43 protein-coding genes (1 of these 43 running past the window's edge) are annotated in these 57,671 nt (G+C 66.1%); 23 read left to right on the plus strand and 20 right to left on the minus strand.

Features of this window, described 5'->3' with window-relative positions; all coding sequences use genetic code 11:
• The 7 genes from E8A74_RS42225 to E8A74_RS42250 all read right to left on the minus strand — a co-directional run.
• Nucleotides 1–778: hypothetical protein (locus E8A74_RS42225; protein ID WP_136934806.1), on the minus strand; the 778-nt coding region annotated here is incomplete at its 3' end.
• A 100-nt stretch (nucleotides 779–878) separates the two neighbouring features.
• The gene (locus E8A74_RS42230) at nucleotides 879–1,454 is read right to left on the minus strand and encodes a hypothetical protein (RefSeq protein WP_136934807.1); all 576 of its coding nucleotides are present in this window, start codon (nucleotides 1,452–1,454) and stop codon (nucleotides 879–881) included.
• Nucleotides 1,455–1,542: 88 nt separating this feature from the next.
• Nucleotides 1,543–1,830, minus strand: coding sequence for a hypothetical protein (locus E8A74_RS42235; protein ID WP_136934808.1), 288 nt, complete (start codon nucleotides 1,828–1,830; stop codon nucleotides 1,543–1,545).
• A gap of 89 nt (nucleotides 1,831–1,919) precedes the next feature.
• Nucleotides 1,920–2,123 carry a hypothetical protein gene (locus tag E8A74_RS42240; protein ID WP_136934809.1) on the minus strand — a complete coding sequence of 68 codons (204 nt, stop codon included), beginning with the start codon at nucleotides 2,121–2,123 and terminating at the stop codon, nucleotides 1,920–1,922.
• Between the two features lie 143 nt (nucleotides 2,124–2,266).
• On the minus strand, nucleotides 2,267–2,431 hold the full coding sequence (locus E8A74_RS53355) for a hypothetical protein (RefSeq protein WP_153825187.1): 165 nt from the start codon (nucleotides 2,429–2,431) through the stop codon (nucleotides 2,267–2,269).
• Nucleotides 2,432–2,652: 221 nt separating this feature from the next.
• Complete coding sequence (locus E8A74_RS42245; RefSeq protein WP_136934810.1) at nucleotides 2,653–3,309, minus strand: JAB domain-containing protein; 657 nt, start codon at nucleotides 3,307–3,309, stop codon at nucleotides 2,653–2,655.
• A gap of 204 nt (nucleotides 3,310–3,513) precedes the next feature.
• Nucleotides 3,514–4,461 carry a hypothetical protein gene (locus E8A74_RS42250; protein ID WP_136934811.1) on the minus strand — a complete coding sequence of 316 codons (948 nt, stop codon included), beginning with the start codon at nucleotides 4,459–4,461 and terminating at the stop codon, nucleotides 3,514–3,516.
• A gap of 231 nt (nucleotides 4,462–4,692) precedes the next feature.
• Here E8A74_RS42250 and E8A74_RS42255 point away from each other — a divergent pair, with 231 nt between their 5' ends.
• The 5 genes from E8A74_RS42255 to E8A74_RS55735 all read left to right on the plus strand — a co-directional run bounded on the left by E8A74_RS42255 (nucleotide 4,693) and on the right by E8A74_RS55735 (nucleotide 16,113).
• Nucleotides 4,693–5,598, plus strand: a complete 906-nt coding sequence (locus tag E8A74_RS42255; protein WP_136934812.1) for a DUF1016 family protein — start codon at nucleotides 4,693–4,695, stop codon at nucleotides 5,596–5,598.
• A 182-nt stretch (nucleotides 5,599–5,780) separates the two neighbouring features.
• Nucleotides 5,781–7,448 carry a DNA methyltransferase gene (locus E8A74_RS42260; RefSeq protein WP_136934813.1) on the plus strand — a complete coding sequence of 556 codons (1,668 nt, stop codon included), beginning with the start codon at nucleotides 5,781–5,783 and terminating at the stop codon, nucleotides 7,446–7,448.
• Between the two features lie 40 nt (nucleotides 7,449–7,488).
• On the plus strand, nucleotides 7,489–8,307 hold the full coding sequence (locus tag E8A74_RS42265; protein ID WP_136934814.1) for a DUF3800 domain-containing protein: 819 nt from the start codon (nucleotides 7,489–7,491) through the stop codon (nucleotides 8,305–8,307).
• Nucleotides 8,308–8,413: 106 nt separating this feature from the next.
• Nucleotides 8,414–12,025, plus strand: coding sequence for a DISARM system SNF2-like helicase DrmD (drmD, locus tag E8A74_RS42270; RefSeq protein ID WP_136934815.1), 3,612 nt, complete (start codon nucleotides 8,414–8,416; stop codon nucleotides 12,023–12,025).
• Nucleotides 12,022–16,113, plus strand: a complete 4,092-nt coding sequence (locus E8A74_RS55735; RefSeq protein ID WP_136934816.1) for an Eco57I restriction-modification methylase domain-containing protein — start codon at nucleotides 12,022–12,024, stop codon at nucleotides 16,111–16,113. Before drmD ends, E8A74_RS55735 begins: the two co-directional genes overlap by 4 nt.
• Here E8A74_RS55735 and E8A74_RS42280 read toward each other — a convergent pair.
• The 3 genes from E8A74_RS42280 to E8A74_RS42290 are packed head-to-tail and all read right to left on the minus strand — an operon-like array spanning nucleotide 16,110 to nucleotide 20,049.
• Nucleotides 16,110–18,362 (minus strand): peptidase domain-containing ABC transporter, encoded by a 2,253-nt coding sequence (locus E8A74_RS42280; RefSeq protein ID WP_136934817.1) that lies wholly within the window; start codon nucleotides 18,360–18,362, stop codon nucleotides 16,110–16,112. The genes E8A74_RS55735 and E8A74_RS42280 overlap by 4 nt on opposite strands.
• Entirely contained in the window at nucleotides 18,355–19,299 is a 945-nt protein-coding gene (locus E8A74_RS42285) for an efflux RND transporter periplasmic adaptor subunit (protein WP_136934818.1), read from the minus strand. Before E8A74_RS42285 ends, E8A74_RS42280 begins: the two co-directional genes overlap by 8 nt.
• Before the next feature lie 9 nt (nucleotides 19,300–19,308).
• On the minus strand, nucleotides 19,309–20,049 hold the full coding sequence (locus tag E8A74_RS42290) for an efflux RND transporter periplasmic adaptor subunit (RefSeq protein WP_170229784.1): 741 nt from the start codon (nucleotides 20,047–20,049) through the stop codon (nucleotides 19,309–19,311).
• A 285-nt stretch (nucleotides 20,050–20,334) separates the two neighbouring features.
• Here E8A74_RS42290 and E8A74_RS42295 point away from each other — a divergent pair, with 285 nt between their 5' ends.
• The 10 genes from E8A74_RS42295 to E8A74_RS42340 all read left to right on the plus strand — a co-directional run bounded on the left by E8A74_RS42295 (nucleotide 20,335) and on the right by E8A74_RS42340 (nucleotide 37,678).
• A complete protein-coding gene (locus E8A74_RS42295; RefSeq protein ID WP_136934820.1) occupies nucleotides 20,335–21,840 on the plus strand; it encodes a radical SAM/SPASM domain-containing protein in 1,506 nt (501 codons plus the stop codon).
• Nucleotides 21,841–21,896: 56 nt separating this feature from the next.
• Nucleotides 21,897–22,067, plus strand: coding sequence for a hypothetical protein (locus tag E8A74_RS42300; protein WP_170229785.1), 171 nt, complete (start codon nucleotides 21,897–21,899; stop codon nucleotides 22,065–22,067).
• A 367-nt stretch (nucleotides 22,068–22,434) separates the two neighbouring features.
• On the plus strand, nucleotides 22,435–23,625 hold the full coding sequence (locus tag E8A74_RS42305; RefSeq protein WP_136934822.1) for a hypothetical protein: 1,191 nt from the start codon (nucleotides 22,435–22,437) through the stop codon (nucleotides 23,623–23,625).
• Nucleotides 23,626–23,838: 213 nt separating this feature from the next.
• Nucleotides 23,839–27,219, plus strand: coding sequence for a DISARM system helicase DrmA (gene drmA, locus E8A74_RS42310; RefSeq protein ID WP_136934823.1), 3,381 nt, complete (start codon nucleotides 23,839–23,841; stop codon nucleotides 27,217–27,219).
• Nucleotides 27,216–29,093, plus strand: coding sequence for a DrmB family protein (drmB, locus tag E8A74_RS42315; RefSeq protein ID WP_136934824.1), 1,878 nt, complete (start codon nucleotides 27,216–27,218; stop codon nucleotides 29,091–29,093). Before drmA ends, drmB begins: the two co-directional genes overlap by 4 nt.
• Nucleotides 29,093–29,863 carry a DISARM system phospholipase D-like protein DrmC gene (gene drmC, locus E8A74_RS42320; protein WP_136934825.1) on the plus strand — a complete coding sequence of 257 codons (771 nt, stop codon included), beginning with the start codon at nucleotides 29,093–29,095 and terminating at the stop codon, nucleotides 29,861–29,863. The genes drmB and drmC overlap by 1 nt, the downstream gene beginning before the upstream one ends.
• 17 nt (nucleotides 29,864–29,880) lie before the next feature.
• On the plus strand, nucleotides 29,881–32,340 hold the full coding sequence (locus E8A74_RS42325; protein ID WP_136934826.1) for an McrB family protein: 2,460 nt from the start codon (nucleotides 29,881–29,883) through the stop codon (nucleotides 32,338–32,340).
• Nucleotides 32,341–32,566: 226 nt separating this feature from the next.
• Nucleotides 32,567–33,598 (plus strand): 5-methylcytosine restriction system specificity protein McrC, encoded by a 1,032-nt coding sequence (locus tag E8A74_RS42330; protein ID WP_170229786.1) that lies wholly within the window; start codon nucleotides 32,567–32,569, stop codon nucleotides 33,596–33,598.
• 511 nt (nucleotides 33,599–34,109) lie between these two features.
• A complete protein-coding gene (locus tag E8A74_RS42335; RefSeq protein ID WP_136934828.1) occupies nucleotides 34,110–37,196 on the plus strand; it encodes a metallophosphoesterase in 3,087 nt (1,028 codons plus the stop codon).
• Nucleotides 37,193–37,678: a hypothetical protein gene (locus tag E8A74_RS42340; protein ID WP_136934829.1), complete on the plus strand. Its 486-nt coding sequence runs from the start codon at nucleotides 37,193–37,195 to the stop codon at nucleotides 37,676–37,678. Before E8A74_RS42335 ends, E8A74_RS42340 begins: the two co-directional genes overlap by 4 nt.
• Before the next feature lie 267 nt (nucleotides 37,679–37,945).
• On the opposite strand, the gene E8A74_RS42345 is transcribed toward E8A74_RS42340, so the two are convergent.
• The 3 genes from E8A74_RS42345 to tssI all read right to left on the minus strand — a co-directional run bounded on the left by E8A74_RS42345 (nucleotide 37,946) and on the right by tssI (nucleotide 43,541).
• Nucleotides 37,946–39,196, minus strand: coding sequence for a hypothetical protein (locus E8A74_RS42345; protein WP_136934830.1), 1,251 nt, complete (start codon nucleotides 39,194–39,196; stop codon nucleotides 37,946–37,948).
• Between the two features lie 175 nt (nucleotides 39,197–39,371).
• Entirely contained in the window at nucleotides 39,372–40,607 is a 1,236-nt protein-coding gene (locus E8A74_RS42350) for an aegerolysin family protein (RefSeq protein WP_136934831.1), read from the minus strand.
• A gap of 24 nt (nucleotides 40,608–40,631) precedes the next feature.
• Entirely contained in the window at nucleotides 40,632–43,541 is a 2,910-nt protein-coding gene (gene tssI / locus E8A74_RS42355) for a type VI secretion system tip protein TssI/VgrG (RefSeq protein ID WP_136934832.1), read from the minus strand.
• Between tssI and E8A74_RS42360 the strand changes: the two genes are divergently transcribed.
• The 3 genes from E8A74_RS42360 to E8A74_RS42370 all read left to right on the plus strand — a co-directional run bounded on the left by E8A74_RS42360 (nucleotide 43,441) and on the right by E8A74_RS42370 (nucleotide 45,968).
• The gene (locus E8A74_RS42360; protein WP_136934833.1) at nucleotides 43,441–43,839 is read left to right on the plus strand and encodes a PAAR domain-containing protein; all 399 of its coding nucleotides are present in this window, start codon (nucleotides 43,441–43,443) and stop codon (nucleotides 43,837–43,839) included. The genes tssI and E8A74_RS42360 overlap by 101 nt on opposite strands.
• Nucleotides 43,840–43,847: 8 nt before the next feature.
• Nucleotides 43,848–45,248: a hypothetical protein gene (locus tag E8A74_RS42365; RefSeq protein WP_136934834.1), complete on the plus strand. Its 1,401-nt coding sequence runs from the start codon at nucleotides 43,848–43,850 to the stop codon at nucleotides 45,246–45,248.
• Nucleotides 45,249–45,674: 426 nt separating this feature from the next.
• Entirely contained in the window at nucleotides 45,675–45,968 is a 294-nt protein-coding gene (locus E8A74_RS42370) for an HNH endonuclease (RefSeq protein WP_269749933.1), read from the plus strand.
• A gap of 143 nt (nucleotides 45,969–46,111) precedes the next feature.
• On the opposite strand, the gene E8A74_RS42375 is transcribed toward E8A74_RS42370, so the two are convergent.
• Complete coding sequence (locus tag E8A74_RS42375; RefSeq protein ID WP_136934836.1) at nucleotides 46,112–47,029, minus strand: HNH endonuclease; 918 nt, start codon at nucleotides 47,027–47,029, stop codon at nucleotides 46,112–46,114.
• A 26-nt stretch (nucleotides 47,030–47,055) separates the two neighbouring features.
• On the opposite strand from E8A74_RS42375, the gene E8A74_RS42380 reads away from it, so the two are divergent.
• The 3 genes from E8A74_RS42380 (at nucleotide 47,056) to E8A74_RS42390 (ending at nucleotide 49,205) form a co-directional block, all read left to right on the plus strand.
• The gene (locus tag E8A74_RS42380) at nucleotides 47,056–47,604 is read left to right on the plus strand and encodes a hypothetical protein (protein WP_136934837.1); all 549 of its coding nucleotides are present in this window, start codon (nucleotides 47,056–47,058) and stop codon (nucleotides 47,602–47,604) included.
• Nucleotides 47,605–47,662: 58 nt separating this feature from the next.
• The gene (locus E8A74_RS42385; protein ID WP_136934838.1) at nucleotides 47,663–48,736 is read left to right on the plus strand and encodes an HNH endonuclease; all 1,074 of its coding nucleotides are present in this window, start codon (nucleotides 47,663–47,665) and stop codon (nucleotides 48,734–48,736) included.
• Nucleotides 48,737–48,974: 238 nt separating this feature from the next.
• Complete coding sequence (locus tag E8A74_RS42390) at nucleotides 48,975–49,205, plus strand: hypothetical protein (protein WP_136934839.1); 231 nt, start codon at nucleotides 48,975–48,977, stop codon at nucleotides 49,203–49,205.
• Here the strand turns inward: E8A74_RS42390 and solA are convergent.
• The 6 genes from solA to E8A74_RS42420 all read right to left on the minus strand — a co-directional run bounded on the left by solA (nucleotide 49,198) and on the right by E8A74_RS42420 (nucleotide 56,540).
• Nucleotides 49,198–50,364, minus strand: a complete 1,167-nt coding sequence (solA, locus tag E8A74_RS42395) for an N-methyl-L-tryptophan oxidase (protein ID WP_136934840.1) — start codon at nucleotides 50,362–50,364, stop codon at nucleotides 49,198–49,200. The two genes, E8A74_RS42390 and solA, sit on opposite strands and share 8 nt — an antisense overlap.
• A complete protein-coding gene (locus E8A74_RS42400; RefSeq protein ID WP_136934841.1) occupies nucleotides 50,361–51,290 on the minus strand; it encodes an EamA family transporter in 930 nt (309 codons plus the stop codon). Before E8A74_RS42400 ends, solA begins: the two co-directional genes overlap by 4 nt.
• Nucleotides 51,283–52,140: a methyltransferase gene (locus E8A74_RS42405; protein WP_232379990.1), complete on the minus strand. Its 858-nt coding sequence runs from the start codon at nucleotides 52,138–52,140 to the stop codon at nucleotides 51,283–51,285. The genes E8A74_RS42400 and E8A74_RS42405 overlap by 8 nt, the downstream gene beginning before the upstream one ends.
• Before the next feature lie 178 nt (nucleotides 52,141–52,318).
• Nucleotides 52,319–53,413, minus strand: a complete 1,095-nt coding sequence (locus E8A74_RS42410; protein ID WP_136934843.1) for an IS630 family transposase — start codon at nucleotides 53,411–53,413, stop codon at nucleotides 52,319–52,321.
• Between the two features lie 200 nt (nucleotides 53,414–53,613).
• Nucleotides 53,614–54,414 carry a pyrroline-5-carboxylate reductase gene (gene proC / locus E8A74_RS42415; protein WP_136934844.1) on the minus strand — a complete coding sequence of 267 codons (801 nt, stop codon included), beginning with the start codon at nucleotides 54,412–54,414 and terminating at the stop codon, nucleotides 53,614–53,616.
• Between the two features lie 1,487 nt (nucleotides 54,415–55,901).
• Complete coding sequence (locus E8A74_RS42420; RefSeq protein ID WP_136934845.1) at nucleotides 55,902–56,540, minus strand: hypothetical protein; 639 nt, start codon at nucleotides 56,538–56,540, stop codon at nucleotides 55,902–55,904.
• Between E8A74_RS42420 and E8A74_RS42425 the strand changes: the two genes are divergently transcribed.
• Nucleotides 56,539–57,405 (plus strand): YifB family Mg chelatase-like AAA ATPase, encoded by an 867-nt coding sequence (locus tag E8A74_RS42425; protein WP_136934846.1) that lies wholly within the window; start codon nucleotides 56,539–56,541, stop codon nucleotides 57,403–57,405. The genes E8A74_RS42420 and E8A74_RS42425 overlap by 2 nt on opposite strands.
• A gap of 82 nt (nucleotides 57,406–57,487) precedes the next feature.
• Nucleotides 57,488–57,671: the 5' portion of a recombinase RecA gene (gene recA / locus E8A74_RS42430; RefSeq protein ID WP_136934854.1), read on the plus strand. It continues 845 nt past the right edge of the window; 184 of the gene's 1,029 nt are visible here — the first part of the coding sequence; the start codon lies at nucleotides 57,488–57,490; its stop codon lies off the right edge, out of view.

The following is a 57,671-nucleotide window of genomic DNA, read 5'->3' on the forward strand; positions in this document are numbered from 1 at the left end:
GGACCCGCCGCGAGAGCGCGTCCTGCCGCATGCCGTCGGTCTTCGCCTTCTCGAGATCCGTGAGGAGCTCGGCGATGTCGGATTCGAGCGCGCTCTGCGCCGCGGACTTCGCGACAGCGAGGTTGTCTGGCGCGTCGTGCATCTCGATGGTGAGGGGCTCGACGCGCAGTTCTTCGAGCGCGGGTTTGAGGCGCTTCCACGTGCCGCAGGACGGCGGCGGAAGCAGGTAGAGGCCGCCGCGGTTGCGGATGGGCACACCCGAAAGGGCCTTCACCATGGCGACGAGGACATTGGAGATGTCCCGCGTCTCGCAGTGCGTGACGAGGTGATTGGCGTGCGCGGCGATGTTTTCCGCGTGCGCGAGAGCGGCATCGAGCCCGGCGCCTCCCTCGGGCGGCAGGGAGACGATCCGATTGCCACCCGAATCGACGCGGCACCGCGCGCCGCAGACGACGCTGTCGCCCTTCTCGCCGTCGTTCTTGTTCTGGAGATAGACCCCGAACGACGCGGGCGTGTCGACGTTCGGTCGGGAGAACGGCCGGACGAGGATGTTCGCCGGCCGCTTCACCTCACCGGCGGCGCGGGAGAGCGCCGTGGCGGGATCCATGTCCACGATGAGATGCTCGAACTTTTCGGGCTCGAGGAGCTTCCGAGCATCCTCGCGGGAGACATTGATACGCTCCGTGTTCCATCCGACGATGTCACCGATATGGCGACCTCCGACGGCGGCGACACGGCGCTGGGACCGGGAGAGGGTCGAAGCAGCGCTGCTGGTCATGGGATTGTCCGAGGAGAGGACGCAATGCATTGCAAGCATGCCGTCCGAAGAGAGGGCACCGCAGACGTAGTTCGTCGCGGTGATACGTTGTCGCCAGGCGCTACGCGAAGAGCGTCATGTTCACGACTTCATCGCCCAGCGAGATCGGACGCCGCGGTGGCCGCTGCGCCCGGTGCGCGCTCGGCCGCTGTACGGGCGGCGCGAGATACACGTGCAGCCCGAACCCGATGTCGCGCGCGGGCACGTGCTGCGAAAGGAAGTTCAGGCCGCCCCGCCCGTTCTTCCAGCGGAAGTGGAGCCCCTCGGCATCGACCCAGGCGGCAAGGTCATCGTGCCGGGAAAGCGCTTCACCCGCGCTCCACAGCGTATGGCGCAGCATGCGGACCTCGAAGGCACGTCCGCCGTGGAACGCGATGAACCTGTGCCCGACATCCGCGAGGATGGCACCGAAGAGAATGCTTGCGTCAAGATGCGCCCGCCCCTCGTGCCACACGGCTGTGCGAGCGAGATGCTCGGCGGCGGAGCCGGCGATCTGGGCCGCCCGCTCCGCGCGCCTTACTTCCTGCGCTTCTGTTCGCCTGTGAAGCAGGGCCTCGAGCTTCGGCCCCACTTCACGGTCGGGTTTGCCGACGAGTTGCTCGAGAGCCTCGCGCTCGACCCCGAGGAGAACGGCCACATGCTCGGACGTCTCCTCGAGGTATCGGCTGAGGCTCTTCGTATTTGGCTCCGCGATCCGAAGCGCGCACCGCAGCTCTTCGAGGCTGCTACGCCGCGGCATGGAGCGGCTCGTGCGGCTCCGGCAGCACGGGCTCGGGCCGATCGAAGTCCGGCGACGGCCCCGGCGCCTGGTCGGGCGCCCGCTTCGCCTGCGTCGCGAGGCTCTTGAAGAGCTCCACGTCGGGCGAGTTGTTTTTCGCCGCCCGAGCGATTCGCCGGGCGACGGTGTACGGGTTCATGGAACGCGGCACGCGCAACTCCGTGATGCCGAGCGAGAGGAACATGCGCCGCTCGGCGAGGGTGGAGTAGCGAAGCGTGCGGCCATTGACGCGCATGGGAATCTCCTTTCCGGAAACAGAAGGGCGCCCCGGAGCACGTCATTGCGTGCCAGCGGGACGCCCTGGTCGACGGACGATGGACGCTTTCAGCGATCCCACAACCTGCTGGGCCTCCAGGCCGGCGGCGGCTCTTCTTCGTCTTCGTCGAAGAGATGCCGCTGATGGGGAGGCGGGTACGGGTTGGGGTATTGGGGCGGACCGTATCGAGGCGCGTGCCGTGTCGGCGCATGGCGGAATGCCAGCATGGCCACGGGCCGGTTTCGCTCGACGAACACGACGCCGGTGAACATGGCCCCGTCCTCGCTGACGAGCTCGACGCCGGGTGGCGGACGTGCCGCCTCCCGGAGCCATTCGCGCGTCTCATCGGCGACGGGGGCGATGTCCTTGAGGCGGCGCCGCAGCTCGTCGAACAGCGCCTCGCCGAGGATGTCCGCTACGAGTTGGAGGGCCAGATGGCCTCGGTCACGACCGCGAGCACGACGCCGGCCACGAGGGCGGCGGCGCCCTTCTTCGTGCTGTCGTTATCGAGCACGCGTTTGATGAACGAGGTGCCGGGGTTCTCGGGGTTCGTCGGGGCGGCGTTGGGCGTGATGGGCATGGGTTCTCCTGTATATCTTTCGGATTGAATCGGGACGAGGTGGCTCCTCAGCCCAGGCAGATGGTGATGATCTGCGCGACCAGGGTGATGACGGCCGCTGCGATGCGAAGCGCCTTGCTGACCGCCTTGGGGTCGCGAAGGAAGCGGGAGAGACGAGACATCACGGTGACCTCCAGGGTGCTGAGGGGTTCCTCGTGATTCTTATCTCTGCAATCGAGTGATTATTGCGAGCCCGGCTGGCTCGCCCACTGGTTCGCAACGAACGAGCTGAAGCGGCCTGACGCGACCACGATGACGTGATCGACGAGCGGCATCCCGAGCAGGTCTGCGGATTCCTGCACGCGACGGGTAAGAGCGATGTCCTCGGGCGAGGGGTCCGGATTGCCGCTCGGGTGGTTGTGGATCAGCACGAACCCGGACGCGGCGAGCTCGAGGCCGGCGCGCAGGATGTCGGAGGGACGAACCGCGAGCGCGTGGAGGCCGCCTCGTGCGATGAGGCGAGTTCCGCGGAGGGCCCCCTGACCGCTGAGCGCGAGGAGGTGCATCTCCTCGTGCACGAGGTGGCCAAGCCGCGGGTGGGCCCAGGCGACGACTTCCTGACAGGAGAGAATGCGGGGTGCGTCTGTGCCTTCGATGAGCCGGCGATGGCCGAGCTCGAAGGCGGCGATGATGCGGGTCGCTTCGTCGGGGGTGAGGGCGAAGCGTTCGATCAGCGCTTCGGGGGAGAGGCGGGCGAGAGCGGCGAGGTTGCCGAGGGATTCGAGGAGATGGGCTGCGACGCCGGGGCGTCCGAGCACGTGGTCGAGGAGGGTTTCGGTGGCCTGCAGTTGGATCTCGGCGACCGGGCAAGAAGGATTATCGGGGGTCGGATCTGCCACGAATGGTAGCTCCTTTGCGGGTTGTCGTGGCTCTTATCCCAGGAGCGTTCACCCCTTTGCTGAAGGCTGGCATCAACGCGCCTCTGCGAGGAAACCTTTATTTAGAGGGAGAAGCGGGGGCCTCGCCAGGCGCGCGTGCGCTGGGGCGGCTGTAGCACGGCGCGCTGCCTACCGGGCGAGGCTCATGCCCCTGCGCGCACGGGGCTACTGCTTTCTCTTAACTTTCGTCCCTTTAACCTCGCCACGCGTGCGGCGACCTGCGGCGACCTTCTTCCCGCTCTCCTCCGTCCACCCCCTCAACCGGAAGACATCCTGAACCGTCATGCCGTGCTCGTGCAGGAATTTTGATGACGGCCCTCGCCGTCGTCTGGCCAGCGCTATCGCCTTGCGTTCGGCCGCAAGCACAGCAGCAACACCGTGTCCGCCAACCGATTTCTCACGGCTTTCGAACATCTCTTCCAAGGCCCCTGATAGCAGGCTAACGAGCGCAATGTCACCGTCTGTGGGCGCCACCATACCCTCAGGAGCAACCGCGGGACGTAATGGATAACTGTCGAGCAGTTCGACCAGGTAGGCACGGCGCCATGAGGCCCCTTCGATCGACCGCGGCGGCGCACCGATGAGCCCCGGGCCTACGATCGAGACGCTCTCGGAACCTGAAACCGAACGGAATTGTACCTCGCGTAGCTGCCTGGTCGCGTTTGCCGTAAGACGCCGCATTGCATCCCAGCGGATGGGGTCAACCGGCGTCGATGTGAGAACTTCAATGAGCGGGTCGATAGGGTTGTCTGGTATTGTGCGGATATGCTGGACGTACTGGGCAGGGGGAAGATCGAGTAGCGTGATCGCCTCATCGACTCTCTTGAGGAGCGCTAGCAGTGCATCCCCTCCGTTCATGACCACGTCGGCGACGCCTACGTCGGCCATCGTGTGGCCGACCATTACATCGAACGGTAGTTTTATTTTGGGATCAATTCCACAGCGATGGGCATGGTCCAACACACGGTGAAGGACGCGCTGGAGATCTCTTAGTACCTCCATGCCCTCGGCGTACTGCCGATCCGCCGCACGAGCCTCGGCAAGCACGTCGGGCCACCGGGCTCCCCAAGGCGTCAGATCCCACTCGCATCCGAACGCCTCCTTGTAGCGCACACGCAAATCCGCGCGGATGGCATCCGGGCTAGTCGCAGGGAGGCGGGATTTCTTCATGAGATCGAGCGACGGGTGACGGCAACCGGACACACTTGAGCCAGGGGCTGCTGTGTCCTTGTCGCGCAAAGCGGCGCCTTCACGATGATCTCACAGGGAGCTTGCGGAGAAAAACTATCCGCAGCGCGCGCCTGGAGTCTGGCCGGCGAGGCCCCGTGTTGAGAGGAGAACGCGATGCCGAAGAGCACCGCTACCACCGAGGTGGAGAGTCCCGTCGAAGAACAAGTACACGCCGAGGAGATGGCCCCCGAGCTACGCAACCGATGCGAGAAGGTTCGGAAGGCGCTTGCCAAGTCAGGCCCGGAGGACGCTCGCGCGCGATACCAGCTCGGAGAGCTGGTCAAGGACGCGATGGCGGATGAGGAGAAATACGGAAAGAAGGCTGTGCACCAGATCGGGCTCTCTCTCGGCTACGATGAGAAGACGCTCTACCGCTACAGCAAGGTCGCCAAGGCATGGCCCCTGGACGAGCTCAACGAACTGCTGAAGCAGCCCTACCCGAAGATTGGCATGCCCCTCAGCTTCTCGCACCTGCTCGAGATCGCAGGCGTCGAAGACGGACGGAAGAGGCGGAAGTACGTCAACCAGGTGCTCAAGGAGGGTCTGCCGGTGCGGGAGCTCAAGAGCCGCATCACGGCTGAGAGCGCGCCAGGCCGCAAAGGACCCGAGAGCAACACGGTGAAGACCCTGCGTGGCATGCGCTCCGCATCCAAGAAATGGCTCGCGCAGGTGCAGGCCTGGGAGCGCCTCCTCCCCGCGCCGAACGAGGCCCCGCCTCCCCCGGAACTCCGGGAGCGCTACCAGGAGACCCTCGAGCAGCAGCGCGAGCTCATCGCGCGACTCCAGCGCGTCAGCGAAAAGCTGGGAACCTGGCTCGGCGAACCGCCGGACTCGCGCGAACGACCCACGCTTGAGGAAGATGCACGCGACGGCGAGGAGGCCCACGAGGTGGAGGAGGCTGAGTTCCACGAGGGCGCTCAGGTGGAGGAAGAAGCGGCCGAGGAAGTGGCTGACGAAGAAGTGGAAGAGGTGACCGAGGAAGAAGTGGAAGAGGTGACGCGCGGGCGAGAACCCACGTAGGTAGGGGTGAAGATAGTCGCGACGTCGCGACTTTGTTGGCCCGGCGTCCCTCGATAGGCCTGGGCAGCGCGGCGTGCCACCTTTTCTCGCCAGGGGGCACCGTGCGTCGCGCTGGCGCTCTCCTGCGACTGGGCCGCCGGTTACTAGGCCGCCCAGCACAAACCGATCAACGATCCCGCCCCATGGCAGGCAAGCGCGTCCCCGGGGGGCAGGACCGGGCGCGGCACGGGACTCTCTACTACGGGGACAACCTCGACGTCCTCCGGCAGTACGTGCCCGACGAGTCCGTCGACATCGTCTACCTCGACCCCCCGTTCCAGAGCGGCAAGAACTACAACATCATCTTCGAGTCGAGGGAGGGCGCGAAGGCGGCAGCCCAGATCCAAGCCTTCGAGGATACGTGGAAGTGGGGGCTCGAGTCCGAGACCGCCTACCGCGAGATCGTCGAGCGGAGCGGCCAGGTCGCTCTCACCATGCGGTCGCTCCGGCAGTTCCTCGGCGAGAGCGACATCATGGCCTATTTGTGCATGATGGCGCTCCGGCTCGTCGAACTGCGCCGGGTGCTCAAGCCGACCGGATCCCTCTACCTCCACTGCGATCCGACAGCGAGTCACTACCTCAAGGTGCTGCTCGACGCCCTCTTCGGCCCCGCGTGCTTCCGAAACGAGGTCATCTGGCGATACCGCCGATGGCCGACTGTCGCGCGCCAATTCCAGAAGATGCACGACGTGCTCCTCTTCTACAGCAAGGGCGCGGACGGCGAGCAGAAGTTCAACACGCTGTACGGCTACGAGCCCCTGGCCGCTTCGACCCTGAAAACGTTCGGCACGAAGAAGCAGCGGGCGGACTTCTCCTCGGGGCACCGCAAGCCGAGCGTCGTCGAGGAGGAGACGGTTGGACCCCCACTGTCCGACGTCTGGGAAGTCGGCGTCATCGCGCCCATCGGCAAGGAGCGGCTTGGTTACCCGACCCAGAAGCCCGAGGCGCTCCTCGAGCGTGTAATCCGCGCGAGCAGCGACGAAGGGGACGTCGTGCTCGACCCCTTCTGCGGTTGCGGCACGGCCGTGGCTGTCGCCCAGAGGCTCGGCCGCCGCTGGATCGGGATCGACATCACGCACCTCGCGATCGGCCTCGTGAAGCACCGGCTGCTGGCGACGTTCGGGGCCGGAGCGGATTTCGACGTAGTCGGTGAGCCCAAGACGGTCGAGGATGCAAGGCAGCTCGCGGGCGAGAACCCGCACCAGTTCGAGTGGTGGATCCTGGGGCGTGTCGGCGCGCGCCCGGCGGAGAAGAAGCTCGGGCCCGACAAGGGGATCGACGGGCGCCTCTTTTTTCATGATGAACCAGGGCGCGGGGGCAGAACGAAGCAGATCGTCATCTCGGTGAAGGCCGGCAAGGTCATGCCCGTGCACGTGCGCGAGCTGCGTGGTGTGCTCGAGCGGGAGCAAGCAGAGATCGGCGCGCTGCTCACGATGAACTTGCCAACGCGCGATATGGAGAAGGAGGCCGCGACGGCCGGCTTCTACGACTCGCCATGGGGGCGGCATCCGCGGATCCAGATCCTGACGGTGGAGCAGCTCCTTGCGGGCAGGGGCATCGACTACCCGGCACCGCTGTCGAGCAACGTCACGATCAAGCGGGCTCCGCCTGCAGCACGCCCGAGAGGCGAGACCCTACCGTTGCCAGGGTTCGACGCCGCGCCGGTCGCGCGTCGTGCGCAGGAGAAGGCCCCCGAGGCAACCCTGCCGCTGCCGGGCGTCACTTCGGCAAAGCCTCGCGCGCCACGGAAGCTCGCCAAGACGCTCCCTGGCGGTACGGCGGTGCCGGCGACTGCGAAGCGGGGAAGATAGGCAACGCGTGGCAGAATCGTAATTGGAGCGGGAAGTCTTCATGACCGTCGAACTCGAAATCGATATCGAACCCCCGCCTGGGGTGCTCCGCTGGCTCATCTCGTGCGATGAGTCTGGCGTCGACGGCTCCCAGTTCTACGGCTTTGGCTCACTCTGGATGAAGTGGCAGCGGCGTGGGGAGTTTCACGCGGCGATCAAGGAGCTGCGGGAGCGCCACGGCTACTCGGCGGAGATCAAGTGGACGAACGTGCGGCCTCGGTACATCGCCTTCTATCGGGACCTCGTTGACTTCTTCTTCCGCACGAACTGGCTCGTCTTTCACTGTCTTGTGGTGCGAAAGGCGAAGGTGAAGAAGGAACTCCATAGGGGCAGCTTCGATCTCGCACGGCAGAAGCACTTTACAATGCTCCTGACGAACAAGATCAAGCGCTGCTTGAGGACACACAAGGGCCGCGAGCAGACCTTCCGCATCTGGGTCGATCCGATTGCTTCGAGCTACAAGAAGGCAGACGAGGTGGTCGAGATCATCGCGAACCGTGTGCTCCGTCGGGTGTTCGGGGAGGTTCGCCCCGTCGACAAGGTCTTCACGCACGACTCGAAAGAAAAAGCGTCGATCCAGCTCTGCGATCTTCTGCTCGGCGCGGTGATGGCCGCATGGCGGCAGGAAGCGAGTGCAGCGGTGAAGCTGGACCTGCAAAAGTGCATTGCTGACTATCTCACGTGGCCCGATCTCCGCTCGGATACCCACCGCGACGAACGCAAGTTCAACATCTGGTACTTCTACGACCCATCGCAAGGAGATCGGGAAGTCGAGACGCGCCAGGTAAAGCTGGTTCATCCACTTGAAGGCGCCGGGTAGTCCCTCTCCCTCCAGGCCCGTTCGAGCCCCACCCTGCGCTCGACTTCCTGTAGACTCCCGCCCCCCCAAGGCTGGCCCCCACCGCCGGGCCCTGCCGGAGACCACGATGGCCGCGAGGAAACCCCACAAAACCCCCGACAGCTCCGCCCCCGCGCAGACCTCCGTCCTCGCACCGGTCCCCACGACCCCGACCGTAGCCTCGGTCCTCGCCGTCCTCTCCGCCGGCCGCCTCCTCGACCTCTGCCGCCTGCTCGGCTGCGACGTCCGCGAGCTCTCCGCTCCCAAGGATCGCCTCCTCGCCCGGCTCGCCGATCACCTCGGCAAGCGCCTCCCGACCCTCCTCCGCGAGCTCGGCCGCGATGAACTCCGCGCCGTCTGCCGACGCCACGGCCTCGACCCCTCCGCCCGCGCCCGCAGCGACCTCCAGGCCCTCCTCCTCGAAGCCGCCGGCCTCGATCCGAAAGCCTCGACGGTTCGCCCGCCCGCGCAGAGCCCCGACGGCCTCCCCACCAAAGGCCAGATCGTCCACGCCCGCCACCGGCAATGGCTCGTCGAGGACGTGGCCCTCGGCACCGGCAACGAGTCCCCGCTCGTCCGCCTCGTTTGCCTCGACGACGACGATCCCGGCCGTCCCATCGACGTCCTCTGGGACCTCGAGCTCGGCGCTCGCATCGTCGCCCCCGAGACCCACGGCCTCGGCGACGCTCCCCGGCTCGATCCACCCGCCCATTTCGGCGCCTACCTGCACGCCCTGAAATGGAGCGCCGTCAGCGCCGCCGACGCGACCCGCTTCCAGGCCCCCTTCCGCGCCGGCATCAAGCTCATGGCCCACCAGCTCACGCCGCTCATGAAGGCGCTCGAGCTGCCGCGGGCGAACCTCTTCATCGCCGACGACGTCGGCCTCGGCAAGACAATCGAGGCGGGCCTCGTGCTCCAAGAGCTCCTCCTCCGCCAGCAAGCGAGCTTCGTCCTCATCGTTTGTCCGGCGTCCGTTTGCCTCCAGTGGCAAGGCGAGATGCAGCGCCGCTTCGGCCTGCGCTTCGAGGTGATGACGCGACAATTCGTCGGTTATCGCCGCCAGGAGCACGGGTTCGGGACGAACCCCTGGAGCACGCACAATCGCTTCATCGTCTCCCACGCCCTCCTGCGCCGGCCCGAGTATCGCGATCCGCTCCTGCACCACCTCGGCGAGAGGGCTCGCAAAGGCCTGCTCATCCTCGACGAGGCCCATGTGGCGGCGCCGGCCTCCGCGAGCAAGTACGCGACCGATACCGACATCACGCGGACGATCCGCGACCTCGCTCCCCGCTTCGACAATCGCCTCTTCCTCAGCGCTACACCACACAACGGCCACTCGAACAGCTTCAGCGCGCTCCTCGAGATCCTCGACCCTGTGCGCTTCACCCGCGGCGTCCCGGTCGAGGGCAAGAAGGACCTCGACCCGATCATGGTGCGAAGGCTCAAGCGCGACCTTCGCCAGCTCGGCGTCGAGCGTTTTCCGAGGCGCCTCCTCGTGCAGCTCGCCCTCTCGAACAAGGGGGGATCTTGGCGCCTCGCGCAGACGAGCTACGACGCGGAGACCGGAGAGGAAGGCAAAGCCGCCACGAGTGACCTCGGGGCAGGTCAGCCCGTCGAGCTCCTCCTGGGCGAAAAACTCCAGCGTTACACCGAGCTTTGCGCGCCCGCTTCCGGGCAAGGACGTTTCCCCTTCATTCACCTGCAACAACGGCTGCTTTCGAGCCCCGAGGCATTTGCGCGCTCGATCGAGGCACACGCGCAGGGCCTCGCGAAGAAAGGCGGGCCCGTCGCGGCTCCGCAGCAGCAAAAGCTCACGCTCGACCTCGAGGCCGATCCCGAGACGCACGGCCTCTCCGACGAGGCCGTCGCCGAGGAGAGCGCCGCGGCCGTCCGCCACGCCAGCGCATCCCTCCCGAGCCCGACCGAGGAGGGCCGCGCGCTCCTCGCTGAGATGCGCGCCCTCGCCGAAAAAGCCCGCCGCGAGCCGGACGCCAAGGCGCTCGCACTGCTCGCCTGGATGCGCGAGCACCTCTGCCCCGCCATCGGCCTCGGCGAAGACAAACGCGCGAGCCGCAAATGGTCCCCGCGCCGCGTGATCATCTTCACCGAGTATGCGGACACGAAACGTTACCTCGTCGAGCTCCTCGCTGCCGCCGTCGCGTGGACCGAGGACGGCGAGCAGCGCATCATGCAATTCCACGGCGGCATGGGCGACGAGGCCCGCGACGAGGTGCAACGCGCCTTCAACAGCGCCCCCGACGCGCACCCCGTGCGTATCCTCGTCGCGACCGACGCCGCCCGCGAAGGCGTCAACCTCCAGGCCCACTGCGCCGACCTCTTCCACATCGACATCCCCTGGAACCCGGCCCGCATGGAGCAGCGCAACGGCCGCATCGACCGTACGTTGCAGCCCGCCCCCGAAGTCCGCTGTCATTATTTCATTTACCCCGAGCGCGCCGAGGATCAGGTCCTTGAGACCGCCGTCCGCAAGATCGCCACCGTCCAGCGCGAGCTCGGCTCCCTCGGCGCCGTGCTGCTCGGGCAGATCGAGGCCGCGCTCGAAAACGGCATCACGAGCAAGTCTCGCGCGACCATCGAAAAGGTCGGCGCGGGCGCCAAGACCGCCACCGTCGACACCGAGCTCGAAGCGCAACGCACCGACCTCGCGGCCCTGCGCGCCGAGAACGAGCGCGCCGGCCGCCGCCTGGAAAACTCCCGGCGCACGCTCGAAGTGGAGCCCGACGCGCTCCGGGGCGTCGTCGAGATTGGCCTGACCCTCGCCGGTGCCCCGACCCTCAAGGACGCCGGCAAAACCAGCGACGGCCGCCCGACCTACGAGCTCCCGCCCCTCGATCGCTCGTGGGACGTCACCCTCGACACGCTGAGGCCTCCCCGCGGACGCACCGAAGAGTTCTGGGAGTGGCGCAAGAAGCCCCCGCTTCCTGTCACCTTCCACCCGCTCGCGAGCCTCTCCGAAGGCGCCGAGCAGCTCCACCTCTCGCACCCGTTCGTCAAGCGGATCCTCGACCGTTTCCTCGCGCAGGGCTTTTCCGCGCACGACCTCTCCCGCGTGACGGCTGTGGTCGCGCCCGGCGAGAGTGTCGTCCGCGTGATTGGATATGGCCGCCTCACGCTCTTCGGTACCGGCGCCGCGCGCCTGCATGACCAGCTCGTCCCGCTCGCCGCCGCGTGGTCCGGCGACGCCGCCAGCATCAAGCCCTACAAGGACCGCGCGACGGCCGTGATGGCCATCTCCTCCACCGAAAAACTGCTCGCCAGCGGAGCCCGCGCCCCCAACGCGACCATCACCAAGCGCATCCGCGAAAATGCGGAAACCCTCTTCCGCGCCCTCTGGCCGCACCTCGAAGCCGAGGCCGACGCCCTCGCCGTCGAGGCCCGCCAAGGCCTCGCCGAGCGCGCGCGGCGCGAGGCCAACGATCTGCGGGATCTGCTCCTCCGGCAGCGCTCGGCCATCGACAAGGCCGAGGCCCGCCTTCGCCAGGCCGACCTCTTCGAGCTGCAGGACAAGGAGCAAAAACGCCAGGTCGACCTCGACCTCCGCCACCTCGACCGCCGCCGCGCCGCGGCCGCGAGCGAGCTCGAGACCGAGCCGGCCGCGATCGAGGCCCTCTACGAAGTCCGCATGTCCCGCCTCACGCCCGTGGGGCTCGTCGTTGCCTTCCCGGAGTCGATGACATGAAGGATCGCGACGTCCTCTTCCACAAGAAATGGCTCGGCCTCGCGCAACCCATCGAGGGCCTGGTCTTCAGCGTGCCGGTCCTCGCGGATGCGCAGATCGCGCCCGAGGAGCGCGCGGAGCTCTCGACCTCGTTCGCCACGCAGCTCGACGGGGACGCCCCGCGCATCCGGAGCCTGACCGCGTTATTCAGAGAGTTCCTCGGGTATGCGCAGCCGGGAATGCTCGTCCCGCGCGCCGAGCTGCCGGAGGAGCTCTCGTTCTACGCCGCCGAGGGCGGGCAGGAGATCCGGCCGAGCTTCGCCCTCGGGCGCGGGCCCTTCGTCGCCTCGGAGGATGACCCGTTCGCCGCCTTCGACGAAGCCCCCGCTGCCGCTCCCGCCGCCGCTCCCGCCTCTGCCTCCGCGCGCTGGTTTGTCCTCTTGTGGGATCTCACCGAATCCGGCACCGATATCGACCTCGACGAGCCCGAGGCCGTCACTGGCCCGTGGCGATATCCGCCGACCGCCAAGTTCGAGCGCCTCCTCCGCCACGTCGGCATTCCCATTGGCCTGCTCTTCAACGGAAAACACCTCCGCCTCGTCTACGCGCCGATCGGCGAATCCACCGGGCACCTCACCTTCCGCGTCGAGCACCTCCGCGGCCCCGAGGGCCGCCCGCTCCTCACCGCGCTCGACCTCTTGCTCCACGCCCGCCGCGCCTACAGCGCCTCGCCCGAGCACACCCTCGAAGACCTGCTCGCCGAGAGCCGCCGCCGCCAGGCCGACGTCACCGAGGAGCTCGCGAAACAGGTCTTCGAGGCCGTCGAGATCCTCCTCGCTGGCTTCGAGGCCGCGGCCGCCCGCGATTGCGTGGGCGCCTCGCTCGATTGGCTCCGTCCGGCCGTCGAGGCCGAGGGCGACCATTTTTATCAGGGCGTTCTCTCCGTCGTGCTCCGCCTCGTCTTCTTGCTTTACGCGGAGGACCAGGCCCTCCTGCCCGTCGAGCACTCCACGTACGCCGAGCACCTGAGCCTCGCCGGCCTTTATGCCCGCCTCAGCCACGACGCGGGCGCGCATCCCGAGAGCATGCACCATCGCTTCGGCGCGTACGGGCAGCTCCTCGCGCTTTTCCGCGCCGTTTTCTTTGGCGTGAAACACGGCACGCTCGAGCTCCCCCCGCGCCGCGGACGCCTCTTCGACCCGAACACGTATCCCTTCCTCGAAGGAGGCCTCCCCGGCTGGACCGCTGCGGTGACCGATCCCGCCGCCCGCGCCGAGGCCCGGCCGCCGAGCATCGATGACGGCACGATTTACCGCGTCCTGCACCGCCTGATGGTCTTCAGCGGGCAGCGGCTCAGTTATCGCACGCTCGACGTCGTGCAGATTGGCAGCGTTTACGAGTCGCTGATGGGCTTCCACGTGCTGCGCGTCGAGAGCCCCTCAGCGCGGCTCGGCAAACATGGCGTCTGGGCCGAGACCGCGGCCCTCCGAGCGATGAGCCCCACGGACCGGGCGCGTTTCCTCAAGGAGACCTGCGGCCTCAATCCCGGGCCCGTGGGCACCATCGAAAAGGCCGTCAAGGAAGCCGGCAAGGACGACCACGCGCTCGCCGAGGCGCTCTCCGCCCATTCCCCCGGCCGCAAGGACGACGCCGTCCGCCACCGCGTCGCCTCCGGCCGCCTCGTCCTCCAGCCCGGCGAGGAGCGCCGCCGCACCGGCACCCATTACACGCCGCCTTCGCTCACGGTGAAGGTCGTGCGCCGCACCCTCGAACCGCTCCTCGCGTGCCTCGGCCCCGAGCGCACGCCCGAGCAGATCCTGCAGCTCAAGATCTGCGACCCCGCGATGGGGTCGGGCGCGTTCCTCGTGGCCGCGTGTCACGAGCTGGCGAACGAGATCGTGGCGGCGTGGACGCGGCAGGGCGAGCTCGCGCGGATGATCGAGTTGTTCGGGGATGCGCACCTGCATGCGCGAAGGCTCGTCGCGCAGCGGTGCCTGTATGGGGTCGACAAGAACCCGGCGGCCGTGGAGCTGGCGAAGCTCTCGCTCTGGCTCGTCACGATGAGCCGGACGCTTCCATTCACGTTCGTCGACCATGCTTTGCGTCACGGCGACAGCCTCGTGGGGCTGGATTTCAAGCAGATCGAGTCGTTCCACTGGGCGCCGTCGGGGCAGACGGAGACGGTGCGGGTGCTCCTGCGGGAGGCGCTCGATCAGGCGGTGGAGCTGAGGCAGCAGCTTCTTGCACTGGCGGATCACGAGGATCCGGCGTCGCAGGCGGAGAAGCGAAGGCTGTTCGATTTCTCGCAGCAGGCGATCGAGCGGGTAAGGATCGTGGCGGATGCGTGCGTGGGGGCGTTCTTTGCGGAGGAGAAGGACGCGGCGCGGAAGGAGGAGCGGAAGCGGAGGCTCGATCTGGTCGAGGCGTGGGTCGGGCACGAGAATGGGGAGGCGGGGGCGGAGTTGGAAGCGCTCGCGGCCGAGGCGCGGGCGAAGCTTTCTCCCTTCCATTGGTGGATCGAGTTTCCGGAGGTGTTTTTCGAGAAGAGGCCGGATCCGCTGGATGGCGGGCGAGTCAATGGCGCGGCGAACATGGATGCGTTCGTCGGGAATCCGCCGTTCCTTGGGGGCTCGAAGGTTAGCGGAGCGCTGGGCGTCGGGTATCGGGACTGGCTGAAGGCAGCACACCCGACCGCGGAGGGACGCGGGGACCTCAGCGCGCATTTTTTCTGGCGTGCTTATTCCTTGCTGGGCTCAAACGGCGCGGCTGGCCTGATTGCCACGAATACCATCGCGCAAGGTGATACACGTGGCACAGGGCTCGCTGCTATCGTCCATGCGGGGGGTACGATCTACGATGCCACTTCCGCACTCCAGTGGCCTGGCGAGGCGAACGTGGCCGTGGCGATCGTCCATTTCGCCGTCGGCGCCCCCACTGCTCAACCAAGCTTGCATCGAATCCTGGATGGTCAGGAGGTCGGGATTATCAACTCCATGCTGCGTGCGAACGCCGAAAGGGGCGATCCTGTCCCACTCCAAGTGAACGAGGCGTTTTGCTACCAGGGACACAAGATCGCCGGAGCAGGCTTCGTTCTGTCACCCAGCGAGCGGGACGCATTCCTTGCGACGCGTCCATCCAACGCCCAGGTGATCTTCCCGTACCTCGGAGGCGAGGAGATCAACACGGATCCATCGCAGGGATTCGACCGGTTCGTGATCAACTTTGGCAAGAGAGACGTGGCAGAGGCTGCGGTGTGGCCGGAGCTTCTGGACAGGGTACGAACCCTCGTGAAACCGGCGCGGGACGCGGTTCGAGACAATACGGGCAAGGGCGGACACGGGAAGAAATACTGGTGGCAGTTCCTCGACCGCTGCGATCCACTGCATGCGGCTCTCAAGCCCTGCACAAGGTGTCTCGTGGCCGCAAACGTCACGAAGCACCTCACCTTCGCCTGGCAGCCACTTGACCGGGTTCTGTCGAACACGGTTTTCGTCTTCGCGCTCGATCGGGACTCGGCCTTTGCCGCACTCCAATCGCGCATCCATGAGCTATGGGCGCGGCTGTTGTCTTCCTCGATGAGGACCGATCTGCGCTACGCCGCCTCGGACTGCTTCGAAACCTTCCCCTTCCCCCACCCCGACCCCCGCACCGTCCTGCCCGACCTCGAATCCATCGGCGAACGCCTCTACTCGGCCCGCGCCCGCTTCATGGTCGACACCAACCAGGGCCTCACGAAGACCTACAACGCCCTGAAGGACCCGGCCTGCGAGGACGGGCGGATCCTCGACCTCCGCCGCCTCCACGAGGACATGGACCGCGCCGTCCTCGCCGCCTACGGCTGGAGCGACATCCCCGTCCCGCCCTTCTGCCCCCTCACGGACGCGGACCGCGAAGCGCTCCAGGCCTTCGAGGACGAGGTCATCGATCGGCTGTACGTCCTCAACGCCGAGCGCGCGCGGGAGGAGCAGCGGCTCGGGCTTGCCGGGAAGAAGAAGGGGCGCGCACCGAGCGAGGACGCGGACGCGGGGGACGAGGCGGAGGCCCCGGTCCCGAAGAAGGCCGGCAAGGGGGCGAAGACGGCGCCCGAGAAGCAGGGGAAGTTGTTCTAAGTCTGGCGATCAGGCGTCGGGCCAACGCTGCCCGCGGATCCCAGTGCATCGTTTTCCATTTGGCTTACAACCAGCGATGCATAGTACCCACCACGGGCCAGAAGCTCTGCGTGCCTTCCCTGCTCCACCAACCGCCCTTCGTGCATCACGAGTATCTTGTCCGCATTCCTGATCGTACTGAGGCGGTGCGCGATCACGATGCGCGTGCATCGCAGTTTCGCCAGCTCCTCGTTCAACGCGGTCTCCGTGATGGCATCCAGGGCGCTGGTGGCCTCGTCCAGGAGCAGGATGGCCGGCTTGCGCACGAGGGCCCTGGCCAGCGCCAGGCGCTGACGCTGGCCGCCGGACAGGGAGCTACCACCATCCGCGAGGACCGTGTCGTACCCGGCCGGCATCGCCACGATATCGTCATGGATGTGCGCCCTTCGCGCCGCCTCCAGGATCTCCTCCGCGGTCGCATCAGGGTGTCCCAGCGAGATGTTGTCACGTAGGGTCGTGCCGAAGAGAGAAACCTTCTGCGTCACGATACCGAGCTGGCGGCGCACCTCACGGATGTCGAGGTCCGCGAGCTTGACCCCGTCGTAGAGGATCGCGCCGGCGTCGGGGCGGTAAAGGCCAGTGAGCAGGCAGGCCAGGGACGTCTTGCCGGAGCCCGAGCGGCCGACGATGGCGACGAACTGCTCCGGCTCGATCCGAAGCGAGACGTCGTCGACCACCACCGGGTCGAGCGGGTTGTAGCGGAAGCTCACATGCTGGACCTCGATCTGCCCGCGCAGGCGCATCATCGTCTTGCCGCCCGGAGCTTGCTCGGGCGGCGTGCGTCGAACATCCTCGGCCCTCTCGAGATAACAACCGAGGAGCTCGAGCTTGCTGGCATTCGCCGAAAGACTCGAAAGCGGCGCGAAGACGCCGGCGGCCAGCGCGTTGAGCGCGAGCATCACCCCGAGCGAGATCGTTCCGTCGAGCACCTGGATGGCCCCGACCCACAAGACAACGAGCGGGGCGCTCATGCGGAGCGTGCTGCCGAGCGCCTCCACGACCGCGTCGAGCTTGCCTTCGGAGAGCGACGCGTTGAGCACGTCGACGAACAGGTTCGACCACTGCTCGAGCGCGCGCTCCTCCGCGCCCATGGCCTTGAGCGTCTCCACGTTGGCGAACATCTCGACCTGATAGCTCTCGGAGCGCGCCTGCCTGGCGAGCATACGGGCGTCGAGCTCTCTGCGCTTCTTGCTGGTGAGCGCGAGGATGCCTATCTGAGCGACACCGAACGCCAGGGCGAGTAGCCCGATTTGCCAGCTCACCATGAACAGCAGCGCGAGGTAGCCGATCGCCATCGTCCCATCGAGCAGCGCCGAGAGCATGCCAGAGGTCAAGATCTGGCGGATGAGGGTATTGCTGTTCAGCCGCATCAGGAGATCTCCCGTCGAGCGGCGCTGAAAGAAGGCGTAGGGCAGCGCGATGAGGTGCTCCATGAAGCTCAAGGTCATCCGGGCGTCCAGGATCGTGCGCATGTCGAGGAGGAGGTGCGCCCGTACCAGCGAGGCCAGGAGGTGAAAGACCATGATGCCCACGATTCCGATGGCCAGCACGACGAGCATATGCTGGTCGCTCCGTGGCACCACGCGGTCCACGACGGTGCCGGTCAGCACGGGCAAAGCGAGCAGCATGGCCTGCAAGAAAAACGAGGTGGTGACGATGCGTCCCCACGCGCCAGCTTCGCGCAGGTGGGCGTGATATGCGGACGGAGACGTTCGCTTGCGCGCGCCCTCGGGTGGAGGGAACTGCTCGGACGGCTCGAGGACCAGCGCGACGCCGGTGAAGGAGCGGTCGACCTCGGACAGGGGCAGCCGGAGCCTGCCCGCGCCCGGATCGATGATGTCGATTCCTTTTTTCGAGACCCTCTCCAGGACGACGAAATGGTCGAATTCCCAGTGTAGGATCGACGCCGTGGGTAGGTGCCCGAGGGCCCTCGGCTCGAGTCGCACGCCGCGGCCGCGGAGCCCATGATACCGGGCCGCGCGGAGGATTTCCCGGGCCGTCGTGCCGCCCCTGCCGAGCGCGACGATGCTGCGCAGCTCCTCGTAAGGGACGTTCTTGCCATGGTACCCGAGCACCATGGCAAGGCAGGCAACGCCGCATTCGGTGGACGCGAGCTGCTGGATGAACGGAATGCGCTTTCCCTTCTGACCCAGGCGCGCGAGCGCCGGGAAACGGCGGTGCAGATCTCCCGATTGCGCTTCTTTATTCATGTGGCCTCCGGAGCAGCACGCGAAGGCCCGGAACCAACGCCACGATCACGTGCTCCGACCGCACGCGCACTTCCGCCATGCCGTTCATCCCGTGGTGGAAGTCGAAGCGCTGCCCTTCGATTTCGAACGTCGGGGACGAGGGGACCGATTCGATCAGGACGACGGGCCCCTTGATCTCGACCGTATCGCCGAGCTCCTGTCCCAGGTAACGCTGCACCTCCTGCGGGCCGATGATCTGGTTGCCGACCGAGGTGATGGTCGCCTCGGTGTACGCAAAGCGATACCCCTTCAGCTCGAAGCGCATGGACATGCCGGGGCGGAGCTGCGGCCTGTACTGGGCAGGCACGATGGCGAGGATCGAGGGCCCCCGGGAGGGGTCGAGCAGGTGGAGCACGACGTCGCCCGTCGCGACCGCCTGCCCAGGGCGAATCCTGACATCGCCCACGACACCGGCCCGGGGAGCGCGGATGAAGAGCTGCTCGAGGCGCGCCTTGGCCAGGTCTTTCTGGGTTCGGAGCGCCGTGAGCGTCTGCCGCGCCTGCGCGTCGGACGGATCACGCAGGGTCTTCATGAGCTGGAGATCGAATTCGCGCTGCGCGCGCGAGAGCTCGGCTTCGGCTTGCCACGATTGCAGGCGAATCAAGAGGTCCCCCGCCGCGACGCGCTGCCCCGATCGGATGTCGATGGAATGCACCGTTCCCTGGACGGTCGCCGTGAGGTCGAGCCTGCCGGGGACCCAGACGACGGCAGGGCCGGACGCATACTCGGAAATCGTGGCGAGGACACTGAATGCGACGACGGCGACGAGCGCAGCGAAGAGGATACGATACGCCCACGTCGTCCAGCCGGAAGGCGTGCGGAGGATGTCCCCTTCGAGCCGCCCTGCATTTTTCCGGAGAGCCTCACGTCGGAAGATCCTGGGCGCACCTCGATCCATGGTGGGGCCTCACGGGTCCAGCCGGAGAGAGAGCTCGGCGCCTCGGCCAGCAAGCACGGCATTCTGGGGATCTCCTCCGTCGATCGTCGCCTCGACGACGACCATTCGTGATGCCGCGTCGATCTCCGGGGCGATCCTGTCCACCTTTCCATCGAGCACCACCTCGGGTTTCCCATCTACCGTCTCGATTTGCAGCGCGCGACCGGCGGAGAGGAGCGCGACCTCGCTCTCCTGCACGGCGAATCGAACGAACAAGGAGCGCGCATCAACGAGCCGCACGACGGGTGTCGCTGCCGTCACGCTGGCGCCCGGATCGACGAAGCGGGCGGCGACGTATCCCTCGAACGGCGCGGTGATTAGCAGGTCCGTCTTGCTTCTGCGGAGCTGCGCGAGCTTCGCGCGCCGCTCGTCAATCTGCGCGGAGAGGGTCTCGACGTGCGCTCGCCGGATCGCGACCTGATATCGAGCGGTCGCCACGTCCTCCCCGGTCGTGAGGCCCTCGGCGGAGAGCCCTTCGCGCCGCGCCAAGCGCTCCTCGGCCTCGGCAAGTTCCTGCTTGGCCTGCTCGCGCGACAACTCCACACTCTTCAAGGCGGCCGCCGCCATGCGTACGTCGAAGGCGACCGAGGGGGCGTCGAGGACGGCAATCAGGCCCCCCTCGGGGATCCGATCTCCGAGACGAACGGAGACCTCGCCGATCTTGCCATCGAGCCTGGGCGCGATATCGACGGTCTTTCGTGAAAGGATCACTCCGACGAACCGTGGGGAGGGTCCTGCCGCGGTTTCGCTCGTCGTCCCGGAGTCCAGGCTCGCCAGCGGCGGAGCATCGACCTGCGCGGCGGCTTTCGCGCATTCAGGGTCGCGGCACCCGAAAAGGAGCAGCGGTAGCAGGGCGAATATCGCGGCTCTCCCGAGCTCCATCCTCGCGGCGTTCATGGTGTCGGACCATGTAAGGCGGCGCATCGGCTCTGGCCAGACGACCTCACGGCTCCCGCTCCAGTCGCAATCGAACTAGGTACCCGCGAGGGAGACGTCATGAGCGCAACTCGAATCGTGCGGTTGAACGTATTGCAGCAATCTCCCCATGACCTGACGGAGGCCGAGCCGGAAGATCTGTCGAATGCGTCAAGACTCGAGTCCTGGGTGCCCTCGCGCTTCAACGTGCACGCGACGGTCGACGACGGGCGGTTGATCCTGTGGAACACGCTGAGCACGGCGATCAGCGTCTTCAAGCCCGAGCAGGTCCCGCAGGTGCTCACGCTGATCAAGGCGCAAGGGTTCGACTCGCGCCGGGAGGGGCTTGCGGGGTACCTCGCGGAGCGCGGATTTCTGGTCCGGAAGGGAATGGACGAATACCGCAAGTTCCTCCTCGCGTTCGGCCAGCAGCATTACCGGAGCGACAGGCTCGAGCTCTTCGTGCTCTCGTCGGAGGACTGCAACTTCCGGTGTACGTATTGCTACGAGGATTTCGCGCGCGGCACGATGCGCCCGGGGGTGCGGCGCGGGATCAAGCGGCTGGTCGAGAAGCGGATCGAGGAGCTCTTGACGCTGGACATCCGTTGGTTCGGCGGCGAGCCGCTGTATGGCTGGGAGGCCGTCGAGGACCTCGGGCCGTTCCTCTCGGACATCGCGGAGAAGCACGGGGTCGCGTACCGCAGCCACATGACGACGAATGCCTATCTGCTCACGCCCGAGGTCGCGGAGAAGCTGCTCGCCTGGCGGGTGAACGCCTTTCAGATCACGCTCGACGGCGTCGCCGCGACCCACGACTGCAGCCGGCCGACGCGGGACGGGCAAGGGAGCTTCGCGACGATCTTCCGGAACCTCGAAGCGCTTTCGCAGCGGCCTGACGAGTTCTCGGTCATGCTGAGGGTCAACTTCGACAAGAACAACCATCCCCACCTCGAGGAGTTGTTCGAGCTCCTCGAGAGTAGGTTCCACGGGGATCCGCGTTTCACCCTCGCTTTTCATGCCGTAGGGCGCTGGGGTGGTCCGAACGACCCGCAACTCGAGGTGTGCAGCGACGATGAGCGCAACATCGTGCAACGCGCGCTGAAAGCACAGGCGCATCGACATGGCCTGAAGGTCTCCACCCTGAAGGACGTGAACTTCGTCGGAGGTCAGGTCTGCTATGCCGCGCGACCGTACAACCTCATCATCGGTGCGAGCGGCAAGGTCATGAAATGTACCGTCGTTCTCGACAAGGACGAGAACAACGTCGTGGGCCGTCTCCACGAGGACGGCCGGCTGGTGCTGGACGATGATCGGATGGCGTTATGGACGGAGCCTGCCTTTCAGCGCGACTCCCAATGTCAAAAGTGCGCGGTGCTACCGAGCTGCCAGGGCATTTCGTGCCCGTTGCCGCGAATCGCGGACGGCACGCGCCCGTGCGTCCCCACGCGAACGAATTCGAAAATCGAACTGTTCGAGTTGCTCGAATATCCGACCCGAAAGGCGCGAATCCGTGAGGTCGCGGAGGGAACGGCGCCGAGCAAAGAGCACGTCGAGCTTCCCGACGATGGCCGTCGGGCGGCTCGATGAGCCCGCATCGCGGGACTGACGACAGGAGAGAGAACATGCCCGAGCGAGTGAAAACCATGAACGAAGAAATTACGACGGAGGAAGCGATCCAGCTCGAGATCATGGAACTCGATGAGATGGCCCTCGCCGAGGTGACCGGCGGCAGCGAGAATGTGGCTGAGGCAGTTCTCGCCGTCGACTGTGGTTGCAGGGGCGGCAGTTGCAACGCCAACGGATATTGCAGGTGACCTCTGGAAGCGGCTGCGCGTTGGACCACGCCAGCCGCTTCTTTGATTCAGCCATATACCACAGTGAATAGCGCATGGGTACGTGTCCGAAAGGGAGAGAACATGTCCGAGGAAAAGAAGAACCTGAACGAAATGGTGTCGACAGAGGAAGCAGTCGAGTTCGAGATTACGGAACTCGATGATCTCGATCTGGGAGGGGTTTCCGGAGGCATCCTTGACAGCAATGGCAATGGTTGCATCAATAACATTTGCCCTTCACGAGGGCTCTCAAGGTCGAGTCGAGCAGACGCATAGTCCGAAGCGGCTGCGCGTGGGACCACGCCAGCCGCTTCTTTCATTTCACCCATTGCCGAAGGAAATCGCCAGCATGGATCCCCGCGACGCATGGCTCCCCCCCGACACGATCGCCGAACACGGGAGAGTACGGCGCCCGCCGCTCCGTGCGTGGGCGTCCAATTTGATCGACCGGATGAATGCCCTGGAGCCGGGCAATGCGGGCTTTTTGTGCATCGAGGAGTGCAGCAACAACACCGGGCTCATCGAGGTTTACCGGGGTCGCACGGGCGCGGCGGCAGAGGTCTGCGCGCGGCAACTGGATTGGGCCGGGCGCCTGGTCCGGCAGCGCGGCGTCATGGCTGCAGGGGAACGCTTGCTCCAGCCCTGGATCAACCTCGGCAGGCTGCGCCGCATCGCGGGAGATCACGAGGCCGCGCTTGCCCATTTCGCGCTCGTGGTCGAGACCCTTTCGGGCAGACCCGTACGGCTGGGCAAGGTGGAGATCGACGCCGCATCGTGGCAAGCGCTCGTGCAGCATCGATCGCTCTCCGACCTGCTCAGAAACGTGTACGTCGTCGACTCGGTCAAGACGTACTTCGTCGCCCGGGATCTCGGAGGCGCCCTCGACTTCTTGCGCCGGGCGCGCTCGCTCTGCGGCGAGCAGCCGTTTCCTCTGCTGGACGAGGTGGAGCTTCTCACGCTCGCCAGGCTGGAGAAATTCGAGGAGGCAGCAGTGCTGCTCTGGAGCGATGCCTGGAACATCAGCGGATTCCACAAGCTCCTGCGGGTGACCTACCGCGTGGGACTGCATGCAGCGTCGGGGGAACTGTCCCGGTGCCAGCGCCTCATCGAGGATCTCGCGGTCCGGGTGCCACGCATGCGCGGCCTCGCTGCACCCGACGATCCATGCATCTTGCGCTACCTTTACTACCTCGGCGGTCTTGCGTCGCGACTCGGGCTCGACATGCGTGCCGCGCAGATCTTTCGCCTGGGTCTCGGGGCCGCCGAGCACGTGGACGACGTCCCATGCCGTCTGGCCTTCCTCGACGCGCTCATCGACACAGCCGTCGAGGACAGCGTGGAGCTCGCAGCCGCGCGCGACGCGCTTCTGCGCGATTGCCTTTACGTGCCCATTCTCAAGGCTCGAGGACTACCCGTTGATCCCGCGGCACTGGCCGATCCCGTCTTCGACGAGCTGCACGACAAGCTCAGGAACGCCACGGAAGATCGCGAGGACGTCCCATCCCCCGAGCCCTCGCCAGGGGCGATCCCGGTGCGTTGAGTCTTGGGGCGACCCGTTCTCGTCCTCCTCGCAGGACGCCCGCCCTCAAGCAGCCTGTGCTCGCTGCTCCGGCAGGCCGCGTCCCAACACTACGGCGGACGAGCAGCGAGAGGGATGAGCCTGCCCCAGGCTGGGTAGAACGGTCTGGTCGGGCAGGAAGGCCGTTGACAGGTCAGGCACGCGGTCGGTTACCCTGGCCCGGGTGCCCAGAACATGACCGAAGCCGACGTCCGTAAGCGCCTCGTCGAAGCCCTCGAAGCCGATCTCGTCGGCCCCTTCGTCCCCGACGCCCACCCGCAGGGCGGCCAGGAGATCCTCCCCCTCGCTCCTTCGCGCTGGTACCTCACCGGCTTCCTCGCGCCCCAGGGCGGCCGCGTCCCCGACGCCGAGGACCGCGACTCCACCGACGACGGCCTCGCCGCCGGCAGCGAGAGCTCGGCCGAGGACGCGGGGCAAGACGAGCCCGAGCCCAAGCGCCCGGTCCGCTTCCCCGCCTCGATGGGCCTCTCCGTGTTCCTGCCGCCCGGCCAGGGGGACACGATCGACATCGACGTCTGGTACGCCGATTACGACAAGATCGAGGTCCCGATCGATCGCACTGACAAGAAGAAGCCCGGCTGGAAACGCGTGCCCCACGGCCCGATCCGCGTGCCCGTGCCGCTCGACGCCGCCCTCCTCCAGAGCAAGGACGGCATCCCCGTGCTCGGCTCGCGGGGCCTCGTGCTCCGGGGCGAGCTCCGCACGACGGAGATGGATGGGCTCGACCCGGGGACGCGGATGCTGAGCCTCTTCCTCGTGAACGAGCGCGGCGCGGTGGAGCGCGACCGCGACACGCAATTCGTCTTTCAGGTGCGGATGGAGCTCGTCTACGAGCGCGGCTTCGTCTCCCGACCGAACAGGCGCGGCGAGGACGGGAGCGACGAGGACCAGCGCGTGCTCGCCCTGAGCTTCCGTGAGCATCGCGAATGGGCCGTCGGGCGCAATACGAGCGTGGAGAAGCCGGTTGAGAAAGACGGCAAGGTCACGCGCCTCCGGACGACGCAGCTACCCTGCTTCGAGGTTCCGCAGGTCGGCCACCGCCGGATCGACGACGCCACGCTCGGCATGGCCGATCTCGCGAAGCTCGACGGAAAGGGCCTCGCGAATGCGCTCTCGCCCCTCGTGGAGGAGTATGGGAAGTGGATCGAGGAGCAGCGATATGCCCCGCTCGATCGGCTCGAGGGCACGCGCGATGACCTGATGAACAAGGCCGACCGGGCCAAGAAGCGCATCCAGGAAGGGATCGAGCTGCTCGCGAAGAACGATAAGGCCCTTCGGGCCTTCAAGCTCGCCAACCAGGCGATGCACGTCGCGGCGCTGAAGGCCGACGAGGTGCGCGAGGATCGCCGGTACGTCAACGGAAGGCAGCCCGAATGGCGCCCCTTCCAGCTCGCCTTCGTGCTCCTGAACCTGCCCTCGCTCGTCGAGGCGAACCACCCCGACAGGAAGATCGCCGAGCTCATCTACTTCCCCACGGGCGGCGGCAAGACCGAGGCGTATCTCGGGCTCATCGCGTTCGTGCTCTTGCTCCGGCGCATCCGCGGGCAAGGCAGCCCGCACGAGGGTCGCGGGGTCGCGGTGATCTTGCGGTACACGCTTCGGCTGCTGACGCTCGACCAGCTCGGCCGGGCCTCGACGCTCATCTGCGCGCTCGAGGAGATCCGCCGCCGCAACCCGAAGGAGCTCGGCAATGCGCGCTTCACGATCGGCCTCTGGGTCGGCGCGAGCGCGACGGCAAATCGGCTCCGGGAGGTGCACGAGGCCCTCTCCGATTACACGCCGGGTCGCACCGACTCCCCCTTCCCGCTCACAAATTGCCCCTGGTGCGGCGAATCAATCAAGATCCAGAACATCAAGCTCGTCGACGCCGAGGGGAAGCCGACCAAAAAGAACTTCTCCCGCGCGGCGGTGTATTGCGACAAGGCCCAATGCCTCTACACGGAGGCCAAGGTGCCGGGGCTCGGCCTGCCGGTGCTCTTCGTCGACGAGCAGATCTATCAGGAGGTCCCGAGCTTCGTCGTGGCCACGGTCGACAAGTTCGCGATGATGCCGTGGCTCGGCGACGCCGGCATGCTCTTCGGCCGCGCCACGCACCTCGACGACGTCCGGGCCTACGGGGTGATGCACACGCCGACGTCCGGGGCGAGGCCGCTGCCCGAGGGGCTCTTGCCGCCCGAGCTCATCGTGCAGGACGAGCTGCACTTGATCAGCGGCCCGCTCGGCACGATGGTCGGGCTCTACGAGGCCGCGGTCGATTACCTCTGCGAGCGGCCCACGTACGGCGCGGCGCGGCCGCCGAAGGTGATTTGCTCGACGGCGACGGTGCGGCGCGCGCGGGAGCAGATCCAGGCGCTCTTCGGGCGGCAGATGTGCCTCTTTCCTCCGCGGGGCATCACCGAAGGCGACAACTTCTTCGCCAAGGTCGAGCACGACAAGCCCGGTCGACTCTACGTGGGCGTCGGCGCCCCGGGTCGCGCCCTCCGCGCGGTCTCGGTGCGCTCCTACGCGGTGCTGCTCGCGGCGGCGCGAAAGCATTTCGATCCGAAAGGCGACCCGAAGCAGCCGGCGGACCCGTACATGACGCTCGTCGGCTACTTCAACAGCCTGCGCGAGCTCGGCGGCATGCGGCGCCTCGTCGAGGACGAGGTGAAGAACCGCATCGACGACATCGACGACAAGAAGCGGCCCTTGCTCTTCATCGGTCCCCACCCCTGGGCCGCCGATCGCAAGCTGGAGATGCCCGCGGAGCTCACCTCGCGCGAGAACACCGAGCGCGTGAAGGAGACAAAGCGCCGCCTCGCCGCCCGGCGCACGTCGACGGACCCCGAGCCGCTCGACGTGGTGCTCGCCTCGAACATGATCTCCGTCGGCCTCGACATCGACCGATTGGGTCTGATGGTCGTCACGGGCCAGCCGAAGACGACGAGCGAATACATCCAGGCGACGAGCCGCGTCGGGCGAGCCTATCCGGGCCTCGTCGTCACGTGCCTGAACGTGATGCGGCCGCGGGATCGCTCGCATTACGAGCGGTTCGTTTCCTACCACGAGAGCTTTTACCGGGAGGTCGAGGCGACGAGCATCACGCCGTTCAGCGGCCAGGCGCTCGATCGGGGTCTCGTCGGGAGCCTCTTGTCAATGATCCGGCACGGAATCGCGGAGCTCGCGGCCCCGACGGGCGTGATGAACGTCCACGAAAAGCGCCCCGCGGCCGAGGCGCTGCTCGCGTGGATGGTGGGCCGGGCGCGGCGGCATCGAAAGTTCCCCGACGATGACGCGGAGACGCGGATCGCCGGCTTGGTCGAAGCCCGCGGCAAGAGCTTCCTCGACGCATGGGAGCGCGTGATCGACGAGGCGAAGAAGGGCGCCGCGACGCGCACGTACAGCAAGAACGACCGCGCCGGGAACGAGGGCAAGACGCTGCTCTTCACGGCGAACGACGATCCGCCGGCCGACCATCACGAGCGGTATTTCCAGGTCCCCACATCGATGCGTGACGTTGAGCCGAACGTGCACGTGTGGCTTCGGTTCAAGCAGCTCGACGAGAGGGGCGCATGAACTTCAAGAAGAAAGACGCGAGCAAGGCGACGCGCGCGGACGGCCAGCTCCGACAGAGCCAGCTCGTCACCACGTTCGGCCCCGGCGCGATGGTGGACCTCGTGGATCGAGCGGTCGTCATCGGGGGCCTGGAGCACTGGGGGTACGGGCGTGAGGGGTATGTGGCGCTCGACGATCCGCGGCTGCGGCGCTCTTTGATCCCTCGCCTCAAGGCCCTCGACCCCGACCTCGACCTCGCGAAGGAAGGTTATTTCCGCATGCCGCCGGAGGGCGACGCGCGGGATCCCTACCCGAACGTGGGCATCCGCGCGCTCGAGTTCCCGCGGTGGTTCGTCTGTCTGCATTGCCATCGCCTGGCACGGGCGACGGAGCAGTTCGAGAACAAGAAGGGGCGTTACCAGCACCAGTGCGCGAAGAACAAATGGTCGAGCGCGGCGCCGGTGCGCTTCGTGGCCGCTTGCAAGCGCGGGCACCTCACGGACTTCCCGTGGATCCCGTTCGCCCACATGGACCGCGAGGGCGGCGAGTGTGATCGGCAGGAGCTCTACCTCGAAGAGAACGCGGTCGGCGACGTCGCGCGGATCATCGTGCGCTGCAGGAACTGCGAGGCCTGGACGTCGATGAACAAGGCGTCGGTGCTGCCGTACAAATGCAACGGCGATCGTCCGTGGCTCGGCGGGCGCGCGGCGAACGAGGCCTGCGATCAGAAGCTGGAGCTCCTGGTCCGCACGGCCTCCCACGCGTACTTCGCGCAGGTCGTGAGCGCGCTGCGCCTGCCCGAACCGACGCCGGATCCGCTGCGCGTGCGGCTGCGGGACAAGGAGGTCTGGAAGGCGGTCCACAAGGTCAAGACGGCCGAGCAACTCGCGACGGTGATGGAGCTGATGGACCACGTGCAGAGCGCCGTCGGCAAGGCGCCGCTCGATCAGGTGGTCGCGGCGATCCGCGCGGAAAACGAGGCGTCCAGCGACACGTCGGAGCGGCCGCTGCGGAGCGCCGAGTACGAGCGGATGACCAAGGCGCAGATCGAGCCGCCCGGCGTCGTGCCCGAGGCGGGCGTGCAGTTCGCGGCGTATCGCGTGCCGAAGCACCGGATCGACCTGCCGCCAGGGGTCCGGGGGCTCGTCGTCGTTCCGGAGCTGCGCGAGGTGCGCGTGCAGGTGAGCTTCAGCCGGTTCGATTCGATCGGGGCGAACTTGCAGGGCGAGTACGATTTCGAGGGGCGGAAGGTCAAACCGGCAGTGCTGACGTTGCCGACGGGGAACGAGAAGTGGCTGCCGGCGGCCGAGGTGCGAGGCGAGGGCGTGTTCGTGGAGCTCGACGAGGAGATGCTCCAGAAATGGGAGAAGCGTGATGCCGTGCAGAAGCGCGCCGAGCTGCTTTTGCGGGCCTTCGAGGCGGATGGGAGGGGCGAGTTCCCGGGCATCCGGTTCTTCTTGCTACACTCGCTCTCGCATCTGTTGCTCACCGCGGTGAGCCTCGAATGCGGGTATGCGGCGAGCGCGATTCGCGAGCGGATCTACTGCGGGCAGGCCGAGGCCTCGGGGCCGAACATGGCGGCCGTGATGCTCACGACGGGTACGACGGGCAGCGAAGGCACGCTCGGGGGGCTCGTCGAGGAGGGGCGGAGGATCCGGCATCACCTGCGCGAGGCGTGGGATCTGGGGCGGCTATGCTCGAACGATCCCGTGTGCGCGGCGCACGATCCGAGCGCGGAATCGAGTGATCGGCACACGGAGGGGGCCGCGTGTCACGGGTGTCTGTACATCGCGGAGTGCTCGTGCGAGTGGTTCAATCGATTCCTCGATCGCGCGCTGGTCGTGCCGACGATCGGCAATGACCCGGAGCTGGCCTTCTTCCGCGAGCGTCCGTGATGGGGAGCCGGGCGAGCTTCAAGACCGTGGCGACGACCGTGCTCGTGGAGCTCCGCGAGGCCATCGCGTCGGGATTCTTGAAGACGCCGGTCGATCGGGCGGCGCTCATCGGGTTCGGGATCCGGCTTCAGATCGAGGCCATCGAGGGGGCCTTGGCTGGGCACAAGAGCGCGGCGTGCGTGGCGATCCTGGATGTCGCGCTCGCGGAGCGGGAGGACCGGCGCAAGGCGCCGGAGCTCGTGTGGACGGGGCCGGAGGCGCCGGCGGGGGCGGCGCGGGATACGGCGGTGGTGCTCCGGGCGCTGTTCGAGGGGGCGCGGGAGAGCGTGCTGCTCGCGGGGTATAGCTTCGACCATGCGAAGGAGGTGCTCGCGCCGCTCCATCGGGTGATGCAGGAGTACGGGGTGAGCGCGCAGTTCTTCGTGGATATCCCGCAGATTGCACGAGGGGTCCACGCGGGGGTGCATCTCGAGCGGTGTTTCGGAGAGTTCTTACGGGGGAACTGGCCATTCGGGGAGCCGCGGCCGAAGTTGTATTACGACAAGCGCGCGGTCAAACCCGGGCCGCCGTATTGCAGCCTGCACGCGAAGTGCGTCGTGGTCGACGGGGTAAAGGCTTTCGTGTCGAGCGCGAATTTTACGCAGCGGGGGCAGGAGCGGAACATCGAGGTGGGGGTGTTGATCGAGGACCCTGGGTTTGCGGGGTATCTCGCGGGGCAGTGGGTGGGGTTGATCGAAGGGGGGATGGTGGGGGAGTACGGGTTGGTGTAGCGGCGGAGGGCACGCTCATGGCAAAGAAAAGGGAGAACAAGCAGGCGCTTATCCTGCGGCCGGAACTCGCGCTCCGGGGGTACGACATCGTGCAGGCAGCATGGTCGCGGATCGGCCCGGAAGAGGAGTACGTTCGCAAGGACGTCTTCAAACGGGCGCACGCGGCTCTCCAGAAGGAGCGGATCCAGGCGGAGCCCAGGGAAGCGGGGCTCGAGGCGATCCGCGCTTCGAAGAATCTGCTCACGAGCTTCGAGCAGAGCCACGCCAGCGAGTGGTTCCGGAGGACCGATCATGGCGTCGTGAGAGACGCGTTGCTCGACCTGCTTTACGGGAGCGCTTCCCTCCCGAGCCGAGCGGAAGCCTTCCTCGACAAGGCCGCGGTCGAGAAGATTGACAAGGGGAAAGCCGGGATCAACACCACCACCGCGACGTACCTGCTCTGCATGGCGGACCCAAGCAAGTACGCGTTCGCGAAGCCCAATCGGGCGTTTCTCGTAGCCTACACGCTCTTGTGCACCCAGGCCGGGCAGCCGGAGCCGGATATCGCCGGGGCCGCCCGTGTGGCATTCGCCGCGCAGATGTACGGCGAGCTCCGTGATCTCTGGGCACGCGAGCGCGGTTTCAACGGCGACCTGCTCGATGTCCACACCTACCTGTTCTCACTCGCACCGGGCGGTGGGATCGAATCAGGCTGGATGGGAGCAATGACCCCGGAGGTGGTGGTCGAATACGTGCGCGAATACGAGCACGCCGAACCGGACCTCTTTGCCGGCCTGCAGAGCGCCGCCGCCCTTGTGCGTGAGTACGTGAAACCGTCAAGACGCGATCCCCTGGCGCTCCTCACTCTTGAACGGTATGCCATGGGACAGGGATCCGCGTCGTTTTGCTGGGCCGTGGAGCATGGAACCAAGGGTTACATCCGGATCGCCCTTGGGAACGCTTCAGCCCACGAAGTCGTCCGGTCGAAGCATGGCAGCTGGCGCATTGGAAAGACCGAGGGGTTCTCCGAGACCGAGGCTCGAGACCATTACGAGCAGATGGTGCTACCTCGGCTGCGGGAACTCTACGCGGCGGCAAAAGCTTTCGTCGAGCGCCGTCCGCTGCCGTCCTTCACTTCACCGAAGCTCAACGGCTTCCGCAGCCTCGACGCGAAGACGTTCTGCCTTTTCGTCACCGCTCTGGACGAGCAGACAGCGCGGAACAGGCTCGCCGGCGTGGTGAACGGCTTGCGGTTACTGACGCTCGCCTCCCTGCTCGGCGCCGAGTGCGACCGCATTTCCTCGTTCGAAGACTATGTCGAGATGCAGCAACGGGTGGCCGCAGCCGTCGAGAGTATCGGCAGTCTTTCAGCCGAAGGGCTTACCAAATGGTCTTACCATGATCCCCGCGGCAAGCGTCTCGTGACGCTCCTGGAGGGCCAGGCCAAGGACGAGAACGACGGTGTGGACGATGAGGACGAAGACGTCGAATCTGCCGTGAGCACGTATGGCTCCGCGCCGCCTGTCGCGGGGCCGAGCGCGGACTGGGACGAGCTCGTGGGCGGGCTCGACGCAGACGCGGATCTGACGACCGTGGCGCGTCTGCTCCGGACGCGGTTGAATGTCGTCCTCTACGGCCCCCCTGGCACGGGCAAGACGTACAAATCGATCCGTCTGGCGAAGGCATGGCGCAACTGGCAGGGCGATGACGGCTCCGAGCCGAACGAGGCGACGGTCGAGCAGGTCACGTTTCACCCTTCCTACGGCTATGAAGATTTCATCGAAGCATTTCGCCCGAACGCATCCGACGGCTCCCGGTTCGAGCTGAAGCCCGGCATCCTCCCGCGCCTCGCCGAGCGCGCGAGGACGTACCCGCACCGGAGATACCTCCTGCTCATCGACGAGCTCAACCGAGGGGATGTCGCGCGAATCATGGGCGAGCTCATTACGCTGCTCGAGCCCGACAAGCGAAGGCCAGAGCATGCCCGGCGCCGGATGCTTTCTGGCGAGCTCCTTTGGCTGCCGGCGAACCTCTACATCCTCGGGACCATGAACACCGCGGACAAGAGCGTCTCTCTGATGGACGTCGCCGTGCGTCGGCGGTTCGCGTTCATCCACACGCCACCGCGACCCGATCTGCTGCATACGCGGCGGGGACTGGTGGAGCACGCGGGTACCGTCAAGCTTTCGGCCGTCCTTCATGCGCTCAATCAGCGGCTCCTCGACATCGGCGTGCTGCCGGACCGCCTGCTTGGCCACGCCCTTCTCTGGATCGAGAAGGACAAGGTCGACGACGAGGTCGCCGAGGTTGCAGACCGGTTCCGCCGGGACATCCTCCCGCTCGTGGAGGAGTATTGCTTCTCCGATCGTGAGCAGATGAGCCGAGTGCTCGGCAAGCTCGTGGATGTGCACGGCCGGCCCGACGACGCAGTCCTCGACTTGCCAGACGCCTTCGTGAAGGCGCTGCAGGCGCTGATCTCGGGCCATGAGCCGGCCTGAGCGCACGCTCACGCTCGAGGAGTGGAAGACGGCATCGCTACCCGCGAGCGAGCTCGAAGCTGTTGCAGGCTGCTCCGTCGAAACTGCCTCGAGGCGCCTCGAGCACATCGTTCGGTGCTCGCCCTCGTGGGGCGGCGCCGTTGACCTCGTTGCCTCGGGGAACGTCGGCGAGGTCGCCGTCGGCGGTCTACACGTCCGCGTGGTGCCGCACCTACCCGTGGGCGACGTGGCTCGATTGTTCGCGTCGGTAAGCGGCGTCAAGCTGGATGTACTGGACGAGGTGCTCGGCACGCGCGGCCAGACGGACCTGACGTTCGTCGAGGCGCTGGCCCTGGGGCTCGTCATCGAAGGCGAACGGCTCCTATCAGGCGACCTCGATCGCGCATGGCGGCGCCAGGAGGAGCGGCTCGCGCTCCTGCGTGGTCGTCCGGTGTTCGAGCGTATCGGTGCCGCCCCTGCTGCGCTCGGCGTTCCCTGTCGGTATGTGGAAGGAACGCGGGACACGTTGCCGAACCGCCTGGTCGCCGTCGGCCTGGAATCTGCCGCGCGGGTCCTCCTGCGCCGGACGTCCGGGCTCCGCAGAGCGCGCGCCCTGGCGCAGGCATTCCTGGACCTCGCGCCGGGGGCGCGTGCACCGTCACGCCAGGACTACGCCGTCGCGAGGGAGCGGCTGACCACACGCTCGGAGCCCTACCGTGATGCGCTCTGGCTCTCGGAGTGGCTCGTGCTCGGTGGCGGCCCGCTCTCGTCGGTCGGCGCCGGCGGCACTGCGGGCTGGTGTCTCGACATGGCTGGCCTCTTCGAAGCGGCGGTCACCCAGGCGCTGCAGGAGGAGGTTTCAAAGCTCGGCCTGCGTGCAGTGGCGCAGAAACAGGATCGGTGCGCCATTACCACAGCAGGCGGCGCGGAGTACCGCAGGGTGATCCCAGACATCGAGGTATTGCGAGGTGCAGAGGTGATCGCAGTCGTCGATGCGAAGTACAAGGCGTACTTCCGCGCGAACGAGCAGGGCTCACCGCTGCTGCGCATCACGAACGACGACATCTACCAGCTCGCATTTTATGGATCCCGGGTTCCCTACCCCGTGCTCCTCGCCATCGTGAGCCCGCGCGGTGGAGAGGGGCCGTCCCTGGACGATCGATGGCGTACCCTCTACCTCGCTGGTCAGTCCTTGAGGCTGGTCGGAGTCGACCTGGCCGCCCTCGCCAAGGGGAGCTGCTCGGTTTGGTCCAAGATCCAGGAAGCAACTGCAGGCTGAACACGCTCGGGCGTACAGCGTGTGTCCGTCGGGGCGGCGGTGGCCAAGTGCCGACGCGCCGAGCGGGGGGCGCCGAGGCGGAGCACCGGCGCGGGGGTGTTAGGAGACACAAGGAGTTGACACCCTGCGACAGTAAAACTGACCCCCCAAGGCGGACTGCCCCGCGGCGCCTTAGTCGCCTTCCGACACTCCAGGGCGAAGGGCTGTCGAGGGGCCCGCAAGGGGCGAGCGGAACGAGCTTGCCCTGGACAGACCCCTTCGAGCGTGGAGCAAGATCCGATCGCGCCGTCTCGGGGCTCCGACGTCCACCAGCCCAGAGGGGCAAAGTTAGTGTCGCCAGAAGTCAATTTAACTGCCGCTTGACAGGGGGCGCGGGCGGCCGAGGTCGTAGGGGGGAGGTCCGCCTTATCAGCAACCCTCCCCGTGTCTTCGTGTATACTCATCGTCCCCCTCTGTCTGCTGTTCGTGTGCAGCAACATGGGCCCCCCGCTCACGCGGAGAAGAAGCGATCGTGAAAACCTTCACCTGGCTGCACCTCACTGATCTCCACATGGGCATGGTCGATCAAGACTGGCTGCTACCCAACGTCAAGGAGCAGCTCTTTCGGGACATCCAGGCCCTCGAAGCCTCCCTCGGTCCCGTCGATGTGGTGTTCTTCACCGGTGATCTCACGCAGCGGGGGGCCCGGAGCGAGTTCAGCAAGTTTCACGACTTCATTGAAGAGTTATGGTCGATCCTGCAGAACAAGGACGCGAAGCTTCTCGCGGTGCCTGGTAATCACGATCTACAGCGCCCGGGCCCGACCTCCGACGTCGATTTGATGGTGCAGGGCTGGAGCGACCCAGCTACGCTGCCTGCAGACTTCTGGAAGCGTGACAGCCTTGCCAGGCAGCTGGTCAACAGCATCTTCGCCGAGTACAACGACTGGTGGCGCAACTGTCCCCGCCGTCCCCATATCCGCCAGGGTCTTATGGCCGGAGACTTCTCTGCCTCGCTGGAGAAGGATGGATTGCGCATCGGTGTGATTGGACTGAACGTTACCTTCCTTCAAATCCAAGGAGGCAACTACGAAGGCAAACTCGCCGTACACCCGCATCAATTCCACGCCGTATGCGGAGGAGATGGGCCCAAGTGGACATCCACGCACGACGCTGCCATTCTACTTACGCACCAGCCGCCTCAATGGCTGTACAAGGACGCGGCGCAACTCTTCTCATCGGAGATACAAGGCAATGACCGATTTGCTGTGCATCTCTGCGGCCACATGCACGAGCACTGCTTTACGCAGATAGCTATCAACCGCACGGAACCCGCAGTTCGTTGGCAAGGGCTTTCAACGTGCGGCCTCGAACGCTACCAGGTCATTCACGATCCGGCGGAACCGACGCCTGTAAGCATGGTAGACCGCCAGCATGGTTACTCGATCGGGCGACTGGAGTTCGGCGAGCAGGTGGTGCTGAAGTTCTGGCCACGTAGACTGGTGCCTCGCGGCGAGTTTGACTGGGACACCACGATTCGCCGGGTGGAGCCGAGCAACCACACTTCGCCGTTGATTCTCAAACCACGCAAGCGCACGGCTGCCAGCTACACGCTGCGCGCGATCCTGGACGATGTCGCGCAACGAGCTAACCGTATCGAGCTACGTGCGCACAGTTCGCCTGGTGGGACTGTGCTTATGACCGAGCCCGCCGACCTCGTGACCCTCATCGCGAGCGTACTTAGAATGGCCGATTACACGTCGAAGTCTACCTCGGTGCTGGAGTCTTCAGCAGCCTTCTGGGCGTCCGACATGGGGCGCATTGTCCTCCAGGCAAGCCAGCGCGCACAGGGACAAACCTCACTCCAGCGCCTGTTCATCGGAAACGCCAGGAGCGATCAGGCGAAGGCAGTCGCCGAGGAGCAGCGCGAGGCTGGCATCGATCTTCGTTTTCTCGATCCGGTCGCCTACGAGCAGGCCGTGCGCCTGCACCTAAGAACACTGATCAACGAGCTCAAGCAGCTCGATCTCACCGAGGTCGACCTGGACGCCGCTGAGCAGGAGCCGCTGCGGCTTGCTTTCGCGGTTTACGGAAAGCCGCCGCGACGATTCCTCGGCTTCGACTTTCCACTGAGGAACGGGGCAGGAACTGCTTTTGGCTTCGTGTTCGAGCCGACGCGCGAACTGCTGGCGACTGCGGACAGAGTTCTCGCCGAGTGCTTCGCAAAGGCGCACAATCTTTCTACAGATGAGGAGAGGGCACAACGAGGTCTGGTGCTCTTCGGTGCGCACCGCTGGAAGCGCGGGCGCGTTATCCGCGAAGCGATAGCCGCTGAGTTGGACGTGGTGTTGGCACATTGCACCGGTGATCAAGATATGGTGAGTCCTGCGTTCAAGTCCATTGTGCACGACGTTGTCGAAGTCGAGGAGCCAGATAACCCAGCTTTCCTGAAGAAACTGGGGCAGGATCTGACGAAACGGTTTCCCCACGGCTGGCATGCTCTCGGCTTGGATGACTACGTTTGCAGGCAGGCAGCCCTGCTGGCGGAGAGCGGCTTCAGGTATTATCCGCCGTCAGCGGACGAGATCACGCGGCAGAAGCATCGACTGCGGGCGATGTGGAACGCATATTGCACGCAGAAGAAGCGACTGCCCCTTCATCCGGTACCGTTTGAGTATCGTGAGTACCACTCGTTCAACGCGCAGGGAACACCGCGCAAGCTTGAAGAGCTTACCCCACTCACCGGCCCATGCATCGTCAAGCCGGACGAACTCAGCGCATCCATTGAAATCAAGCGTGCGGCGACACCCGACCATATCGATGGACGCGTGTCCGAATGTCTCGCTCACTTAGCGGAGAACTGGCGCCAGGAGGCGAGCAGACACGGCATTGACGTGCGGCCCCATATTCAAATTGAGGCTGAGATCCCGCGCGCGCGACATCTCAATGGTCACGCAGACGCGGAGTTCAGCGTGGAGGTGCTCAGCGAGGGGCAACGGCACCACATCGTTGCGATTACACAGAAGTGGGTTTCTCAGGATTACGTCGAACTCGGTCACGTCGTACCAGCTGCCTCGTTTCCTGACGATCTCAAGGATGCTCTGCACACGTCGGTCACCGAACTGCTCAACCAACTCGACGTTTTTTGCGCCATAAGTCACTGGGAGTTCATCGTCACCACAAACCATCGCTTGGCGCTGGTTGAGGCTCAGCTGAGACCCGGCGGTGACCAGATCATGGATCTTATCGAGCGCGCCTATGGTGTCAGTGCTGAACGTGCCTTGTTTCGCTGGATGACTGGACGTGGCTTCGCATTTCCAACTAAAAATCGCTGCGTGGCAGCCATCTGCTACTTGAAGCCGGCAGTGCCCATCACCAGTTATCGTCGCATCGAGGACGGGGGGAATCTCGGCGCCGATCTTTCCGTCATGGAAAACGAACTGCGCGAGGCAGTCGCGCACGGGCCTTGGGCTGGTCCGACCAACTGGACGGATCGCTTTGTTTCACTCATCCGCACGGGCCACTCTCTCGAAGAGGCGCGTACAGCCTGCATGCGTGCGGCACGTGAAGTGAGCTTGATCACCGACGACGGCCCCGTGCACATGGAGGTCGCCGGATGAGCGAAGCAATCGAGCTGCGCTCACCTCGCCCGTTGGACGTGGCACAAATGGTGGAGGTATGCGCCGAAGCGCCGCACATCGCACAGCATTCGACGTACGTGTTCTGGCTCTTCGCGACGGTGTACCGCACTCGCTCGCTGGTGGCGATCAGCGCCGAGAACCAAGTCGTCGGATACCTTCTCTCCATGCCGACGACAGAGGCTCGTACAGAGTTGATCCTGCAAGTCGCCGTGCGTATGAACAATCAGGCGCGCGGTGTGGGCATCGCTTTGCTCAAGCAGCACGCCACAGTCGCGCGACTCCAAGGTGTCACTGCGCTGCTCACCTCGATCGAGGTCGGGTGCAAGCCGGGTGAATCGCTGATGCGCCGGGCTATCGCGGGTGGCTTCAAATATCGGGCCGTGCCATGGCCGGAGGATGCCGATCCTAGGCCAACACTCGGCGTTCCCGAGATCCTCTACCGGGCAGATCTGCTTGACTAAGTTCCGGCCCGAGGGGCGCGAGCCGCTCGCACCAGTGATAGGTTGCGGTGTCAGACGCGGCGGTGAGTATATTTCCAACGACGACCATCAGATGCCGTGAGCGATCGATTTCAACTCAGGCAAACGTCCGCATCGCCCGCGGCAACCGGAACCCCTGCAAAGTGGCTGGCGCACGCCGCTTGGACGGGTGCACGACCGTACGTACCCCGCTCGACGCTCGAACCCGCGTACTGCACGTCGGATCATGATGCTCTGCTCACGCTGGGCCTACCTGCAACCCTCGCCCACCTCGGTCGGCACTCGCAGCACGACACAGGTGTAGTTGTTCTCGAAGCGCCGCCCGCCCACGACGTTCTTCATGAGAAGGTCACCGCGGTAGCTGAGGGTCAGAAGCAGGTCTTTCGACCTCGCCACGAGTGCACGCCCCGCACCCCAGGCAAGCGGGAGGAGCTGCCGTTCGCGCCCATGCTGATCGAAACCCGCCAGGAAGGCGGGGGTCCAGGCATCAGGGACTCCCGCGGTCAAGGGCTTGTCCATCCGCAGCGTCCCAAGGTAGACGAAGTCCAAGAAGCCGCCGATGACCCAAGGCCGGTCGTTGCCATCGACAGTCAGGCCATCCACGAACATCCCCTTATCGCTAGTAGCGATCGAACGAGCAAATAGCAGTTTGCCGTTCGGATCTGCCTTCATCAGCAACCCAGTGCCGCCGAACTCGTGGAAGCGCTGAGTGCGGTCCTCGAGGACGGTCCCATCTGCTAGCCGGATGGTCCCGTTGAAGGTCGTGGCTGCATACAAATTGCCCTCCTGATCTGCGGCGAGGTGCGGGGCGGAGAGCGCAGCGTTCGAGCCGCCTGTCATTTCGACGATGGTCCGACGCCACTGTTCCGTGCCATCAGCCCCTAGTTTCACGAGATCACCGCTTGCCGGATGGCCTTCTTCGCTCGAGCGGATCCACAGGTACAGGTTGTCTCCGTGCACAACGATATTGCGATCGTTGGAATCGTCGCGAGACGGACTTGAACCTCCAATCGATCCGGACAATCGCTTTTCCCACTTCAATGCACCACGCGCATCGTACTTGAGCACGGCGACTGTGGACGACGTCTCGCGCGGAGGCACAATTCCGACGGCAAAGACGTTGCCCGCCCCGTCCATCGCGATGCTCGCCAGCTCCGCTCGTCCCTCGAGCGGCTGGACCCAGGTTACGGCTGACGCCGTGTTGAGGCGCGCAACGTAATCCCCGCGGGGCAATTGGCGCCCACCCAAGCTGATCTCCGGGGGAGGAGGCTTTTCTTCCAGCGGTCCCATGTCGCCGAGGATCGCGAACCCCCGCGCGCCGGACGCTGTCGCGACATCTTTGACGCGACGGGCCGGAAGCGTCTCCAGCAGCGTGACACCCCCTCCAGGCGACAGCTCCCCTCCGTACGAGCCGACGAATGTCTTGCCCGCCACCGTGTTCCTCCCCGCATTCGTGCCGGCGAAGACGATGCGATCGTCGGCGTCGACTCCGAGGTGCACGCAGAAGCTCTGCCGGTACCCCTGCTCGTCCTCTCCGTCCAGCGCAGGGCCATACAGAACGGACGGGCGGCAGGATGGCGCGGGAGGTGCTTCCGGTGCGGGAACCGGCGTCGCCGAAGTCGTGCCCGAGCAGCCCGAAAAGAATGCGGCGAAGAGGAGCCCGAACGCAAACGAGTCACGGGCAGTTGGGCTGAAAGAGCTTCTGGCCGTGCGTCGGGATCTCACGGAAGCTGGGGTGGGTTTTGTCACCGTTGTGCTCGGGCTGGTTGGCGCTTGGGTTCGACTCGTCATCGACGATCCATATTTGGATGAGCCCCAGCACTTGCTGTGAGGCCACAAGATTCTGATATGCGCGGAATTCGGTTTGAAGCAGGTTGGCCATGGCATACCCGAATTTCCGATCCTTGCCCACGTTGCACGTGAGCCCCGTGAAGCGCGCCACGCCATACTCCCTGAACGCTCGGCCGATCTTCACCAAACCCAGAAACTTCTGGGGATCGTAGGAGTCAACCATCGATTGCGCGTTCGGTGGAATGGGTACGAGCTTGTCCCCTTCCAGCTTCGCCACGTTCTGGATTTCGATGATCTTTTGAGCGTCGATGGTGTGCTTGTGCTCGCTCACGCCGCCCAGCTCCGGAACCGTATCGAGCGTCGATTCGGCGAAGCCCCGGTGGCCCAGGGCTCCTCCGTGGCCAGTCATCAGGATGATCTCCTTGCCCCTGGCAATCTTCGCGGCCTCGACCATGATCTTTTCGAAGTCCGACCACCTCGCGCCCAGCGTAATTTCGAGGACTTTGCGATGCTTCAGATCGGCAGCGAGCCATTGCTGGGCGAAGCGGTAGTTGGCCAGCATCAGTTCGCCCTCGTGGGAGGACGTCTTGAAGGTGCCCTTCTTGGGTACGATCATGACGTCCTTGCTATCCGGCGACGGTGAGACGTGCACAGGTTTCCCGCACGTCGCCTGCACGTTCAGCGTCGCATCCGCGGGGGGAGGGGCACTACGCGCAGGGGCTACCGGCCCAGGAGGCCCGACCTGCTTCTGGTTCTTGAACGTGTACGTGACGGTTGCGTTGTCGCCTTCGCCGTCGCTGTAACGACCCGCATGGCCGCCTTCCGGACGCACGGTAAGGCTGTACTTGTTGTCTCCGATGAAGGGATTGTCCCACCAGAGCTCAAGTGTCGTGCCGTTGTCGGCCTCGTAAATGGCCCGCCCCTCGGTGCCGGTCATGAAGCCGTTCGATTCGGACTCCCATGTCGCTCGACCACCAGGGCTGACTTCTCGGGGTGGCTGCTGCTCGCGCTTGTCAGCGCCGGTGCTCCAGATCCCGTGATCCAGAGTGGCCGCCTGCTTCAGCCGGAGACGCTGATCGCTGTCGTTGATGAAGATGCACTTGACGCTGCGCGCTGCCATCGCGATCCCTGCTCCTCGGGCGCTTCAGTGCCCGTGCACTTCCGAGAGCTTTGCAGCCGTCTGGCTGTCCAGTCTGCCGGTTGGTTCGATCCCGTGGTCCTCCTGGAACTCGCGCAACGCGCGCGCGGTATCCACGTCGAGCTCGTCCCCGATCTCACCCCAAAAGTAACCGAGGTTCTTGAGGCGGGTTTGCGCGCCCCGCACGCTCGTGGCCTCCGGGAGGTCGCGCAGCGCGACGTTGTACCGAAGCCTTTTCCCCCTCGGACGGCCATCGACGAAGAGAACCACCTGTGCAGCGTCGGCATGCTTCGGAATGTCCAGCTCGAGCTGGCCTTCTGGGCCTGTCGAACCCTCGAACGCCACGCCACCGGCGGTGAGCATGTATTCCTTGTTCGCGTAGGGCACGAAGTCGGGATCGGTGAGCTTCAGCGAGAGCCGCTGCGTCTCGAGCGGCGTTCCATCGGGGTTCTCCGCGAGCTCCGAAATGCCCTTGCAATTGAGCTTGACCTGCACCCCGTCGAGCCGTGCATCTTCCTCGAGCACGAGGCTCGCCTTCGAGGAGACGATGCGGACGGCCTTGCTCACGATCTCCGCCTCCTCGCCGAGCACGAGCGAGGGCCCCTTGCCGGTCAGGGTCACCGACTCGGTGCCCTCGAACGCGAGTTTGCCGGAGCGGATCGTGACCTGGTTCCGGTTCAATTCGATGGCACTATCGCCGCACTGGAGGACGAGTCGATCCTGTGCCGTCAGGCGGATCGTGCGGCCTGCACCGACCGAACAGTCGCCCCAGGAGAAGATGTCGGCGGTCTGGGGAGCATCCCCGCTGCCAATGGTCAGACCAAGCCCGCCGGCCTGAATGCTGAAGAGGCCTTCGATGGTTGTGGTACGGCTCCGCTTGACGAGTTCGTGATCCTCACCGTGAACGGTGAGCCACCGACTCTTGCCGACTTCGGTCCGAAGCGCGTCCCCGATCCGCTCGAAGGAGCTTTTCGCGACGGCGACGGTCTGGTCTCCGGCGACAGCATCTGACCGGTTGCCACTGATCATCAGGCTCTGGTTGCCTGCGATCGTGCTCGTTTCGTTGTGTCCGATCGTGGTGATGCGATCGTGAAGCACCTCTTCCTGAAGATCCCGCTGTGCGTGGAGATAGATCAGCTCACCACCGTGCCGGTCCTCGAAGGAGAGCTCGTTGAATCCACTGCCGCCAGGGCTCGTGCTCGTCCTGAGCCCGCTCTTCGTTTTCTCGTGCGGCAACCTGAAGGGCACGGGGTGCGTCGCGTTGTACACGCAGCCGACGATCACCGGACAGTCCTGATCACCCCCGAGGAAGGACACCATGACCTCCATGCCGATGCGGGGGATGAACTGGAGTCCCCAGGAAGCACCGGCCCAAGCCTGGATGACACGGATCCAGCAGGAGGAGCGCTCGTTGCGCTTCCCTTCGCGGTCCCAGTGGAATTGCACCTTGATGCGTCCATGCTCGTCGACGTGGATCTCTTCGTTCTGAGGCCCGACGACGGTGGCCGACTCGAGCACCTGGCGAAGCACGCGTCGAGGACGCTTCGGCCGGAAGGGGACGCTGGCGGGGACGCACTCGAAGCGCGACTTGTACGAGTCGCTCGCCGACGTCGCGAATGACGGAGCATGGCCCTCGTGCTCGACTCGCGTGACGACGTACTCTCCGGCGAGCTTCGGGTCCGCATCAGCCGCGAGGCGAAAGCGATGTCCTGGCAGGAGACGGCGACAAGCCGTCTCTCCTTCGCCCGCAACTGCCGCACGACGATGCTGCTCGAGCTGGGTACACGCCTGGGTGGTATCAGCTTCGGCCTCCTGGTACTCGCCTCGGGGGTTGTAGATGCGGAGAGAGGATTCGGCGCCTTCGGTGGTGGCTTCTGCCTTCAGGTCGAGGAGCGGCCGGCGGAAGTCGTAGTCGCCCAGGAGCACCGCTCCAGGGCGGATCGCGCGACGAAGCGAGAACCGAAGAACATCGTCCTCGGTGAAGTTCATGCCAGCGCGGTCTCTCACGCGCAGGCGGGGAGCAGGAGCCTGGCCGAGCTGCGAGAGGACAAACGCGCCAGTCACGTCGAGCTCGTGGGCGGCGGCCTCGGCGATCGGCGGGTACGCCTCGTGCCCATCACCGAAGATCACCGTCTCCGTGGCGGTTTCTCCCTCTGGGTGCTCGAAGAAGTAGAAGATGCCTTCCTCGGCCAGCAGGCGACGGATGCATGCGAAGTCGGACTCCTGGTACTGCAGGCAGTACGCGCGGCGGGCGTAGGTGCGACTGAGCTTCCAGGTGGTCGCAATGTTCGCCTCGGCCAGGATGGCGGTGACGATCTCGGGGACCGTGCGGTCCTGACAGATGCGGCTGGTAACACGATGTCGGAGGAGCCAGAGGCGCGGAACGAGCCGCAGGCGGCATGCTTGGCGGCCCTGATCGGCGCTAGGTACCTGGGGCTCGACGGAGGCGATGATGCCTCGCACGAGCCGAGGCGCTCGGGAGGGGATGTTGAAGGACAACGTTGCCGGCCGACCTAGGAGGTCCTGCAGGTCGACGTCGGGGGCGGCAAGGACGAGGACGTCGAACGCGTACGGCTTCGACATCTCCTCGCGCCCCTTGAAGGAGACGACCTCGAAGGATCGTGTGGGCGTGACGATGAACTTGAACTGGCTCTCACCCTGGTCAGGCGAGGCGCGGAAGGTAGAGACGGCCATGCGGGTGTCCGGCGGGTGAAGCCTGGTGCTCGAGGATAACTCACAACGCGGTCGACGTGGGGGAGCGTGCCATGAACGGCATGCTGTACCCAGCCGGGAACGCCGGGGTAGGATCGGGAGCGTGAGTGGCCAGCCAGCGGCGAAGCTGGGCGACAAGATCATCGGCATCGACACGCACATCGTGGTGGTCCCCTCGCCTGGCGGCCCCGTACTCACGCCCATGCCGATGCCCTTCCAAGGTGAGCTGTCCGGGGGGCTGAGCTCCGATGTACTCATGGAGAACAAACCGGCGGCTACACAGGGGAGCACGGCACAGAATGCTCCGGCCCATGTGCCTCTCGGCGGCACGTTTCAAAAGCCGCCCTCGAACCAAGCTCGGGTTCAGAAGGGGAGCCGGTCGGTGTGGATCAACAACAAGCCGGCTGCGCACCTCGGCGATCCGGCGCTCACCTGCAACGACCCTGCGGACGCGCCGAACGGGAGCGTGATCGCGTCGGGGACGGTGCTCGTCGGCGACTAGGGCTGGCGATGGCAGACGTGGCCATCCCCGGTGTGTCCCTTGCGCAGTATGCCGCGATTCGGGCGGCCGTGGCGGAGGGGTTCGCGCTCGATGCGGTGCTCGAAGTGGAAGGGATCCCGACGCATGCCTTCACGCGTGCCGACCTCGAGTGGAAGAGGCGGATCGCGGGGGACCAGAAGCTACTCGACGTGTACATGGCGGAGCTCGCGCGCGCCGAGGACTTGCTCGCGCGGTCGGTCAAGCCCATAGCCGATGACGTCGTTGCCTGGGTGAGCTTCCTGGCCGCGCTCGAGGCGCACATGCAGCCCTTCGAGCTGCTCGAGCACCATGGGCTCGGGGTGAACGATCTCTCGCGTCTCCAGCGTCGCTGGGCCGCCCGCATCGAGCAGGAGCCAGCTCTTGACAAGCGGATCGCTGAACTGCGGAAGAAAGGCTCACGACCCGTCGTGGAGATCTCGGTAGGGCCGCCAGTGCTACGGCCCTCGCGCATGGCGACGGTTTGCACAAAGCCTTCGGGCGACAAGCTGGCGTCACTCTCCGAGCGACGGCTTGCAGATGAAGCACTCGGGGCGGAGAGTGCGGTTGCGGCTTTACCAGTAGCCAGGGCCCACGACCTGCACGTGACCGGGCCCATGGCGTCCGTATGCCAAGGGCCTGCTCTGCCCTTCAAGCCGGCAGAGGACGGGGGCCTGAGCGCAGTCTTCGAACCCGAGCCTGTGAGGATTGCCGCGTCGCTCACCGGGACAGCGCCGATGGTCGATGTTCCGCGCGGTCCTGCCCTGCCCTTCGCGGGTGCGGCACGCGAGGCTGACGCTCACCGCCGCCCCAATATGCTCGCCGAGACATCCCTCGCGCTCGATATTCCACGAGGGCCGCTGATGCCGTTCGTGGCGGGGGCGGGAGTAGGAGAGCGAGGGGAGGGAGCCGGGATCGACGCGACGAGGCCCGTATCGAACGAGGTGCGCGGCCCGCTGCCAGCCGCTGAAGGTACGTCTTCGACGACGAGCGGACTTGAGCAAACGGCGCCGGTGCTGGTGTTGCCCCGGGGAGACTCCTTGCCCTTCACGGCGGGGGCATCCCGGTGGCCGGCGTCGGAAACGCCGCCTGTGGTGGTGCCGCACGTTGCCCCCGGTCGGGCCCCTGCTCCTTCGACTGCTCCGATGCAGGAACGGCCGTGTCTGTTGCTCACTCTCGAACAGCACGCCGCGCTCACGCTGGAACTCGCGCTGCACCCAGGGCAGGAGGCCGAAGTCCTTGCCCGGTACAGCCTCACGTCCGAGCAGAAGGCGCAACTTGACCAGGAGTACCGCGAACGAGTCGCGGCAAGCCCCGAGGCGCGGGCGGCCTGGACCACGGCCTACCGGGCGCACTACGAGAGGCTGTCGAGGTCACGCCCGCCACGAAGATAATCCTGGGTCTTTTCAAAGGAATCGCTTGGATCTGGACACGGGACGAGAAGCGAAGGATGTAGCGCGGTTAGGGGTGGTGGAAACCGCTGCGAGCGCCGGGCGAGCACGAGAGGGGCTCAAACGGATCGCCGCGCAAGGCAAGGCAGTCATCCTGCTCCGACAGGTAAAGGCGAAGCCGCGGCCCGAGTACATGCTCTTCGCGCCCGTGGTCATCCGAGGCTTCGATGATATCGCTCGGAAGGTACGCCTTGATCTCGCCTCGGCGCAGGTTGACGTTGCTGGCATCCCGGCCCCTGTGCCGACGCCGTTCTCCAAGGCGTACGCCGAGACGATCGTGAAGGCACGCCTGCACCAGGCTCACTTCCGCCGTGAGATCCTGACCGCCTACGCCCAGCGCTGCTGCATCTGCGAGCTGCGAGAGCGCCCCTGCTCGACGCAGCCCACATCGTGCCCGACCGCCTCCCCGAAGGGGTGCCCGAGGTGCGCAACGGGCTTGCCATGTGCCCGACGCACCACCGGGCCTACGATCAGAACCTCTTGCTGGTCACGGAGCAGCACCGCGTCGAGGTGCAGCGCGATCGGCTCTACTACGCAGAGAGCGAGGCAACGGCGCGGATGCTCTTGGAATTCGACGGGCGGGAGATCTTGCTGTCGAAGCGGGAGCACTTGCGGCCGGATCCTGAGTTCCTGAGGCGGAAGCTCGTGCTCGCAGCAGCGTGAGCGCCGGTGCATCAAGCCAGCCTTGTTCCTGAGCCTGAGAAGGCCTCGAGAGCCGCTAGATGTTCGCGGGCAACGATGTCGAGCGCTCCAGGCACACGTGGGGCTGAGAACCACGCAGGCGCCTGGGCAGCGAGCGCGGCACCTCAGCCCATGAACACCTGCTCGCGGTGCCAGGCGAGCGCTTCGCTCGAGGGCCGCATCGTGGGCTGCGCGGGCAGGTCGAGCCCGCGACCGTGCAGGCCGTAGTAGGAGCGGCCGTTCTCGAAGTGGTCCTTGAGGCGACGTCCGACGACGAAGCGGTTGTCCTCGTCCACCGTGACGTAGCCGTGATCGAACAGCCGGTGGATATCCGTGCGAAGGGTGAGGCCGTTCTTCACGTCGTGGTCTCCTCCACGCGCGTAAGGTCGGATATGGGCCGCCTCGAGCACAGGTAGCGAGTGCTCGCCCGTCACCGAGCAGGCGCGGGCGTACGCTTCGAGTACCTGAACGCGGAAGATGCCCTGCCCGAGCCGAGGGAGGTAGAGGCTGGGCTTGCCGTAGCGAGGCCTGTCGGTGGTCGCGGTGAGGACGTGGGGTGTAGCGGGCGCGCGCGCCAGGCACTCCCGCCAGACCCGTAGCCCCTCGCCCGCGGCGAGGTCGTACGTCGCGCCGGTCTGGATACGAGGCGACCAATCGCTTGGCGGCGTAACCCATGCGTGTTGAGGGAAGAAACGGGCCTCGGCGATGAGGCAGCAGCCGATCTGGCCGACGGGATCAGCCTCGATGCGTGCACCCACCTGGATGCGGCGCAGTCGGTTGCGGAGCGCCTCCAAGTTGTCGACGCCGTTCGCCTCACCGAACGTCTCCCACGCGAGCCAGTCGGGCAGCACCGAGAAGCCGGCGAAGAAGCCGTACCCTGCGATCGCATGGTAGGGCGCCTTCAGCTTGAAGAGGAAGGGCGTGCCGATCGCGAGGTTAAAGCGCCGCGTGGAGGGCCGCCAGAAGTTGGCGTCGCGAGGCCCCGCCTCACGCGAGAGACGCTCGTACCAGCCCGGGTCGGTGACGGCGAGGAAGCCGTCCATGGGGCTGAATGATACATGAGAGCGGCGTGATGTTCGAGCTTCCGCGGTTCGGGCGAGACGACGCCGTCCTCCTTGTCTCGACGACGAGCCTCGCGCTCGCCTACGGCATCGCCCACGACCACGTAACCGCCACGCTCTCGCCTGAGTACTTCCTCATCGGCAAGAACCTCGCGAGCGACCCGCGCCCCTTCCGGTGGGCGGTGACGATGCTCGCCGCTAAGGCGTCGTGGCCTCTGGGTGTGCTCGCCAGCATGACCTTGCGGTTCGCCAACGAGCCCTCACCACGCCTGCCGCAGCGGCTCCCTCTTCGAGGGTTACTCGGCTTCATGGTTGTTCCGCTGGTCGTGGCTGCTGTCGTCGCGTTGATGCTCGGAGCGTCGCCGACAAGCTTGGATCCATGGGATCAGCGCGCCGTCGCGGAGGTGCTCGCCGGCTCAGAGTGCGCATCGGCGTTCATGAGGGTGTGGCGCATGCACATCGGGTCGTACGTCGGCGGCGCGCTCGGACTGGTCCTCGCCGTGGCGCTCGTGAGACGGCGGCGCGCGCAGGCTGGCCGGCTTCGATCGAGCCGGTAGTCGATCCCCACGTCGTCGAGTTCGAGACCAGTTCACGCGCGAGCCCAGGGGTAGCAAGATGCCGAGCCGCATGCCCGCGCCGTGCTCCGACGAGCAGGTGAAGTTCCTGCTGCAGCTCCAGACCCTGCTCGCTCAGGGCGGCTTCGTCGCCACGTACAAGTTCGCACTCTTGCTCGCCCTCGCCGACATCTCCGTCGAGAAGGGGGATGACAGCGGGGCTTCGATGCGCGTGAGCATCGAGGCGATCGCCGAGAAGTTCGTGGACTACTACTGGCGGCAAGCGATGCCCTACCAGGGGCTCGGCGCGAAGAAGGCGGCAGTCCTGAGGCAGAACACGGATCGGCAGGCCGCCATCATCCGCGCGATCGAGGAGATCCGCTCGAGGTGCGAGGGGTCGCTGCCCCGGGCGAGGAACGATCGTCGCACCTGGCAGTCCCTGCTCGCGAAGGTTAAGCGCACGATCAAGGAGCAGCCCCTCCTGAAGCTCCAGACGATCGGAGGCCGCCAGCTCGAGTTCCTGTACGCGAACACGGTGGTCGCCGACGCGATCGAGCTGAAGCCCGGCGTGGCCTTCTGCCTTCGCCGCTACCACGAGCTGATCCAAGATCTCGTGCGCGGCGCGTGGGTGCGCTTCGTGCGCGGGTTGAGAGAGAACCAGCCTCTGCTCGGGCAGACCGTCGACCTAGACGAGTTCCTGTTCGGCTCAGAACGCGCAGACCTCTCGGTCGCTCGCCCCGTCCTGCTCGACTTCCAGGAGGGCCGCTGCTTCTACTGCGAAGGCGTGTTGCAGAGCCGCGGGGAGGTCGACCACTTCGTGCCCTGGTCCCTCTACCCCGTCGACCTCGGACACAACTTCGTCCTCGCCCACGCGAGCTGCAACGCCGCGAAGAAGGACCGCCTTGCCGCCTACGAGCACCTTCACCGCTGGTGCGATCGAAACGTCGAGCAGGGGAAGGAGCTGGGCGCAGCGTTCGACGAGGTCGGGTTTCTGCACGACCTGCAAGCCTCTTGGAGAGTGACCTCGTGGGCCTACGGGCAGGCTGCTGCGGCCGGGGTCCACGTCTGGGCGAGGGGAGGGGGCAGCGTCTCGCTGGATCCGAGATGGCGGGGACTACAGGGAATGAGGCTTTGATGCGCCGGAAAACGCCCGCACGATACCGGATCCGGCGTCTCCGCAACCTTTTGTACGAGCTGCTCGAGCGCGCTGTCTAAAATGCGTGGTTGAGCGGATCTCCGCTGGGAGGGCAGTCTCGCTCCCGATCGTCTGACGGGTGAGGCCGTGCCAGCCGCTTCCACAGCGGCGAGTAGGAGGGCTGGTATCAGCAGCACGAACACGAGCGCGGCCCGGCCCCTCTGCCGTGCGCCTCAACATGAGCACCTCGACGGGGGCGAGCTCGGCGAGCAGCACTAGGGCGGCGCTGGGCGTCGCGTGGCAGCGCGGCTGCGCGAGCGTGTCGTGCTTTGTCCCCGGCGCCAACCACGCCGTCATGCAGCACGCGCTGGGGCATGGCCTGCGGAGCCAGCTGCCGACGCCCGTCATGTCGTCCGAGCCTATCGACAGCTGGCCGAGCTACCTGCCGCGCAACCCCGGCTTCATGTGACCCGCGATGCGGCGTCGAAGCGCGCGGCGCCGAACGCCGACAGCTCGACGGGCGGCGGCTTCTGCTGCGCGAGGAACGCCAGCGCCTCGCCAATCGCGGTCGCGAACTTGAAGCCGTGCCCCGAGCACGCGGACGCGTACACCACGCGGGGCGACTGCGCAGAGGCGCCGATCAGGAACGACTCGTCCGTGCTCATCGTGTAGTAGCAGAGGCGGGCGTCGATCGGGCTTGGCTCGAGATCGGGGAAGATCTGCGCGACGTAGCTCGCGATCTCCTGGCGCTGGTGATCGGTCACGCGCGGGATCGCCGTATCCGGATCCGCGGGGACGTGCTGGCGGTTGTGAAACCCGATCTTCACGCCTTGCTCGGCGCTCGTGCCCGCGGCGATCCCGTACAGCAGGCTGCCATCCTGGCACTCGTACAGGAACACCGGGAAGCGCTTGTGGTCGAAGTCCTCCATCCGCCCGGGCCGCGGCGAGAACCAGTAGATCGGCACGCGGTTGGGCACGAGGTGCGGGCGCAGCTCCGGCACCAGCCGACGCCCCATCCAGGGCCCGACGGTGACCACCGCCGCCGCGGCCTGCACGACCTGGCCGCTGCGCGTGCGCACGGTGACGTCATGCGGCGTAGACCCCAGCGACTCCACCGGATCGCCGTACCACGCGGTGCCCGCGCCGCGCACGGCCTCGTTCACCATCTGCAGGCGCGCCTCCTCCGCCGCGATCGCGTACGCGGCCGGCTCGTAGATCGCCTGCATGTCATCGGTCACCTGGAACGCCGGGAGGCGCTCGCGGATGCGCGCGGCGTCCCACATCTCGTGCGGAATGTCGTCGGCGATCGCGGTGCGCTGGCTGCCCGCGACCACGCCGGCCGCGCGCGGGCCGATGAACACGCCCCCCGTCGGAATGATCAGCCGCCGGCCGGTCTTGTCCTGCAGCGCGGTCCACAGCTCGTGCGCCCGGTTGAGCAGCCCGATGTACTTCTCGCCTTCCCAATAGGCGCGCCGGAAGATCCGGGTGCCGCCGTGCGATGACCCGCCGGTGTGCGTCGGCCCGCCGCCCTCGATGCCGAGCACGGTGATGCCGGCCTCGGCGAGGTTCCACAGCGCCGCGGAGCCCATGATGCCGAGGCCGATTACAACGACGTCGCAGCGCTTCACGGGCGACCTCCGATCGCCCGCACGAGCTGCTGCTGCCGGCGCGCGCTCAGGAACGTCTCTATCACGATGACCAGCAGTGCGAACCAGATCAGGAAGAAGCAGAACAGCGTGTTGCTCGACATCGGCTGACGATAGAACACCAGCGCGACGATCAGCTGGGTGCTGGGCAGCACGAATTGAAAGAACCCCATCGTCGATAGCGATAGCCGACGCGCCGCGTGCGCGAACAACCACAGCGGGAACAGCGAGACCAGGCCGCACGACATCAGGAGCGTGATATTCGCCGCCAACGACGCCGGCGGCAGCCCCAGGCTCAGCGACGTGGTCGGCAGCAGGACCGCGAGCACGATCGTGAGCACCGTGGTCTCGACCAGCAGCCCGGTGAAGGCGTCGAGCGTCGTGACCTTCTTCAGGCAGGCATAGCCGCCCCAGCCGATGCCGATCACGAGGTAGACCCAGTGGCTCAGCTCGCCGCTGCGCAGCAGCAGCAGGACGGCCCCGACGATCAGCAACAGCGCGCTGCGCCGCACGACGCTCAGCGAGTCCTTGAGGACGACGATGCCGACGCCGATCGCGACAAACGGCGCGATCAGGTAGCCGAGCCCGCTCTCGACGACGTGGCCGTGGATCGACGCCCAGATAAAGGTGCCCCAGTTGGCCGCGACGAGCAGCGCGGCGGCGGCGTGGACGCCGATCGTCTTGCGCGACAGTCGCGCGCGCAGGCCGCTTAGCTTGCCGAGCGCGCACATCATGACGATGAGCGTGATCAGCGAGACCAGGATGCGATAGCACAGCAGCGTCGTCGGCGAGATTGGGGCGAGCGCGCGCCAGAACAGCGACGACGCGCCGAGGCTCAGATTGGCAATCACACCGGCGGCGACGCCGACGCCGTAGCACGAAGACGGCTGATTCGATAGGTTAGACATAAATGTTTCCAGCCAGCTGACAATCCACCAGCTCGTATGACCAGTAGAGGTTGCCCTGGCTGTCAACAGTGTATGCCGAACCGTGATGTTTGCGCCATCGCGCGAATTCCGCGCGCAGCTCCTGGCTGATGCGCTTCCAGTGATCCGAGTAGAACAGCAGCGGGAAGGTGTGCCGCTCGCACAGCCGGAAGCGCAGCGGGGGCGCGCCGTCGTGCTGCGCCTTGTACTGGTGGAGCATGCTCTTGATGCCGACCAGCGAGTTGAGGCCGACGATCGCGCGACCGTCCGGACGCAGGTAGCCGGGCAGCTCGTCGAGGAACCGCATCAGGATCTGGTCGCCGTAGAACATCGCCGACGGATCGATGTCGCCGCGGATGCGCGCCAGCTCCTCGCGAAGCTCGGGCGACGGCGTCCGCCACCCCGGGGGATTGAATATGATCATGTCGTAGCGATCGCTGCCAGGCTTGAGCCCGGAGAACAGATCGCTGACCACGAACCTGATCCTGGCGTCCGGGAAGTTCAGCTGCTCGTTCTCCGCCGCCAGCGCCACCGAGGTCGCCGAGATGTCGCTCGCCGTCACGTCGGCCGCGCCGATGCTGCGCAGCAGGATCGCCAGCGCGCCGCAGCCCGTGCCGATGTCGAGGAACCGGCCCTCTAGGTCGCGGTCCTCGACGGTCTTCAACAGGTGAGCGCCGAGCGCCAGCCCGGCCGGGCTGATCTTGAACACGCCCGGCCTGTCGAGCAGCTCGATACTGTGCCCGAGCCCGAAATACGCGCTGTAGCCATTGGACGACTCGCGCTCCGAGTGCGGCAGCTCGCCGAGCGGCCGCGGGCTCACCGAGCGGATCATCTCCACGAGCCAACTCTGTTCGTTCAGGCCTAGCATTGCGGCTTCTCCCCGCCTTGGCAGATGTGGTGATGAGCCCCTAGGAGGCTGGTGTTTTTCTCCGACCATGGGAGATCTGGACGTGAAATCATTGAGGATTTCGGCCAGATTTCAGCCGCTTCGGCCGTTTGGCAGCAGCCTCCTAGTGTCCTGAGTTAGAAATACGTTCACAAGCGGCCGCTACCCGTTCGAGGATCTCATCCGCCGACTTGGTCCACACGAAGGCCTTGCCGGCGGTGTTGTGGGCCTCGATGTGGGCGACGATGGCCTCTTCGAGTTCGCGGACGCTGCGATGAACGCCGCGACGGAGCTGCTTCTCGGTCAGCTCTGCGAAGAAACGCTCGACGAGGTTCAGCCAAGAGGCGCTTGTGGGCGTGAAGTGCAGGTGGAAGCGTGGATGCTTGAGCAACCAGCGCTTCACCGGCTGCGTCTTGTGCGTGCCGTAGTTGTCGAGGATCAGGTGGACCTCTTGCTCCTTCGGGACCTTGCTCTCGATCATCCTCAAGAATGCCAAAAACTCCTGCGTCCGGTGCCTGCGGTGCAGTTGGCCGATCACTCTGCCTGACTTCACATCCAGCGCCGCGAACAGCGACGTCGTCCCGTGCCGCTTGTAATCGTAGGTGCGACGCTCCGCCTGGCCTGGCCGCATCGGCAGGAGCGGCTGTGTCCGATCGAGCGCCTGAATCTGCGACTTTTCGTCGACCGACAGCACGAGCGCGTGCTCCGGCGGCCTCACATACAGGCCGACGACATCGCGGACCTTCTCAACGAAGTGTGGGTCGGTCGAAAGCTTGAACGTTTCGCTGCGGTGCGGCTGCAGCCCGAATGCCCGCCAGATCCGGGCGATGGCCGTCTGGCTCATCCCCAGCGCCTTGGCCATCGAGCGCGTCGACCAATGGGTCGCGTTGTGCGGCTTGGTCTCGAGCGTCCTGGTCACGACGCGCTCGACCTGTTCATCCGTGATCGTTCGCGGAGCCCCGGACCGAGGCGCATCGCTCAACCCCTGTAGCCGATGCCGGAGAAACCGGCCTCGCCACTTACTCACCGTTTGTCGGGAGACGCCATTCGACGCGGCAATCTCACCGTTGCTCTTGCCCTCCGCACAGTCCAGCACGATGCGCGCACGGTCCGCCAACGCCTGCGGAGACTTAGGTCGGCGCGCCCAGCGCTCCAGGGTCTCGCGTTCTTCAGCAGTCAGGACCAGAGGTTCGAGTGGGCGGCCAGTTCGACGTCGCATCTTCCCACTCACCTCCATGTGTTGAGGGAGGGGATCGTCCAAAAAATGTTCGCGTTCTTCTAACTCAGGACACTAGAAGGGCGATCAGTTCGATCGCGGGATGTGCGGTTGGATCTCGCTCGCAGCGGTACGTTTATTGTGGGACGCGCACCGGTGCAACTCGTCGAGATCGCTTAGGTTTCGACGAACCGCTCGACCTTCTAGGTGGTGCGGCCAAGCTCTCGCGAGCGCTCGGTCGATCGGCTCAGCGCGGCCTGCAGGATGTCGTGGAGCTTGTGCTCGTCGAAGTGCTTGATGCCGCGCTCGGTCGTGCCCTGCGGGGTCATGACCTCGCGGCAGATCTGCATTGCCGGCTTGCCCGTGGTCTCGATTAGCTCCGCGGTGCCGCGCAGGACCTGAGTGGTCATCAGCACCGCGCTCGGAGCGTCGAAGCCGACGCTGGTCGCGAACGCCTGCATGGCGTCCGCGATGTAGGCGACGAACGCCGGCCCGCCGCCGCACAGCGCGGTCGCCGGATCGATCAGCGCCTCATCGGCGACCCACACGGCCTTGCCGAACGCCTCGAACAGCCTGCGCGTCCATTCGATGTTCTCCGCGGTCGTCTCGGGCGACGCGCAGAACACGGTCATGCCCTGGAACACCTCCGACGGTGTATTGGGGATCGAGCGGATCACCTGCGTGACGCCGAGCGATTTCGCGATCGTCGACATCGTCACGCCGGCCATGACGGACACCACGGGGCCCGCGTGGTGGCGCGGGACCGCGCCGCTGCTCGCGAACTCGGCGAACGCCTGCGGCGGCATCGCAAGCACGACGAGATCGCCGCTGCCGAGGGCCGCCGATTTTGGCAATACCGAGAGCTGGAATTGCTCGCTCAGCAGACGCCGTCTCGATTCACTCGGATCGACGATCTGTACGTCCGTGTGACCTTTGCGAATCAAGCCTAGGACGATCGCCAGCCCCATGTGGCCAGCGCCATAGATCATGATCTTCCGGCTCATTGTGTGAGTGCTTCCTTGCAGGCGGGAGGTCATCCCCGGCAGCGGACAGTCGACGCCTCGGGCGCGTCGATCGCTCATCAGCATGATTCCACCGCGCGGGCCGAGCAATACGGAATATCACGTAGTGTTCCTGCCGCGCTGTTCTGGCCGGATCGTCCCGCACTGCGATGGCCGAATCGGCCGTCTCCGCCGGATGGGCGCGGTCTCGACAGACGGCCCGTCGCGCTCGCAGCGCTTGACCGCGTCGAGGTGCACGGCGTCGCCGTCATGCTGCTCGCCGCGCTCGTCGGCGGCATAGAGGCGGCCCGGCGTCGAGGCCGGGCCCCTCACCGACCTTTGCCCCCGATGGGGGCCGTCGGTCGAACCCTGTTGAACGGTGGACACACCGAAGGTCGCGTTCATCTGACCGGTGACGTCGAGGTAGAGGCCGCTATTTTTCGCCTGGAGTGTGAACGGCTGGCCGGTCCTGTTGCAGTAGAATGCCGAAGGAGTCGATCTCGCTGCCGCTCCTGCCGACGACGCCGAATGATGGGGCGATTGAGCTTCGGATCGATGGTGCACGGTCTGCCGCCACTGCCGCCGGCCGAGATCATGCGCCCGTAGCTTTGAGGAGGCAGAAGTCCTGGTTTATTTGTCCTACACCGGCAGCTTGCGGGGATGGGGGAGGGGCGGTAGGGGGACGCTCGGGATGATCGGGCCAGAGCCGCGCGGGGTGGAACAACATGTCGAGCGCGGAGGAGCCGGGCGTTCCCCTTCCCTGGTCGCGCTTCCTGGAGTAGTGGACCGTGCTCCATGACGCACCCTCGGGACCTCCCGTCCGGGCGCTCGTCCTGCTCGCGGCGCTCGTCCTCCTCGCAGGATCGATCCCGTCGCCGTGGTTGCATGACTCGACCCCGCCGCGCGTCCAGCCGCACGCCGTTGAAGGGCCGCCCGCACCGTCGCCGATTCTTTCCCGAGCCCGCCACGCCTCGACCGGACCCGGCGGCGAGCATGTAGGCAGCGAGCGGCGGAAGGGAGCCCCGGCTGCACCTCGACGCGGGCCGCGAGCTCGGCGGCGCGCAGGACCCAGGCGGCGAGCATACAGCGGGGAGCGGCGGAAGGGAGCCCGGGGCCATCGGGAAACACGGGCTCGAGCGCGATCGAGGCACGGCGAACTCGGGGAAGATTTCGGCGCGTGGCGCGGCCTCGCGGTGCGCCTCGACGCGGGCGCCCTCGACGCGCGGACCCTGCAGCTCCCCGCCCATCAGGTCCCCCTACGGCAGAGGCGGAGCCGCCCGGCCGTGAGCCCGGCGCCCGATCCGTCACCCGCAGAACCCGAACCCAGCCGGGCCGACGTCCGCAAATTCGAGTGAACTGAGCAACGTCTGCGGATGTCTTAATGTTCCAAATCCCGCACGGGGTTCGAACCTGCGTACGGCGCAGTAGCCCCCTACAGAGCCGAGAGACTGAGCCTCAAGGCACAAGCAACTCTACACGTCCGTTGCGACTCAAGTGTGGCGCGTCGGTCTCGTCCCGACGTACTGCTTGATCCACGCCACGATCTGCTCTGCCTCCTCGGGCGTGAAGGCGAAGCTTGTGCGTGGATGTGTCAGCAACCGGCCGGCAGGTAGCTCTTTCCCCAGTCGCGCGCGGATCGTGTTCCTGCAACAACCTGCCCTGCGCGCCACCTCTCCCAGCGGGATGAGCTCAGGCGCGGGCCCAAGGAGCGTCTCCTTCTTCAGCAACACCTGCAGCTCGGGCAGCTGATCAGGGGTGAACACCCTGATCTTGCGAGTTCCGCGCCGAGGTGCCTGTTCGAAGAGCTTGCCCTCGAGCCGCCGCAGCGTTGTCTGTCCGATCCCGAGCTGCCGGGCCACGTCGGTTGCGGTCAGGTACCCCTCCGCCCGGTACCTCGCGGTCTCCTTGGTCAGGCCCGTCGGGCCGTGCGCTCGCAGGAACCGCGGGATCCCTCTGGCGCGGTGCCAAGCCAGCACCCGGATCCTCCGTCCGCAGCCGCACTGACAGTAGTGCCCATGCAGGTTCTCCTCCTCTACCCACTTGGAAAGGCAGAACTTTTCGGAAGGGACACGGACGGTTCCCACGACGTGCAGATGTGGGTCAGAGGCACCGGGCTTGGGCAAGACCATGCTGGCGCGTCGGCTGCCGACGGTCTTGCCGCCCCTCTCGTACGACGAGGCCCTCGAAGTGACGGCGATTCACTCCGTGGCCGGGCTCCTGCCCTCGGATCGAGGCCTCTCGCAGGCGAGGCCGTTTCGCGCGCCCCACCACACCGTGAGCCCTGCGGGCCTCGTGGGCGGGGGCGAGCCGATCCGGCCCGGCGAGGTCTCGCTCGCGCACCACGGCTGCCTCTTCCTCGACGAGCTGCTCGAATTCAAGCGGAGCGCGCTCGAGGTGCTGCGGCAGCCGCTCGAAGATGGCCTCGTCACGATCTGCCGCGCGCAGAGCCGCGTGACGTTCCCGGCGAGGCCGCTCGTGATCGCCGCGGTGAATCCATGCCCGTGCGGGTTTTTCGGCGACGAGAAGCGCCGCTGCGCCTGCTCCTCCGAGCGCGTGCGAGCCTATCGCGCGCGGCTCTCCGGTCCGCTCCTCGATCGGCTCGATTTGCAGGTGCCGCTGCCGCCCGTGGACGTCTCGCACCTCGGGGGCAAGGAGCGCGGGGAGGCGAGCGGGGAGGTGCGGCGGCGCGTGATCACGGCGCGGGCGATCCAGGCGGCGCGGCGGGAGGCGGGCGAGACGAGCGTCCTTTCGAATGCGGATCTCGGCCCGCGCGACGTCGAGCGGGTGGCGGCGCCGGACGCGGCGGGCCGGACGATCCTCGGGCAGGCGGTGGAGCGGCTCGGCCTCTCGGCGCGGGCGTACGGCAAGGTGCTGCGCGTGGCGCGGACGATCGCGGATCTCGACGGCGGCACGTCGGTGCGGGCGAGCCACGTGGCCGAGGCGATCCAGGCGCGGCTGCTCGATCGCGACGGCGTGGCGGCGGTCGGGCGGTAGGCGACCCAGAAAAACGATTTTTCTTAGCAACTGGTTTCGGCGGCGGTCGAAGTAACGGGCAAGAAAGGCGGATAGACCGATGATGACGGAGCTCTTGGAGAAGATGCGGACGGTGAAGACGGTCGTGGGTTCGATCGAGAAACAATTCGGCAAGGGGGCGATCATGTCGCTCGGGGACGAGGCGGAGACGGACGTGCGGGTCATCGGCACGGGCGCGATGGCCCTCGACGCAGCGCTCGGCATCGGCGGATATCCGCGCGGCCGGA

Source organism: Polyangium fumosum (assembly GCF_005144585.1).
GTDB lineage: Bacteria > Myxococcota_A > Polyangia > Polyangiales > Polyangiaceae > Polyangium > Polyangium fumosum.

Bases quoted from the DNA above. Each gene is read 5' to 3' on its own strand.
- E8A74_RS42265 (WP_136934814.1), top strand. From the start codon at position 7,489: ATGACCGTCGAACTCGAAATCGATATCGAACCCCCGCCTGGGGTGCTC.
- E8A74_RS42280 (WP_136934817.1), bottom strand. From the start codon at position 18,362: ATGAATAAAGAAGCGCAATCGGGAGATCTGCACCGCCGTTTCCCGGCG.
- E8A74_RS42420 (WP_136934845.1), bottom strand. From the start codon at position 56,540: ATGGTCTTGCCCAAGCCCGGTGCCTCTGACCCACATCTGCACGTCGTG.
- drmA (WP_136934823.1), top strand. From the start codon at position 23,839: ATGACCGAAGCCGACGTCCGTAAGCGCCTCGTCGAAGCCCTCGAAGCC.
- E8A74_RS42390 (WP_136934839.1), top strand. From the start codon at position 48,975: ATGAGCACCTCGACGGGGGCGAGCTCGGCGAGCAGCACTAGGGCGGCG.
- E8A74_RS42325 (WP_136934826.1), top strand. From the start codon at position 29,881: ATGGCAAAGAAAAGGGAGAACAAGCAGGCGCTTATCCTGCGGCCGGAA.
- E8A74_RS42405 (WP_232379990.1), bottom strand. From the start codon at position 52,140: ATGATCCGCTCGGTGAGCCCGCGGCCGCTCGGCGAGCTGCCGCACTCG.
- E8A74_RS42260 (WP_136934813.1), top strand. From the start codon at position 5,781: ATGGCAGGCAAGCGCGTCCCCGGGGGGCAGGACCGGGCGCGGCACGGG.
- E8A74_RS42400 (WP_136934841.1), bottom strand. From the start codon at position 51,290: ATGTCTAACCTATCGAATCAGCCGTCTTCGTGCTACGGCGTCGGCGTC.
- drmB (WP_136934824.1), top strand. From the start codon at position 27,216: ATGAACTTCAAGAAGAAAGACGCGAGCAAGGCGACGCGCGCGGACGGC.
- E8A74_RS55735 (WP_136934816.1), top strand. From the start codon at position 12,022: ATGAAGGATCGCGACGTCCTCTTCCACAAGAAATGGCTCGGCCTCGCG.
- E8A74_RS42300 (WP_170229785.1), top strand. From the start codon at position 21,897: ATGAACGAAGAAATTACGACGGAGGAAGCGATCCAGCTCGAGATCATG.
- E8A74_RS42350 (WP_136934831.1), bottom strand. From the start codon at position 40,607: ATGGCAGCGCGCAGCGTCAAGTGCATCTTCATCAACGACAGCGATCAG.
- E8A74_RS42285 (WP_136934818.1), bottom strand. From the start codon at position 19,299: ATGGATCGAGGTGCGCCCAGGATCTTCCGACGTGAGGCTCTCCGGAAA.
- E8A74_RS42295 (WP_136934820.1), top strand. From the start codon at position 20,335: ATGAGCGCAACTCGAATCGTGCGGTTGAACGTATTGCAGCAATCTCCC.
- tssI (WP_136934832.1), bottom strand. From the start codon at position 43,541: ATGGGCGTGAGTACGGGGCCGCCAGGCGAGGGGACCACCACGATGTGC.
- E8A74_RS42375 (WP_136934836.1), bottom strand. From the start codon at position 47,029: ATGGACGGCTTCCTCGCCGTCACCGACCCGGGCTGGTACGAGCGTCTC.
- E8A74_RS42410 (WP_136934843.1), bottom strand. From the start codon at position 53,413: ATGCGACGTCGAACTGGCCGCCCACTCGAACCTCTGGTCCTGACTGCT.
- E8A74_RS42240 (WP_136934809.1), bottom strand. From the start codon at position 2,123: ATGTTCACCGGCGTCGTGTTCGTCGAGCGAAACCGGCCCGTGGCCATG.
- E8A74_RS42235 (WP_136934808.1), bottom strand. From the start codon at position 1,830: ATGCGCGTCAATGGCCGCACGCTTCGCTACTCCACCCTCGCCGAGCGG.
- E8A74_RS53355 (WP_153825187.1), bottom strand. From the start codon at position 2,431: ATGCCCATCACGCCCAACGCCGCCCCGACGAACCCCGAGAACCCCGGC.
- E8A74_RS42255 (WP_136934812.1), top strand. From the start codon at position 4,693: ATGCCGAAGAGCACCGCTACCACCGAGGTGGAGAGTCCCGTCGAAGAA.
- E8A74_RS42385 (WP_136934838.1), top strand. From the start codon at position 47,663: ATGCCGAGCCGCATGCCCGCGCCGTGCTCCGACGAGCAGGTGAAGTTC.
- E8A74_RS42305 (WP_136934822.1), top strand. From the start codon at position 22,435: ATGGATCCCCGCGACGCATGGCTCCCCCCCGACACGATCGCCGAACAC.
- drmD (WP_136934815.1), top strand. From the start codon at position 8,414: ATGGCCGCGAGGAAACCCCACAAAACCCCCGACAGCTCCGCCCCCGCG.
- E8A74_RS42425 (WP_136934846.1), top strand. From the start codon at position 56,539: ATGCTGGCGCGTCGGCTGCCGACGGTCTTGCCGCCCCTCTCGTACGAC.
- E8A74_RS42340 (WP_136934829.1), top strand. From the start codon at position 37,193: ATGAGCGAAGCAATCGAGCTGCGCTCACCTCGCCCGTTGGACGTGGCA.
- drmC (WP_136934825.1), top strand. From the start codon at position 29,093: ATGGGGAGCCGGGCGAGCTTCAAGACCGTGGCGACGACCGTGCTCGTG.
- proC (WP_136934844.1), bottom strand. From the start codon at position 54,414: ATGAGCCGGAAGATCATGATCTATGGCGCTGGCCACATGGGGCTGGCG.
- E8A74_RS42365 (WP_136934834.1), top strand. From the start codon at position 43,848: ATGGCAGACGTGGCCATCCCCGGTGTGTCCCTTGCGCAGTATGCCGCG.